This is a genomic window from Paraburkholderia sp. 2C (assembly GCF_054589215.1).
Genome location: NZ_BAAILL010000016.1, coordinates 1 through 55,232, shown reverse-complemented (window position 1 = coordinate 55,232; position 55,232 = coordinate 1). Strand labels below are relative to the sequence as shown.

At 63.8% G+C, this 55,232-nt stretch carries 54 protein-coding genes (1 of these 54 running past the window's edge); 17 read left to right on the top strand and 37 right to left on the bottom strand.

Annotated features, from left to right (window positions below; all coding sequences use genetic code 11):
* On the bottom strand, positions 1–158 hold the beginning of the coding sequence (locus ACYPXD_RS04085; protein ID WP_459707779.1) for a TIGR03862 family flavoprotein. It extends 1,105 nt beyond the left edge of the window; only the first 158 of its 1,263 coding nucleotides appear in the window; it begins with the start codon at positions 156–158; the stop codon falls past the left edge of the window.
* 390 nt (positions 159–548) lie between these two features.
* Between ACYPXD_RS04085 and ACYPXD_RS04080 the strand changes: the two genes are divergently transcribed.
* Complete coding sequence (locus ACYPXD_RS04080) at positions 549–761, top strand: DUF1059 domain-containing protein (protein ID WP_459707777.1); 213 nt, start codon at positions 549–551, stop codon at positions 759–761.
* Positions 762–874: 113 nt separating this feature from the next.
* Here the strand turns inward: ACYPXD_RS04080 and ACYPXD_RS04075 are convergent, their stop codons facing one another.
* Both ACYPXD_RS04075 and ACYPXD_RS04070 read right to left on the bottom strand, forming a co-directional pair.
* The gene (locus tag ACYPXD_RS04075) at positions 875–2,431 is read right to left on the bottom strand and encodes a UxaA family hydrolase (protein ID WP_459707775.1); all 1,557 of its coding nucleotides are present in this window, start codon (positions 2,429–2,431) and stop codon (positions 875–877) included.
* 245 nt (positions 2,432–2,676) lie between these two features.
* Positions 2,677–2,997, bottom strand: a complete 321-nt coding sequence (locus ACYPXD_RS04070; RefSeq protein ID WP_459707772.1) for a DNA-binding protein — start codon at positions 2,995–2,997, stop codon at positions 2,677–2,679.
* A gap of 443 nt (positions 2,998–3,440) precedes the next feature.
* Here ACYPXD_RS04070 and ACYPXD_RS04065 point away from each other — a divergent pair, with 443 nt between their 5' ends.
* Positions 3,441–4,271, top strand: coding sequence for a class I SAM-dependent methyltransferase (locus ACYPXD_RS04065; protein WP_459707770.1), 831 nt, complete (start codon positions 3,441–3,443; stop codon positions 4,269–4,271).
* A gap of 18 nt (positions 4,272–4,289) precedes the next feature.
* Here the strand turns inward: ACYPXD_RS04065 and ACYPXD_RS04060 are convergent, their stop codons facing one another.
* Together ACYPXD_RS04060 and ACYPXD_RS04055 are read right to left on the bottom strand one after the other, a co-directional pair.
* Positions 4,290–4,877 carry a DUF1415 domain-containing protein gene (locus ACYPXD_RS04060; RefSeq protein ID WP_459707768.1) on the bottom strand — a complete coding sequence of 196 codons (588 nt, stop codon included), beginning with the start codon at positions 4,875–4,877 and terminating at the stop codon, positions 4,290–4,292.
* A gap of 32 nt (positions 4,878–4,909) precedes the next feature.
* Positions 4,910–5,617, bottom strand: a complete 708-nt coding sequence (locus ACYPXD_RS04055; RefSeq protein ID WP_459707766.1) for a TetR/AcrR family transcriptional regulator — start codon at positions 5,615–5,617, stop codon at positions 4,910–4,912.
* Between the two features lie 213 nt (positions 5,618–5,830).
* Between ACYPXD_RS04055 and ACYPXD_RS04050 the strand changes: the two genes are divergently transcribed.
* A complete protein-coding gene (locus tag ACYPXD_RS04050) occupies positions 5,831–7,114 on the top strand; it encodes an MFS transporter (RefSeq protein WP_459707764.1) in 1,284 nt (427 codons plus the stop codon).
* A 166-nt stretch (positions 7,115–7,280) separates the two neighbouring features.
* Positions 7,281–7,874 carry a nitroreductase family protein gene (locus tag ACYPXD_RS04045; protein ID WP_459707761.1) on the top strand — a complete coding sequence of 198 codons (594 nt, stop codon included), beginning with the start codon at positions 7,281–7,283 and terminating at the stop codon, positions 7,872–7,874.
* A gap of 68 nt (positions 7,875–7,942) precedes the next feature.
* Here the strand turns inward: ACYPXD_RS04045 and ACYPXD_RS04040 are convergent, their stop codons facing one another.
* Positions 7,943–9,421 (bottom strand): MFS transporter, encoded by a 1,479-nt coding sequence (locus tag ACYPXD_RS04040; protein ID WP_459707759.1) that lies wholly within the window; start codon positions 9,419–9,421, stop codon positions 7,943–7,945.
* Positions 9,422–9,824: 403 nt separating this feature from the next.
* Here ACYPXD_RS04040 and ACYPXD_RS04035 point away from each other — a divergent pair, with 403 nt between their 5' ends.
* Positions 9,825–11,075, top strand: a complete 1,251-nt coding sequence (locus tag ACYPXD_RS04035; protein ID WP_459707756.1) for an Hsp70 family protein — start codon at positions 9,825–9,827, stop codon at positions 11,073–11,075.
* Between the two features lie 156 nt (positions 11,076–11,231).
* Here ACYPXD_RS04035 and ACYPXD_RS04030 read toward each other — a convergent pair whose 3' ends face one another.
* Positions 11,232–11,435 carry a cold-shock protein gene (locus tag ACYPXD_RS04030; RefSeq protein ID WP_075158275.1) on the bottom strand — a complete coding sequence of 68 codons (204 nt, stop codon included), beginning with the start codon at positions 11,433–11,435 and terminating at the stop codon, positions 11,232–11,234.
* 511 nt (positions 11,436–11,946) lie between these two features.
* Between ACYPXD_RS04030 and ACYPXD_RS04025 the strand changes: the two genes are divergently transcribed.
* A complete protein-coding gene (locus tag ACYPXD_RS04025) occupies positions 11,947–13,539 on the top strand; it encodes an APC family permease (protein ID WP_459707753.1) in 1,593 nt (530 codons plus the stop codon).
* Positions 13,540–13,761: 222 nt separating this feature from the next.
* On the opposite strand, the gene ACYPXD_RS04020 is transcribed toward ACYPXD_RS04025, so the two are convergent.
* From ACYPXD_RS04020 to ACYPXD_RS03990, 7 genes are all read right to left on the bottom strand, one after another.
* Complete coding sequence (locus ACYPXD_RS04020) at positions 13,762–14,547, bottom strand: DODA-type extradiol aromatic ring-opening family dioxygenase (protein ID WP_459707751.1); 786 nt, start codon at positions 14,545–14,547, stop codon at positions 13,762–13,764.
* Between the two features lie 127 nt (positions 14,548–14,674).
* The gene (locus ACYPXD_RS04015; RefSeq protein ID WP_459707748.1) at positions 14,675–15,283 is read right to left on the bottom strand and encodes a UbiX family flavin prenyltransferase; all 609 of its coding nucleotides are present in this window, start codon (positions 15,281–15,283) and stop codon (positions 14,675–14,677) included.
* Positions 15,284–15,395: 112 nt separating this feature from the next.
* On the bottom strand, positions 15,396–15,707 hold the full coding sequence (gene grxD / locus ACYPXD_RS04010; RefSeq protein ID WP_459707745.1) for a Grx4 family monothiol glutaredoxin: 312 nt from the start codon (positions 15,705–15,707) through the stop codon (positions 15,396–15,398).
* Positions 15,708–15,743: 36 nt separating this feature from the next.
* On the bottom strand, positions 15,744–16,685 hold the full coding sequence (prmC, locus tag ACYPXD_RS04005) for a peptide chain release factor N(5)-glutamine methyltransferase (RefSeq protein WP_459707743.1): 942 nt from the start codon (positions 16,683–16,685) through the stop codon (positions 15,744–15,746).
* 44 nt (positions 16,686–16,729) lie between these two features.
* A complete protein-coding gene (prfA, locus tag ACYPXD_RS04000) occupies positions 16,730–17,812 on the bottom strand; it encodes a peptide chain release factor 1 (RefSeq protein ID WP_459707741.1) in 1,083 nt (360 codons plus the stop codon).
* Between the two features lie 204 nt (positions 17,813–18,016).
* A complete protein-coding gene (gene hemA / locus ACYPXD_RS03995) occupies positions 18,017–19,303 on the bottom strand; it encodes a glutamyl-tRNA reductase (protein WP_459707738.1) in 1,287 nt (428 codons plus the stop codon).
* A 44-nt stretch (positions 19,304–19,347) separates the two neighbouring features.
* The gene (locus ACYPXD_RS03990; protein WP_459707735.1) at positions 19,348–20,094 is read right to left on the bottom strand and encodes a response regulator transcription factor; all 747 of its coding nucleotides are present in this window, start codon (positions 20,092–20,094) and stop codon (positions 19,348–19,350) included.
* A 273-nt stretch (positions 20,095–20,367) separates the two neighbouring features.
* Between ACYPXD_RS03990 and ACYPXD_RS03985 the strand changes: the two genes are divergently transcribed.
* From ACYPXD_RS03985 to ACYPXD_RS03975, 3 genes are all read left to right on the top strand, one after another.
* Positions 20,368–20,625 carry a hypothetical protein gene (locus ACYPXD_RS03985; RefSeq protein ID WP_459707732.1) on the top strand — a complete coding sequence of 86 codons (258 nt, stop codon included), beginning with the start codon at positions 20,368–20,370 and terminating at the stop codon, positions 20,623–20,625.
* A gap of 31 nt (positions 20,626–20,656) precedes the next feature.
* Positions 20,657–22,471, top strand: a complete 1,815-nt coding sequence (locus ACYPXD_RS03980) for an aminopeptidase P family protein (RefSeq protein WP_459707729.1) — start codon at positions 20,657–20,659, stop codon at positions 22,469–22,471.
* A gap of 65 nt (positions 22,472–22,536) precedes the next feature.
* The gene (locus tag ACYPXD_RS03975) at positions 22,537–23,160 is read left to right on the top strand and encodes an HAD family hydrolase (protein WP_459707726.1); all 624 of its coding nucleotides are present in this window, start codon (positions 22,537–22,539) and stop codon (positions 23,158–23,160) included.
* Positions 23,161–23,239: 79 nt separating this feature from the next.
* Here the strand turns inward: ACYPXD_RS03975 and ACYPXD_RS03970 are convergent, their stop codons facing one another.
* The 3 genes from ACYPXD_RS03970 to ACYPXD_RS03960 form a co-directional block, all read right to left on the bottom strand.
* Positions 23,240–24,370, bottom strand: coding sequence for a DUF748 domain-containing protein (locus tag ACYPXD_RS03970; RefSeq protein ID WP_459707723.1), 1,131 nt, complete (start codon positions 24,368–24,370; stop codon positions 23,240–23,242).
* A 243-nt stretch (positions 24,371–24,613) separates the two neighbouring features.
* A complete protein-coding gene (gene ettA, locus ACYPXD_RS03965) occupies positions 24,614–26,281 on the bottom strand; it encodes an energy-dependent translational throttle protein EttA (RefSeq protein WP_459707721.1) in 1,668 nt (555 codons plus the stop codon).
* Positions 26,282–26,641: 360 nt separating this feature from the next.
* Positions 26,642–26,887, bottom strand: coding sequence for a DUF3761 domain-containing protein (locus ACYPXD_RS03960; RefSeq protein WP_459707959.1), 246 nt, complete (start codon positions 26,885–26,887; stop codon positions 26,642–26,644).
* A gap of 180 nt (positions 26,888–27,067) precedes the next feature.
* On the opposite strand from ACYPXD_RS03960, the gene ACYPXD_RS03955 reads away from it, so the two are divergent.
* Positions 27,068–28,090: a glycerophosphodiester phosphodiesterase family protein gene (locus ACYPXD_RS03955; protein WP_459707718.1), complete on the top strand. Its 1,023-nt coding sequence runs from the start codon at positions 27,068–27,070 to the stop codon at positions 28,088–28,090.
* A 21-nt stretch (positions 28,091–28,111) separates the two neighbouring features.
* Here ACYPXD_RS03955 and ACYPXD_RS03950 read toward each other — a convergent pair whose 3' ends face one another.
* The 6 genes from ACYPXD_RS03950 to ychF all read right to left on the bottom strand — a co-directional run bounded on the left by ACYPXD_RS03950 (position 28,112) and on the right by ychF (position 34,097).
* Positions 28,112–29,212, bottom strand: coding sequence for a sn-glycerol-3-phosphate import ATP-binding protein UgpC (locus ACYPXD_RS03950; protein WP_459707716.1), 1,101 nt, complete (start codon positions 29,210–29,212; stop codon positions 28,112–28,114).
* Positions 29,213–29,250: 38 nt separating this feature from the next.
* Positions 29,251–30,096 carry a sn-glycerol-3-phosphate ABC transporter permease UgpE gene (gene ugpE / locus ACYPXD_RS03945; protein WP_459707713.1) on the bottom strand — a complete coding sequence of 282 codons (846 nt, stop codon included), beginning with the start codon at positions 30,094–30,096 and terminating at the stop codon, positions 29,251–29,253.
* The gene (gene ugpA / locus ACYPXD_RS03940) at positions 30,093–30,977 is read right to left on the bottom strand and encodes a sn-glycerol-3-phosphate ABC transporter permease UgpA (RefSeq protein ID WP_459707711.1); all 885 of its coding nucleotides are present in this window, start codon (positions 30,975–30,977) and stop codon (positions 30,093–30,095) included. Before ugpA ends, ugpE begins: the two co-directional genes overlap by 4 nt.
* A 69-nt stretch (positions 30,978–31,046) precedes the next feature.
* A complete protein-coding gene (gene ugpB / locus ACYPXD_RS03935) occupies positions 31,047–32,387 on the bottom strand; it encodes a sn-glycerol-3-phosphate ABC transporter substrate-binding protein UgpB (protein WP_459707709.1) in 1,341 nt (446 codons plus the stop codon).
* Positions 32,388–32,612: 225 nt separating this feature from the next.
* Entirely contained in the window at positions 32,613–32,963 is a 351-nt protein-coding gene (locus ACYPXD_RS03930; RefSeq protein WP_459707707.1) for a nucleotide pyrophosphohydrolase, read from the bottom strand.
* Between the two features lie 39 nt (positions 32,964–33,002).
* Positions 33,003–34,097 (bottom strand): redox-regulated ATPase YchF, encoded by a 1,095-nt coding sequence (gene ychF / locus ACYPXD_RS03925; RefSeq protein ID WP_459707705.1) that lies wholly within the window; start codon positions 34,095–34,097, stop codon positions 33,003–33,005.
* A 386-nt stretch (positions 34,098–34,483) separates the two neighbouring features.
* On the opposite strand from ychF, the gene ACYPXD_RS03920 reads away from it, so the two are divergent.
* From ACYPXD_RS03920 to ACYPXD_RS03905, 4 genes are all read left to right on the top strand, one after another.
* The gene (locus ACYPXD_RS03920) at positions 34,484–35,656 is read left to right on the top strand and encodes a UbiH/UbiF family hydroxylase (protein ID WP_459707703.1); all 1,173 of its coding nucleotides are present in this window, start codon (positions 34,484–34,486) and stop codon (positions 35,654–35,656) included.
* 227 nt (positions 35,657–35,883) lie between these two features.
* On the top strand, positions 35,884–36,612 hold the full coding sequence (locus tag ACYPXD_RS03915) for a DsbC family protein (protein ID WP_459707701.1): 729 nt from the start codon (positions 35,884–35,886) through the stop codon (positions 36,610–36,612).
* A gap of 3 nt (positions 36,613–36,615) precedes the next feature.
* Positions 36,616–38,520, top strand: coding sequence for a M61 family metallopeptidase (locus ACYPXD_RS03910; protein ID WP_459707699.1), 1,905 nt, complete (start codon positions 36,616–36,618; stop codon positions 38,518–38,520).
* Positions 38,521–38,680: 160 nt separating this feature from the next.
* Positions 38,681–39,280: an FMN-dependent NADH-azoreductase gene (locus tag ACYPXD_RS03905; protein ID WP_459707697.1), complete on the top strand. Its 600-nt coding sequence runs from the start codon at positions 38,681–38,683 to the stop codon at positions 39,278–39,280.
* A gap of 171 nt (positions 39,281–39,451) precedes the next feature.
* On the opposite strand, the gene ACYPXD_RS03900 is transcribed toward ACYPXD_RS03905, so the two are convergent.
* The 8 genes from ACYPXD_RS03900 to rpe form a co-directional block, all read right to left on the bottom strand.
* Complete coding sequence (locus tag ACYPXD_RS03900; RefSeq protein ID WP_459707695.1) at positions 39,452–40,324, bottom strand: uracil-DNA glycosylase; 873 nt, start codon at positions 40,322–40,324, stop codon at positions 39,452–39,454.
* Between the two features lie 84 nt (positions 40,325–40,408).
* A complete protein-coding gene (locus ACYPXD_RS03895) occupies positions 40,409–41,053 on the bottom strand; it encodes a CYTH domain-containing protein (protein ID WP_459707692.1) in 645 nt (214 codons plus the stop codon).
* Positions 41,054–41,149: 96 nt separating this feature from the next.
* The gene (gene trpC, locus ACYPXD_RS03890; protein WP_459707689.1) at positions 41,150–41,935 is read right to left on the bottom strand and encodes an indole-3-glycerol phosphate synthase TrpC; all 786 of its coding nucleotides are present in this window, start codon (positions 41,933–41,935) and stop codon (positions 41,150–41,152) included.
* Positions 41,936–41,979: 44 nt separating this feature from the next.
* Positions 41,980–43,008 (bottom strand): anthranilate phosphoribosyltransferase, encoded by a 1,029-nt coding sequence (trpD, locus tag ACYPXD_RS03885; protein WP_459707687.1) that lies wholly within the window; start codon positions 43,006–43,008, stop codon positions 41,980–41,982.
* A gap of 25 nt (positions 43,009–43,033) precedes the next feature.
* On the bottom strand, positions 43,034–43,630 hold the full coding sequence (locus ACYPXD_RS03880; protein WP_459707685.1) for an aminodeoxychorismate/anthranilate synthase component II: 597 nt from the start codon (positions 43,628–43,630) through the stop codon (positions 43,034–43,036).
* A gap of 13 nt (positions 43,631–43,643) precedes the next feature.
* Complete coding sequence (trpE, locus tag ACYPXD_RS03875) at positions 43,644–45,137, bottom strand: anthranilate synthase component I (protein WP_459707682.1); 1,494 nt, start codon at positions 45,135–45,137, stop codon at positions 43,644–43,646.
* A gap of 417 nt (positions 45,138–45,554) precedes the next feature.
* A complete protein-coding gene (locus ACYPXD_RS03870; protein WP_459707680.1) occupies positions 45,555–46,343 on the bottom strand; it encodes a phosphoglycolate phosphatase in 789 nt (262 codons plus the stop codon).
* 19 nt (positions 46,344–46,362) lie between these two features.
* Positions 46,363–47,046 carry a ribulose-phosphate 3-epimerase gene (gene rpe, locus ACYPXD_RS03865; RefSeq protein WP_459707678.1) on the bottom strand — a complete coding sequence of 228 codons (684 nt, stop codon included), beginning with the start codon at positions 47,044–47,046 and terminating at the stop codon, positions 46,363–46,365.
* 190 nt (positions 47,047–47,236) lie between these two features.
* Between rpe and apaG the strand changes: the two genes are divergently transcribed.
* Positions 47,237–47,611 (top strand): Co2+/Mg2+ efflux protein ApaG, encoded by a 375-nt coding sequence (apaG, locus tag ACYPXD_RS03860; protein ID WP_075158250.1) that lies wholly within the window; start codon positions 47,237–47,239, stop codon positions 47,609–47,611.
* 132 nt (positions 47,612–47,743) lie between these two features.
* Here the strand turns inward: apaG and ACYPXD_RS03855 are convergent, their stop codons facing one another.
* Positions 47,744–47,962 carry a hypothetical protein gene (locus ACYPXD_RS03855; protein ID WP_459707675.1) on the bottom strand — a complete coding sequence of 73 codons (219 nt, stop codon included), beginning with the start codon at positions 47,960–47,962 and terminating at the stop codon, positions 47,744–47,746.
* Between ACYPXD_RS03855 and mltA the strand changes: the two genes are divergently transcribed.
* Positions 47,883–49,115 carry a murein transglycosylase A gene (mltA, locus tag ACYPXD_RS03850; protein WP_459707672.1) on the top strand — a complete coding sequence of 411 codons (1,233 nt, stop codon included), beginning with the start codon at positions 47,883–47,885 and terminating at the stop codon, positions 49,113–49,115. The two genes, ACYPXD_RS03855 and mltA, sit on opposite strands and share 80 nt — an antisense overlap.
* 147 nt (positions 49,116–49,262) lie before the next feature.
* On the opposite strand, the gene paaK is transcribed toward mltA, so the two are convergent.
* From paaK to paaN, 5 genes are all read right to left on the bottom strand, one after another.
* Positions 49,263–50,564, bottom strand: a complete 1,302-nt coding sequence (gene paaK / locus ACYPXD_RS03845) for a phenylacetate--CoA ligase PaaK (RefSeq protein ID WP_459707670.1) — start codon at positions 50,562–50,564, stop codon at positions 49,263–49,265.
* A 28-nt stretch (positions 50,565–50,592) separates the two neighbouring features.
* Positions 50,593–50,865, bottom strand: a complete 273-nt coding sequence (locus ACYPXD_RS03840) for a hypothetical protein (protein ID WP_459707668.1) — start codon at positions 50,863–50,865, stop codon at positions 50,593–50,595.
* 37 nt (positions 50,866–50,902) lie between these two features.
* A complete protein-coding gene (paaI, locus tag ACYPXD_RS03835) occupies positions 50,903–51,382 on the bottom strand; it encodes a hydroxyphenylacetyl-CoA thioesterase PaaI (protein ID WP_459707665.1) in 480 nt (159 codons plus the stop codon).
* Between the two features lies 1 nt (position 51,383).
* Positions 51,384–52,175 carry a 2-(1,2-epoxy-1,2-dihydrophenyl)acetyl-CoA isomerase PaaG gene (paaG, locus tag ACYPXD_RS03830; protein ID WP_459707662.1) on the bottom strand — a complete coding sequence of 264 codons (792 nt, stop codon included), beginning with the start codon at positions 52,173–52,175 and terminating at the stop codon, positions 51,384–51,386.
* 266 nt (positions 52,176–52,441) lie between these two features.
* A complete protein-coding gene (paaN, locus tag ACYPXD_RS03825) occupies positions 52,442–54,133 on the bottom strand; it encodes a phenylacetic acid degradation protein PaaN (protein WP_459707658.1) in 1,692 nt (563 codons plus the stop codon).
* A gap of 134 nt (positions 54,134–54,267) precedes the next feature.
* Here paaN and ACYPXD_RS03820 point away from each other — a divergent pair, with 134 nt between their 5' ends.
* Positions 54,268–55,044 (top strand): enoyl-CoA hydratase, encoded by a 777-nt coding sequence (locus ACYPXD_RS03820; protein WP_459707656.1) that lies wholly within the window; start codon positions 54,268–54,270, stop codon positions 55,042–55,044.
* Positions 55,045–55,232 lie beyond the last annotated feature (188 nt).

Below are 55,232 nucleotides of genomic sequence, written 5' to 3'. Positions count from 1 at the left end.
CCGCCCTTGCCGGCCATCAGAAACTTACGGCCGACGGATGGCATCGCGTCGTAGACGTCGACTTGCACGCCGTGCTGGACGAGCGCTTCGGCTGCCATCAAGCCGGCGGGGCCGCCGCCGATGACGGCGACGCTATGACGGTCATGCAAAATCGACATGCGTGGCAAAGAAGCGAGAAAGTGGTGTCGGACGCGTGCGCCTGACAACGGTTACATGTGAAGCGCGCCGTCAGGGGGCGCCTGCATTTTCCCATAGGCGCGCGGTGCGGCCCAATGTCCGATACGCGATCAGGACGGTCGTATTGTGCAATGCCCGCCTTTCGAAGCGCTTCGCGATCTGACAAGAATGGCACCGGGGCAGCCGACTTATTTTCCCCGGATTGCGACCTATACTTTTTACAACCCTCCATTGGACGCGCTTCGCGTCATTCCCCCGCGCACACACTATCTGTTTGCCGATCGAACCAGCCGAATCCGCGTCGCGGTCCGATCGCGCTGACCGACGGGCATCACACCGTGTGCGCATTCATTGATGTGAGGAGTACTGTCATGAGCCGCGTATTTATCGATTGTCGCGAATGTCCGAGCGACGTAGCGTGTTCGGTCGCGTTGTGCGCCGATTCGGAAACCGAGTTGCTCGAAGCCGCCGTGCAGCACGCGGTCGCGGTGCACAAGCACACGGACTCGCCCGAACTGCGCTCGCAGTTGAAGACGATGTTCCACAACGGCACGCCGCCAGTCGAAGCGGCACGCAGCGCGTGAGGGAGAAACCGGTACACGGTCGGTTGTTCGCGTATGCAGGCGGACTTCCGGATGCGCGCGGCCGGTCTCGAATATCGCGTCTGCAGAATCGCGCTTCGCAGGCGGCGCGCGCCTCAGGTCACCACGCCCACTTGCCAGGGTACGAACTCATTCTGCCCATACCCGTGCAATTCGCTTTTTGAGCGGGTGCCCGACGCGCAATCGAGCATCATCCGGAAGATCGCTTCGCCGAGTTCGTCGATCGACGCCGTGCCGTCGATGACGCCGCCGCAGTTGATGTCCATATCGTCCTGCTGCCGCTCCCACAGCGCGGTGTTGGTCGCGAGCTTCAGCGAAGGCGACGGCGCGCAACCGTACGCGGAGCCGCGGCCGGTCGTGAAGCAGATCAGGTTCGCGCCCGACGCGACCTGGCCCGTTGCCGACATCGGGTCGTAGCCGGGCGAGTCCATGAACACGAAGCCTTTTGCGGTGATCGGCTGCGCGTATTCGTAGACGTCGACGAGATTCGTCGTGCCGCCCTTTGCGACGGCGCCGAGCGACTTCTCGAGGATCGTCGTGAGGCCGCCCACCTTATTGCCGGCCGACGGGTTGTTGTCGAGCGCGGCGTCGTTGCGCGCGCAATAGTCCTGCCACCACGCGATGCGCGCCAGCAGCTTTTCGCCGATTTCGCGGCTCACCGCCCGGCGCGTGAGCAGATGTTCGGCGCCGTAGACTTCCGGCGTCTCGGAGAGAATCGCGGTGCCGCCATGCCGCACGAGCCGGTCGACGGCCGCGCCGAGCGCGGGGTTCGCCGAGATGCCCGAATAGCCGTCGGAGCCGCCGCATTGCAGCCCGACGTTCAGATACGACGCCGGCACCGGCTCGCGCGTGACGCGGTTCGCGTCCGCGAGCATGTCGCGCACCATCGCGATGCCGCGTTCGATCGTCTTGCGTGTGCCGCCGCTATCCTGAATCGTGAAGCTGCGCAGTTTCGGTTGATCGTCCTTGAGGCCGCGCGATTCGAGCACGCCACCGATCTGGTTCGCTTCGCACCCCAGGCCGACGAACAGCACCGAGGCGAAGTTCGGATGCACGGCATAGCCCGCAAGCGTGCGGCGCAGAATCTTCATGCCTTCGCCGAGCGTGTCGATGCCGCAACCGAGGCCATGCGTGAGCGCGATCACGCCGTCGACATTCGGATAGTCGGCGAGCGCGTGCGGATTCACATCGCGCCGAAAGTAGTCGGCGATGGCGCGCGCGACGGTCGCCGAACAGTTGACGCTCGTCAGCACGCCGATGAAATTGCGCGTCGCGACGCGGCCGTCCGCGCGGCGAATGCCCATAAAATGCGCGGGATCGTCGGCGTAATTCGTTGCATGCACATCGATTCCGAACTCGTGTTCGCGCGCGAACTCGGCCATGCCGAGGTTATGCACGTGCACATGCTGGCCACGCGCGATCGCATCGCGCGCGACACCGATGATCTGGTTGTAGCGCTTGACCGGCTCGCCCTTGGCAATCGCGCGGGTCGCAATCTTGTGACCGGGCGGAATCAGTCCGGTGACGACGAGGTCTTCCGCATCGATGCGCGTGCCCGACACGAGTTGCCGGGTCGCGATGATCACATCGTCGTTCGGATGAAGGCGGATGGTGGAATGAATGGATTGCGCGGCAACTGATGCAGTCGGCATGGGCTGGCCTCGAAACGGGGACGTTGGGCAGACGTGGCTATTTTCTTTTGTGAACGATCACAGAATAGCCGATTGCCGACGCGCGATGCGAGCGCGGCGAGAATGCGCCGCATCAGCGGCGCCTAGCGATCCCAAGCCCGGCCTTACGCAGCGTCAGTGCCTCTGCAGAGAGTCTCGATGTTGGCCTGCGCGTTCAGCCTGCGCGTTCAGCCCGCGCATTCAGCCCGCGCATTCAGCCCGCGCATTTAGCCCGGATAGGCCTCATCGACCTTCAACCCCGCGAGCTTGAAAATCACCCGCAGCGTTTGCGGTTTGATGTCGCGCCGGGACGCGAGTGTCGTCATCACGAAGTCGAGTACTTTGGCGTACTTGAGCATGATCAGAACCGTTTCGAGATCGACGCTGCCGTCACGCATGACTTCGGCAAGGCGCAGCATCTCGACCGAGATATCGCGCGCCATTTCGAGCTCGAGCTGCTGTTTCTCGGTCCATTCCGGAGTCGTCGTTAGTTTCGCGAGCAGTTCCTGAAACTTCTGCTCCGCGTTTCCTTTGGGTGTCGTATCCATTGCCGCCTCTTCTGGTCTGAGCGCGCTTACTGTGGGCAGTCGCGGCACGCTTCAGGTTAGGTTACGTTCGTCCCCGTCCTGTTACGCCTGGATGCATGCATCTTACGCGTGACGGGTACGACTTCCCCCGAAGTCACCGGTTCACCGCATCGTTTGACGCGGCCGGCAGCTTTGGTCGTTATTCGCGCCAGGCGTCGGGTTCGTCCTCCCGATCGCCTCGTGCGCGCTGCGGCGTGCGGCGCCACGTTGCATTGCATGGGCTCATGCAGCGCCCTCGATGGGGTCCAGCGCCGCATAAAGCGTTCCTCTCCAGTGTTCCTGCACCATTTTCGAACGCGGCGAACGGCGAAGCTCGCTGCGCTTTTCGGTAAACTGACAGCAACTTCTTCTATTTTCCGTCGCCTGACGCACGTTTTTCATGCAATCGGTGGCACGCAACCTCGATGTCCAGTAAAAATTACGAGATTCGGCCCAATCAGTCCGTCGAACTGCTAAAGGAACTCCATATCCTGACGCGCGACGGCAAGATGAATCAGGACAGCCGGCGCAAGCTCAAGCAGGTCTATCACCTGTTCCAGTTCATCGAGCCGCTGCTGCAGGACGTAAAAGAAACGAAAGGCGCGGTGTCGCTCGTCGATCACGGCGCGGGCAAGTCCTATCTCGGTTTTATTCTGTACGACCTTTTCTTCAAGGATCTGCGCGGCAGCTCGCACATCTATGGCATCGAGACGCGCGAAGAACTTGTCGCGAAGTCGGAAGAACTGGCGGCGCGGCTCGGTTTCGGCGGGATGTCGTTTCTGAATCTGTCGGTGGCCGAGTCCATCGAGTCGGACTGGCTGCCGCCGACCATCGACATCGTGACCGCGCTGCACGCATGCAACACCGCCACCGACGACGCGATCCGCTTCGCGTTGCAAAAGCGCGCGCAGTACGTGGTCGTGGTGCCGTGCTGTCAGGCGGAGGTGGCGGGCGTGCTAAAGCGCAAAAAGAGCAAGTCGCTCGGCAACGCACTGACCGAAATCTGGCGGCATCCGCTGCATACGCGCGAGTTCGGCAGCCAGATCACCAATGTGCTGCGCTGTCTGCAACTCGAGGCGCATGGTTATCAGGTGAACGTAACCGAGCTGGTCGGCTGGGAACACTCGATGAAGAACGAGCTGATCATCGCGCACTACAAGGATTTGCCGCGACGCAAACCCACCGAGCGGCTTCACGAAGTGATGGATACGTTCGGCCTCAACGAATTGCGCGAGCGCTTTTTCGTCGACGCCTGAATGCGGCGAGGCGCGTGCCTAGCTGTTGTGTCCAGCGTTCGCCGCCATCCATTCCCGCCAGCCTTCCAGGCCTAGCCGCCGCAACGTTTGCTGATTGCGCTCGTAGATATCGGCCGCATCGGGAAACGCATCGACCGCGCGTTCGATGCTCGCTTCGCGCAGCAGATGCAGGATCGGATAGGGCGAGCGGTTCGTATAGTTTTCGATGTCGTCCGGCTCGCTGCCTTCGAACGCGTAGTGCGGGTGAAAGCTCGCGATCTGCAGCGTGCCTTCGAGACGCAGATCCTTCAGCATCCGGTCCGCGAAATACAGGCAATCGTTGTATTCGAGGAAATCGGCGAGCGCGTGCGGAAGAATCAGCAGCGTGGTATCGGTGACGGCGGCGTCCGCATCCGCGAGGTTGCTCAGCTCGCTTTCGAGGTCGGTCAGTACGCCTTCCATGTTCGTCGCATCGCTGACTGCATAGCGGATCTGGTCTTTCACGTGCACCGCTTTGGCGAAGGGACACAGATTGAGTCCGATCACCGCGCGCGTGAGCCAGTGGCGCGTCGCGGCAATGATTGCTGCGTGTGATTCGGTATGGGTGGGCAACGAGGAAGGCGGCATAGCGGTACTGCAAGACCAAAGCGGCGAAACCGCTATTTTACCGGTGCATCCGAGCATGCAGCCGCGATCAGCTGGGCGGCAGCGGCCGGCGCCGCCGCAATCGGTCCGCTGCCGGGACGGTATGTCTGGCTCGCCGCGTAGATGCCTTCGATCAGCAATGCAAGTGCGTCCGCCAATGCTGCCGGCTCGCGCGCGCCCGCTTGCGCGGTCAGTTCGTTGAGTCGCGCGACCAGCTTTGCCTTGTTGCGGTTCACGCAAAGCCGGGCCGGATGCGACGCGTCCGGAAACTCCGCCGATACATTGACGAACGGACAGCCGCGGTAATCGGCCGCCGACGCGCGGCGCGCCAGGTCTGAGAAATACTGGTTCAACTGTTTGGCCGCATCGCCGGAATGTTTTGCGATGCTGCGCTCGAAGCGCTCGAAGAATTCGCGGTCCTCCTTCTCGAGCCAGGCCACGACCAGATCGTCCTTCGACGAAAACTGCCGATAGAGGCTCATCTTGTTGACGCCCGCGCGTTCGACGACCGCATCGACGCCGACCGCACGCACGCCTTCGCGATAGAAGAGTTCGTTCGCGGCGCGCAGCAGCTGCTCCTGCGCTTCGAGCGCCGCGGTTTGCGGACGGCGTGGTGTCGCGCCGCGCGTGGCCGAACGCGCGCCGGTCGGCTCAGCCGGGCGAGCCTCGCCTTCAGGCTGTTGTGACTTGGTCAGCGGTTTCCCAGTGCGTGAATCGTTCATGACGGTGTGCAAATTCGAATGAGTCGCCTTGACATGTTACTGACCGGTCACTACCATCGCAAGACCATTGTGACAGACCAGTCACAAGTGCTTTAGTCTGAAAAATTCAAATGGGTCCGTCCCGGTTCCACGGACCATCACTGAACTTGAATCATCGTGACGGCGCGTTTGCCCACCTGCCGCAGAGGCGGTCGTCAAAACGGAGAGTAACGGATGAACTGGGCTTCAAGACTCATTGGAGGGCGCTTTCACTACGGCTGGCTGGCGGTTGCCGTGGTGTTCCTCGTGCTGCTCGCGGCGGCCGGCACGCGCGCGACGCCGAGCGTGATGATGGTGCCGCTTGAACACGAATTCGGCTGGAGCCGCGCGACGATCTCGCTCGCCATTTCGGTGAATATCGCGCTGTACGGGCTGACGGGCCCATTTGCCGCGGCTGCGATGCAGCGCTTCGGCGTGCGTCCCACTTTGCTTGCTGCGCTCGCCATCATGGGGGCGGGCGTCGCGCTGTCGTCGATGATGACCGCGCCGTGGCAGATGGTGCTCGTGTGGGGCGTGATGGTCGGTGGCGCGACCGGTGTCGCGGCCTTGACGCTGTCGGCGACGGTCGTCAACCGGTGGTTTACGAAGCGTCGTGGGCTCGTGATGGGCATTCTCACGGCAAGCTCCGCAACCGGCCAGCTTGTGTTCCTGCCGATGCTTGCCGCGATCGCTGAGCATCATGGCTGGCGGCCAGTCGTGTGGGTCGTCGCGCTCGCGGCCGGCGTCGTGCTGCCGCTCGTCGCGTTCCTGCTGCCCGAGCGTCCGGCCGATCTCACGTTGCGTCCTTACGGTGAACCGGCCGACGCGCCGTTGAGAACCGATCAGTCGAAACAGAATCCGCTAGCGATTGCATTCGGCACGCTTGCGTCCGCGAGCAAAACGCGTGACTTCTGGCTGCTGTTCTTCAGCTTTTTTATTTGCGGCGCGAGCACGAACGGCTACATCGGCACCCACCTGATCGCGATGTGCGGCGACTACGGCCTCTCTGAAGTGCAGGGCGCATCGCTGCTTGCGGCGATGGGCATCTTCGATCTGTTCGGCACGACGCTCTCGGGCTGGCTATCCGATCGTTTCAATTCGCGCGTGCTGCTGTTCTGGTATTACGGCCTGCGCGGGTTGTCGCTGATCTACCTGCCGCACGCGTTTGGCATCGACTTCTTCGGCTTGCCGCTTTTCGCGGTGTTCTACGGCCTCGACTGGATCGCGACGGTGCCGCCCACCGTGCGTCTTGCGACCGATGTATACGGCAAGGAATCGGCGCCGGTCGTGTTCGGCTGGATCGTGGCCGGACACCAGCTCGGCGCGGCATTCGCCGCGCTCGGCGCCGGCATGCTGCGTGCGAGTCTCGGCACCTACACGATCGCGTCGATGATCTCGGGCGGCTTGTGCCTCGTTGCCGCGGTGATCGTGCTGCGCATCAACCGTCGTCCGCGCGGGGCGGCGGTTCAGGCCGCGTGACGCGCCTCGCGCCATCGTGCAGTCTTCGCGGCCGCGGCCGCAGCCGCAGCCGCGGGTGTTGGTGCATGATCGAATCGATCGCCGGTTTGGCGCAGGTGATCCGGGTTATCCTATCCGGCCACTGCGCGATGATCGATCGTTCATGCACAACGACCGCGAGATGCACATGACCAAAAAAGTCGCTGCGACCGAAGTCCCTATTCACGAGCTGTTGGCAAGCCGCTGGAGCCCGCGTGCGTTTTCGAGCGAACCGGTGAGCCGCGAGCATCTTCAGGCCGTGCTCGAGGCGGCGCGCTGGGCGCCGTCGGCATTCAACGGGCAGCCATGGCGCTTTGTGGTGTTCGATCGCAGTGCCGACGAAGTCACGTTCAAGAAGGCATTCTCGACACTCGTGCCATTCAATCAGGGGTGGAACGGTGCGGTGCCGGTGCTGATCGCCGTCACGACGCACACCTTGACAAGCAAGGGCGGCGTCAACCGTTGTGCGCCTTATGATGCAGGCGCCGCAGCCATGGCGCTCGTGCTGCAGGCGCATGCGCTCGGCCTTGCCGCGCACCAGATGAGCGGCTTCGACGTCAACGCGTTCCGCCGCGCGTTCGATCTTCCCGATGACATCGAGGTGATCTCGATGATCGCGCTCGGCCACTTCGGTGAGATCGACAAACTCGATCCGGTGCTGCGCGAACGTGAGAAATCGGTACGCACGCGCTTGCCGCTTGCGGAGATTGCTTACGCGGGGGCGTGGAAGAAGGCGTTCTAGGCACGCAAGCGCGGGAACAGGTCGGGCCGCGCAGGTCGGGCCGCGCAGGGCCGGCCGCATACGACGCGTCAATCGTCCTCAACCGCAGACAGTGGTGTGGCGACGCTCTCCAGCGAACGCCGTTCCGCGTCCACGCTCCATATCGCGGCAATCAGCGCCGCGCCCAGCATCAGCGCCGAGCCGACCAGGTAACCGGCATACACCTCGCTGCGTTGATGCGTGTCGATCAGTCGTCCAAAGAACGCCGGTCCGACGATGCCGCCGAGCGCGGTGCCGAACGCATAGAACACGGCGATCGCCAGCGCGCGAATTTCAAGCGGAAACGACTCGCTGACGGTCAGATAGGCGGAGCTTGCCGCGGCCGAAGCGAAGAAGAAAATCACCATCCATGTGATCGTCTGCGTGGTGACCGTGAGCCAGTGCTGCTCGAACATGTAGCCGCTCACGGCCAGCAGCACGCCGGAAAGCGCATACGTCGTCGCGATCATCTTGCGGCGGCCGATCACGTCGAACAGCCGACCAAGCAGCAGCGGGCCGAGAAAGTTGCCGAGTGCGAACGGCAGCAGATACCAGCCGATATGATCGCCGGGCACGCCGTAGAAGTCGGTCAACACGAGCGCATAGGTGAAGAAAATCGCGTTGTAGCAGAACGCCTGCGCGGTCATGAGCGACAGGCCGACAAGCGCGCGTCGGCGGTGCAGCACGAAAAGCGTGCTGAACACCTCGCGCAGCGTCGTGTACTCGCGCGCGCGCAGGCGTAGACGCTTGTGTGTATCGGCGTCGCTCAGCACGTGCCCGTCGTTGCGAAAGCGCGCTTCGATTGCCTCGACCACCCGGCGCGCTTCGTGCGCTTCGCCGTGCGTGAGGAGCCAGCGCGGGCTTTCTGGAATCCATCTGCGCATCGGCAGGATGGCGAGTGCGAGCAGCGCGCCGATCAGGAAGCACGCGCGCCAGCCCCAGTCGGGCGGCATCAGGCCGGGGTCGAGCAGCACGAGCGAGCCCGCGGCGCCGAGGCCCGCGCCGACCCAGAACGTGCCGTTGATCGCGAGATCGGTCCAGCCGCGCACGCGCGCGGGCGTGAACTCCTGGATCGTCGAATTGATCGCCGTATACTCGCCGCCGATGCCCGCGCCGGTCAGAAAACGGAAAATCAGGAACGACGCGAGGTTCCACGAGAACGCGGTCGCCGCCGTCGCGGCCAGATACAGTGCAAGCGTGATGAAGAACAGCTTGCGCCGGCCGAGACGGTCGGTCAGCCAGCCGAAGCCGAGCGCGCCGAGCACGGCGCCGGCGATATACGCGCTGCCCGCCAGGCCGACTTCCGCATTGTTGAAATGCAGCGACGGGCTCGATTTCAACGCGCTTGCCACCGCGCCGGCAAGCGTCACCTCGAGTCCGTCGAGCAGCCACGTGATGCCGAGCGCGACGACGATCAGCGAGTGAAAGCGTCCCCACGGCAGTCGGTCGAGCCGCGAGGGCAGATCCGTTTCGACGATCGAGGATGACGCTGACGCTGCGTGTGCCGTTGCGGCGGGCGGTTCGGACATGGCGGCGAGTCTCCTGTCTTCGAGGGCGGGGTGGGCGATGATCAGCTGGCGCCTGGTCGCCGCTTCGTTGGTGCTCAGTTGACGCTCGACCGGCGCGCGATGGACGCTTATTTGGCAAATAAGCCCGCGCTGTGCCGGTCAGCGAGGCAGTGCTAGCGACGCAATTGCGATTCCGCGAATCAGGGCTTTCCGCAATTTTCGTTCCGCAGCGTGCGGCCGCTTGGCGTGCCGGCTGGCAGGCCGGCGCCGCGCGGCCCCGATCGATATGTCGGGTTCGCACCGCTTGCGCGCGAATCCGCATCGCGGGTTGCCCCAGGTTACGCTTTCGTGCTAAAAAGCCGGTCCCTTCTCTCGTTCGCGCGGGCGCGGGCGGCGCACTCCGCCGTCAGCCAGCGATGTCCTCATGACCTTTTGCGCGATTGACTTCGGTACATCGAATTCAGCGGTCGCGGTGCCCGGCAACGGCGCGCTGCGACTCGCGCCGGTCGAAGGCGCGTACACCACGTTGCCGACGGCGGTATTCTTCAACACCGACGAAAACACCCGCGAGTACGGGCGCGCCGCGCTCGAAGCCTACATCGACGGCTTCGACGGCCGTCTGATGCGCTCGATGAAGAGCATTCTGGGTTCGGCGCTCGCCGACAGCACAACAGATCTCGGCGATGGCAGCGCGATCAAGTACACGGACGTCATCGCGATTTTCCTGACGCACCTGAAGCGGCATGCGGAAGCGGGCGCCGGTGTCACGCTGGAGCGCGCGGTGCTCGGCCGCCCGGTGTTCTTCGTCGACGACGATCCGCGCGCCGACCGTCTCGCGCAGCAACAGCTCGAAGCCGCCGCGCGCGCGGTCGGGTTTCGCGACATCCACTTCCAGTATGAGCCGATCGCGGCCGCCTTCGACTACGAGTCGCATCTGACCGAAGAGCAGCTTGTGCTGGTGGCCGATATCGGCGGCGGCACGTCGGACTTTTCGCTCGTGCGCGTCGGGCCGCAACGGATGGCGCGCATCGAGCGCAAGGACGACGTGCTTGCGCATCACGGCGTTCACGTCGCCGGCACCGATTTCGACCGGCGCGTCGAGCTGACGACGATCCTGACGGAACTCGGCTACCGGTCGCTCGATCCGGAGGGCCGCGAGGTGCCGAACCGCGTTTACTTCGATCTCGCCACGTGGCATCTGATCAATACCGTCTACGCGCCGAAGCGGGTCGGCGAGCTTGCGCTGATACGGCATCTGTACACCGACACGAGTCATCACGACCGGCTGATGCGTGTCGTCGAGCGGCGTCTCGGACATGCGCTGGCCGCCTGCGCGGAAGAGGCGAAAATCGGCGTCGCGGCGGGCGGCGAGACGCTGATCGATCTGGAAATGGTCGAAGACGACCTGCGCGTCGCATTCGACGAAGCGCAACTGATCGACGCGGGCAAGGAGGAAACGCGACGCATCGTTCAGGCGGCGCGCGACACGGTGCAGGCCGCCGGCGTCGCCGATCGCGATGTCGGCGCGCTGTATTTCACGGGTGGCTCGACGGGACTGGCGTTTCTCTCCGGTGCACTCTCCGCGGCGTTTCCGGGGGCGCGGCCGGTGTTCGGCGACCGGCTTGCCAGTGTGGCCACGGGTCTCGGCATTCACGCGCAACGCGTGTTCAGCTGATCGGAGTCCCGCTTGCGTTGGGCTTGGCATCGACGCGGCGCCGCCGGGTGACCGGTGTTCCGTCCCAAGCCATCGACAAGCCGTCGCTAAATGCAAAAAACCCCGCTTAGGCGGGGTTTTTCTTTGTGTCTCTGGGGTGTGCCCGAGAGATGCAGCTTAGGCCGGCTTGATGTTAGCGGCTTGCTTGCCCTTCGGCCCCGTCTTCACTTCGAACGTGACCTTCTGGTTTTCCTGGAGCGTCTTGAAGCCTTCGATGCGGATTTCAGAGAAATGCGCGAACAGATCTTCGCCGCCGCCGTCCGGGGTGATAAAGCCAAAGCCCTTAGCGTCATTGAACCACTTGACGGTACCGGTTTCCATATTACTTTTTCCTAAAAGAGGTAAATAAGGCCGAAGCCTATAGGGGGTGCACGAAAATCAAGGAAGGGGTAATAGGACCAGCCGGAGTACCGCTGATGGGCGAACCAACCAAAAGACCAATTCACTCGCCACTTGAAATCCTGCCCGATCTTTATACGGTCATTTCGAGAGAAGGTCAATAGTGTCCCCGTTTTCTTCACAGGCATTAACGCTTTATACCAGGAACTGAGTTTACAAAGCTTGCAAATCGCGCGAATTTTTTGTAGGAGCAAGTCGATTTTTCGTGTTCAGCAGCGGGTGCAACCGCTACACTACGCGCCTCGTTCGCGGTTGCACCTACGGCACGGAGTGATTGGGCGGCTCTGTGCAGTGTTCCTGCCGTTGTCGTCCCAGTTGATCTCGCGGTTGTTCTGACAGGTGGGCCCGAAGCGTGCGTATCCGTGGCCGGCGACCGGCGCACTGTCCGGAAGTGGCGCGGCACCGATACGGTTTCAGAAATACAGGAGAAGACGTGACAAGTTCTATTCAACGAAAGATCGGGCCGATCGCGCTGCTGTTGACGGGCCTGGGTTCGATCATCGGATCCGGGTGGTTGTTCGGCGCCTGGAAGGCAGCAAAAATTGCAGGGCCCGCGGCCATTTGTGCATGGGTGATCGGCGCGGTGGTGATTCTCGCGATTGCGCTGACTTACGCGGAACTCGGCGCGATGTTTCCCGAGTCCGGCGGCATGGTGCGCTACGCGCGCTACTCGCATGGCGCGCTCGTGGGTTTCATCAGCGCGTGGGCGAACTGGATCGCGATTGTGTCGGTGATACCGATCGAAGCCGAGGCATCGATCCAGTACATGAGCACCTGGCCTTACCCTTGGGCGCACGCGCTCTTCGTCAACGGATCGCTGACGACAAACGGTCTATTGCTGTCCGCCGCGCTCGTCATTGTCTATTTCCTGCTGAATTTCTGGGGCGTGAAACTGTTCGCGCATGCCAATTCGGCCATCACCATCTTCAAGTTCATCATCCCCGGCGCGACGATTCTGGGCCTCATGCTGACGGGGTTTCATCATGAGAACTTCGGCGAAGCGAGCACTTTCGCGCCGTATGGCTGGTCGGCCGTGCTGACCGCGGTGGCGACGAGCGGCATTGTCTTCGCGTTTAACGGATTCCAGAGCCCGGTCAATCTCGCCGGTGAAGCGCGCAACCCGGCGAAGAGCGTGCCGTTCGCGGTGATCGGTTCGATCCTGCTTGCGCTCGTCATCTATGTCCTGCTGCAGATCGCGTATATCGGCGCGGTGAACCCGGCCGATGTGATGAAAGGCTGGAGCCACTTCACGTTTGCATCGCCGTTCGCGGAACTTGCGATCGCGCTGAACCTGAACTGGCTCGCGATTCTGCTGTACATCGACGCGTTTGTGAGCCCGAGCGGCACCGGCACGACGTATATGGCCACCACCACGCGGATGATCTACGCGATGGAGCGCAACAACACGCTGCCGAAGATGTTCGGCGTGGTGCATCCGCTTTATGGCGTGCCGCGTGCGGCAATGTGGTTCAACCTGCTCGTGTCGTTTATCTTCCTGTTCTTCTTCCGCGGCTGGAGCTCGCTCGCGGCGGTCATCTCGGTCGCGACGGTGATCTCCTATCTGACCGGGCCGATCAGTCTGATGGCGCTGCGCCGCGCGGCAACCGACCTCGAGCGTCCGCTGCAGATTGCCGGCATGAAAGTGATCGCGCCGTTCGCGTTCGTCTGCGCATCGCTGATCCTGTACTGGGCGAAGTGGCCGCTGACCGGCGAAATCATTCTGCTGATGGTCGTCGCGCTGCCCGTGTACTTCTACTATCAGGCGAAGTCCGGCTTTGCGGGCTGGGGCCGCGACCTGAAGGCCGCATGGTGGCTCGTTGCCTATCTGCCGACCATGGCGGTGCTGTCGCTGATCGGCAGCAAGCAGTTCGGCGGCCTGAATGTGTTGCCCTATGGGTGGGACATGATCGTCGTGATTATTTGCGCGCTGGTGTTTTACCACTGGGGCGTGCATACCGGTTACCGCACCGAATACCTCGCTGAGCGCGAATCCCATGATGAGATTCTTGAGGGGGTCGGCGCTTAAGGTGCAGTTGCTATCCGTTTGACCTTGAGTAGCTGCGGGTATATCGCGCACGGCTCGCGCAGTTAATGTGAAAAAGCCCGTGAAAACCCTGGTGAAAACCCCAATGAAAAGCCCGTTCGATGATGTATCGCATCGGACGGGCTTTTGTTTTATGAGCAAGGCGGTTGCTTCGCGGTGAAGCGCTAATGACGGCTTTATGCGGATTCAGGGGCTTCAGGCGACTCAGGCATCGGTGAACACGTAGTTGGTCATCGCCAGCACGCGCTGATAGGTGCCGAGCGGCTGGATCTGCATCTGATAGTCGTCGGCGGCGGCGCCGAGCGCGGCGAATACCGGCAGCAGATGCTCGTCGGTGGGGTGCATCGCTACCGCGTGCGGCGCGAGCCGTCGATAGTCGAGCAGCGCGTCGATGTCGCGCGCGGCGAGGTGCGCTTCAAACCAGTCGGTGAACGCCGTTACGCGTGGGTCCGCGTCTTCGACGCGAGCCGAAAAGTCTGCTTCGCGCAGGTTGTGCGTGATCTGCCCTGAGCCGATCACCATCACACCCTCGTCGCGCAGCGCACGCAACGCGCGTCCGACGCGATAGTGATGGGCGGGATCGAGACGCGGCTGGATCGACAACTGTGCGACCGGGATGTCGGCGGACGGGAACATCAGCAGCATCGGCACCCATGTGCCGTGGTCGAGTCCGTGCGGCTCGCTCGACGACGCAATGCCCGCCGCGCCGAGCAGGTCCGCCGCGCGGCGCGCGACATCCGGCGCGCCGGGCGCCGGGTACTCGATCTCGTAGAGCTGGCGCGGGAAGCCGTAGAAGTCGTGGATCGTCTCCGGCTTGCTGGCGGTGCTCGCAACAGGCCGGGTCGTCATCCAGTGCGCCGATAGCATCAGGATCGCCTTCGGGCGCGGCAAGGTCGCCGAGAGCGAAGCGAATTCGGCCGACGGCAGCGATGGATCGATCGGCAGCGTCGGCGCGCCGTGGGAAAGGAAGAGCGTCGGCAAGCGGGTCATGGCGGAATCGGTCGCGTATTGGGCGACAGAGGTTGGCTTTGATAATCCGACTATATAGGCGCACCGATGCTTGATAAATGGCGCAAAGCGGATTTGATTGCGTCGCGAGTGTTGTGAATCGCGGCCATCACGAGCCGTCCTGTTCAGGCGCGCCCAACCCTTCCCACGCGGGCGCAAGCGACGGCCCGAGCGCAAGCAGATCGACTACGCGCGCCACCGTGTGATCGACCATCTCGTCAATCGAAGCGGGCTTGCTGTAAAACGCGGGCACCGGCGGAAACACGATGCCGCCCATCTCGGTGACCGCCGTCATATTGCGCAGATGCGCAAGATTCAGCGGCGTTTCGCGCACCATCAGCACGAGTCGGCGGCGTTCTTTCAACGTCACGTCGGCGGCGCGGGAAATGAGATTGTCGGACAGGCCGTGTGCGATGCTCGCGAGCGTTTTCATCGAACACGGAGCGACGATCATGCCGTGCGTCATAAACGAACCCGACGCGACACTCGCGCCGATGTCGCGCACCGAATGGACGACATCCGCAAGCGGATGCACGTCGTCTTTCGTCAGTTGAAGTTCGTGATGGATATTGAGCCATCCGGCGCTGGACACCAGCAGATGGCTTTCGACACCGCCAACCCGTCGCAGCGCTTGCAGCAGCCGGATACCGTAAATCGCGCCCGATGCGCCGGTAATCGCGACGATCACGCGGCGCGGCGCCGGAATGCGTGTGTCCATATGTTGAGGCGCCCGATCGGTCATTGCGCGATCACTGCGTGCCTCCTGTCGACCTGGCGATAGTCAACGGCCCGCAGCCGGCACGGGGCCTTCCTTCTGTTGATGTGCTTCGTTAAGCCGCGGCGAACAGCTGCTGGAGTTCGCCCGATTGATACATTTCCATCATGATGTCCGACCCGCCGACGAATTCGCCTTTTACGTAGAGCTGCGGGATGGTCGGCCAGTTCGAGAATTCCTTGATGCCCTGGCGGACTTCGTCGTCTTCGAGCACGTTGACGGTCTTGAACTCGTCGACGCCGCATGCCTTCAGGATTTGCACCGCGCGGCCCGAGAAGCCGCACATCGGAAATTGCGCGTTGCCCTTCATGAAGAGCACGACGTCGTTTTCGTCGACGATTTGCTTGATGCGTTGTTGCGTATCCATGACTGACCTTGCGATTCCGGAAATGAGTGGGATTGACTACAAATGATAGCGGATTTCGTCAGTGCGAGCCGACGGCGCCGAAGGCGGCAACTCGCCGCCACTGATGCGTTCGATGCCGGCCAGATCGCATGCGGACCGCACCCCATGAAACCCACGCGCCGCAAGCAGCGCGCGCACGGCCGCTGCCTGATCGTAGCCATGCTCGATCCACAGCACGCCGTGTGCGGCGAGCCATGCCGGCGCATCCGCGACGATCGAACGAATCGCGGACAAGCCGTCGGCTTCGTCGGTTAGCGCGCCGCGCGGCTCGAAGCGCAGATCGCCTTGCGCCAGATGCGGATCGTCGCTGGCGATATACGGCGGGTTGCTGACGATCGCATCGAAGCGTAGTTCGCCCGGTTCGCGGTTGGCGTCGAGCGGCGTGTACCAGTCGCCATGCAGCAAGGTCAGCGGGCCACCGGGGCGTCGCGCATCGAGCAGACGCGCGGCATTGCGCGCAGCAATCTGTAACGCTTCGGCGGACCGGTCCACAGCCCAGACCTGCGCATCCGGCCGCGCGGCCGCAATTGCCACCGCCATGGCGCCGGTCCCGGTGCCGAGATCGAGCACCCGCGGCCGCGTGCGGCCGGCGAGCGCGTCGAGCGCGGTCTCAACCAGCAGTTCGGTTTCCGGCCGCGGAATCAGCACATGCGGCGAGACTTCGAACTCGAGCCCGTAGAACTCGCGCGCACCGACCAGTTGCGCGACGGGCTCGCCCGCGGTCCGCCGCGCTTCGAGCTGATGCCAGAGCGCGACCTTCGCGCCATCGAGCGGCTCGTCCGCACGCGTGATCAATTCCGTGCGGCGCCAGCCCAGCACATGCCCGAGCAGAATGCGCGCCTCGAGCGCCGGCAGCGCCGAGGCGCGAAGCAAAGCGGCTACCGTAGCCGATGCCGATGCGGGTTCGCCGCTCGGTTCGCCCCTCACTTTGCCGCTCATTTCGCCGCTCATTTCGCCACTCGGTTCGCCGCTCATTGGACGTCTTACTCCGCGTCGCCGAGCGACGCCAGCAGCTCGGCCTGATGCTCGCTCACGAGCGCGGCGATCAGCTCGTCGAGATCGCCTTCCATCAGCGCTTCGAGCCGGTACAGCGTCAGGTTGATCCGGTGATCGGTGAGGCGCCCTTGCGGGAAGTTGTACGTGCGGATGCGCTCCGAACGGTCGCCCGAGCCGATCAGGCTCTTGCGCGTTGCCGCTTCCTTCGCGTGCTGCTCGTGGTACTGCTTGTCCTTGATGCGCGCCGCGAGCACTTTTAGCGCGCGGTCCTTGTTCTTATGCTGCGAGCGGTCGTCCTGGCACTCGACGACGATACCCGTCGGCAAGTGCGTCACGCGCACGGCCGAGTCCGTCTTGTTGATGTGCTGGCCGCCGGCGCCCGACGCGCGGAACGTGTCGATGCGCAGATCGGCCGGATTGATCTCGACTTCGCCGATTTCATCGGCTTCCGGCATCACCGCGACCGTGCAGGCGGACGTATGGATGCGGCCTTGTGTCTCCGTGGCCGGCACGCGCTGCACGCGATGGCCGCCCGACTCGAACTTGAGCTTCGAGTACGCCGCCTCGCCGGCAATGCGCACGATCACTTCCTTGTAGCCGCCGAGGTCCGACTCGCTTGCCGACATCATTTCGACCTGCCAGCGGTTGCGCTCCGCATAGCGCAGATACATGCGCAGCAGGTCGCCCGCGAATAGCGCCGACTCGTCGCCGCCCGTGCCCGCGCGGATTTCGAGGAAGATATTGCGCTCGTCGTTCGGATCTTTCGGCAGCAGCATGCGCTGCAATTCGCCCTGAAGCTGCTCCATCCGCTCGCGCGCCGCGCGGATCTCTTCTTCGGCAAATTCCTTCATAGACGGATCGGACATCAGTTCCTGCGCGGTCGCCGCATCGTTGACCGCCTGGCGCCACAGCGCGTAATGCTCGACCACGGGCCCCAGTTCCGCATGCTCGCGCGTGAGCTTGCGGTATTGATCGAGATTCGCGGTAACGTCTTCGCGGCTTAACAGGTCGTTCAGTTCGGCCAGCCGTGTCGTGAGCTGGTCGAGCTTGCTTTGCATGCTCGTTTTCATCGGATTTTCGTTGCGATCCGGAGCGGGCTCCGGAAATGATTAACCAGAATTCGGGAAGCGGGCGGCAAGTGCCAGGGAACTGCCGGGACTGCCACGCAACGGCAGGAGAGGCACATGGGCCGCGGGCAGGGCGCCGTGCACGTTCCGGAAGCGGTTGCTGCAACTGGCTGCCGGAGCGCCGACGCTCGATTCGCGCTAGCGCAGCTAACGCTCGGACGTGTGATTGTGTCTGTAGAAGCCGCTCATCAGTTCGATGAGCGTTGCGCGATTGTCGCTGTTCGCGCGGTTCAATGCATGCGTCGGACCGTGGATCAGCTTGTTCGTAATGGCTTGCGACAGCGCTTCGAGCACGACGGCCGGGTCGTCGCCGCGCGCCAGCATCTTGAGCGCCTTATCGACTTCGGCGCGGCGCAGCGCGTCCGCCTGCGTGTGCATATGGCGAATCACCGGGACGATACTGCGCGCGTCGAGCCACTGCATGAAGTTCTGCACGCGTGTTTCGATGATCGCCTCGGCCTGCGCGACGGCCGCCTGACGCGACGCATTGCCTTCGCGGACGATTGCACCGAGGTCGTCGACGGTGTAGAGGAACACGTCTTCGAGCATGCCCACTTCGGGTTCGATGTCGCGCGGCACGGCGAGGTCGACCATGAAAATCGGGCGGTGGCGGCGCGCCTTGACCGCGCGTTCGACCGCGCCGAGGCCGATGATAGGCAGCGTCGAGGCCGTGCACGACACGATGATGTCGAATTCGTGCATGCGCTGGGGCAACTCGGCAAGCGGAATCGCGCGGCCGTTGAAGCGTTCCGCGAGGCGCTCGCCGCGCTCGGCGGTGCGGTTCGCGATCACGAGCTCGCGCGGCTGTTGTGCGGCGAAATGCGTCGCGCACAGCTCGATCATTTCGCCCGCGCCGATAAAGAGCACGCGCTGATTCGACACCTTGTCGAAAATGCGCTGCGCGAGACGCACGGCCGCCGCCGCCATCGATACGGACTGCGCGCCGATTTCGGTCTCGGTGCGCACTTCCTTCGCGACGGCGAACGTGCGCTGGAACAGCTGGTTCAGATAGGTGCCGAGCGCGCCGGCTTCGGATGCGGTGCGCACCGCATCCTTCATCTGACCGACGATCTGCGTTTCGCCGAGCACCATCGAATCGAGCCCCGACGCGACGCGAAACGCGTGGCGCACCGCTTCCGACTGCGGCAGCGCGTACACATGCGGTGCGAGTTCGTCGACGGGGAGATTGTGGTACATCGACAGCCACCGGATCGCGGCTTCGCGGGCCGCGTGGTCGTCGGTGGCACAGTAGAGTTCGGTGCGGTTGCAGGTGGACAGGATTGCGGCTTCGGGCGCGTTCGGTGCCGCGCGGCCGAGCCACAGTTCCTTGAACGCATCGAGCGCGGGCTTGATCTGTTCGAGCGGAAACGCCACGCGTTCGCGCAGGGCGACTGGCGCAGTGTGGTGGTTGATTCCGATCGTTAAAAGCTGCATAAATGGGGACAGCCCGCCAACTGGGGCTATGGTTTAGCCCCATATTATAGCGTTTCCACGATTGTTTCAGTCCGGGGCGGCTCATCCCCGTCGCCGTTGCCGTCCGAGGCGGAGACAGGGTCGAGCCGGTAGCCGTAGCCGTACAACGGCGTCAACGCGTACCCGCGCTCGGGCCGCAATTCGAGCTTCGCGCGAATGCGCGAAGCATGCGTGTCGAGCGTGCGTGACTTGATGTCGCGGCGACCCCAGACGGTTTCAAGTATCTGCGCGCGCGAAACGGGCCGCGACATGTTCGAAAAGAGCAGCAGCGCGAAGCGCAGTTCCTTCGGCGTCAACGGAATGACCTGGCCCCGGCAAACCACGAGCGAGCGGCTGCCGTCGAAGGCGTAGTCGCCGAATGTTTCGCGCGCGCGGCTGCGCGGCCGGCGAAACCCGGCGCGGCGAATCAGCGCATCGACGCGGGCGAGCATTTCGGGGCCGCGCACCGGCTTCGCGACGCAGTCGTCGGCGCCCGCGTGCAGCGCCGCCACGAGTTCGCTTTCGCGCGGCGCCTTCATCGTGACGATGACCGGCAAGCCGGGCAGCACCTCGCGCGCGAGTGTGATGACGTCTTCGGCGCAACGGTCGCCGGCCCAGGCTTCGGTGACGAGAAGATCGAAGAAAAGCTGCTTCGCGCTGCAAAGGAACGGCTCGCTGGCGCTGAAGTGCTGGCACGCGTGTCCCGCGGCAAGCAGCAGGCGGGTGACGAGTGCCGCGTGGCGAAGGTCCGGCTCGATGAGGGCGATTCGCATGGGACGCGTTGCAGACCGGCGCCTTAAGATGACGAGCGAGGCGGCGAGCGCGTAGGCGTTGCGGCTTGCCTAACGTTATTCCCGCCCCTAAACTCAACCGCTACCCATCGCCGCGCGACTGCTGGCGAACCGCCGATGAACAGCGGCGCAGATAAGCGCCGTGCTGACCTTCTGGTTAATGAGAGAAAAAATGCTAACTATCGTTCGCGTGCCGGCAAATGGGACAAATCCGAAACTTCGGATTATTCGGCCGCGGCGCGAGGGGCGTCGCTGATGGGGTGGTCCGGCATCGTCGTCGTCGGGGTCGTGGTGGGGCTCGCGGGCTGGTGGCTGCATCCGCTGCGGCGTAGAAGCGGCGCGCGGCTGTGGATGGCGGTGCTGGCGGGCGTGCTCGGCGCGGCGCTCGCGCGCATGGCCGGCAATGTCACCACGCTGTTTCACGATGGCGATACGCTTGAATGGCCGATCTGCACGGCGGTCGCGCTTGTCGCGGTCGCCGCGGCGGTCGGCATGCTGTCACGGCGGCGCTGAATGTGCCGCTCAATCTCTTCTGGTGAACACGATGAACGTCCGACTCCCTGAAACCGCATCGATCCCCGAACGGATCGCGCACCTGCGCGGCGCGATGACGCGCGAAGGCCTCGCCGCTTATCTCGTGCCGTCGGCGGATCCGCACCTGTCCGAGTATTTGCCGGGCCGCTGGAAAGGGCGCGAGTGGCTGTCCGGCTTCACAGGTTCGGTCGGCACGCTGGTGGTGACGCCGGCCTTTGCGGGCCTGTGGGTCGACAGCCGCTATTGGGTACAGGCCGACGCGCAACTGGCCGGCACCGGCATCGCGTTGATGAAGATGATGGGCGGCCAGCAGACGCAGCCGCATGTCGAATGGCTCGCGCAGAACGTGCCGGCGGGCGGCACGGTCGGCGTCGACGGCGCGGTGCTCGGCGTCGCGGCGGCGCGCGCGCTCGCCGACGCGCTCGCTGCGCGCGGCGTCAAGCTGCGCACCGACGTCGATCTGCTCGACGCGATCTGGCCGCAGCGTCCGTCGCTGCCGGTCGACGCGGTCTACGAGCATGCGCCGCCGCAAGCGAGCGTCACGCGTGCAGAGAAGCTCGAGCGGCTGCGCCGCGCGATGCGCGAGCAAGGCGCGCAATGGCATTTCATCTCGACGCTCGATGACCTTGCATGGCTTCTGAACCTGCGCGGCGCCGACGTGAACTACAACCCGGTGTTCGTCGCGCACGCGCTGATCGGGCTCGATCGCGCGTCGCTGTTCGTCGTGGACGGCAAGGTGCCGGCGGCACTCGCCGACGCGCTCGCGCGCGACGGCATCCGCGTCGAGCCGTACGCGCAGGCAGCGGGCGCGCTCGCGGCGCTGCCGGCTGGCGCAACGCTGCTGGTAGACCCGCGGCGCGTCACGTTCGGCATGCTGCAGTCGGCGCCGTCGCACGTGAAGCGGGTCGAAGCGGTCAACCCCACGACGTTCTTCAAGTCGCGCAAAACCGAAGCGGAAGCCGAGCACGTGCGCGCGACGATGGAGCAGGACGGTGCGGCGCTCGCCGAATTCTTCGCGTGGTTCGAAGGGGCGCTCGGCCGCGAGACGATCACCGAACTCACCGTCGACGAACGGCTGACGGCAGCTCGCGCGCGCCGCCCCGGCTTCGTCACGCTGAGCTTTTCGACGATCGCCGCGTTCAACGCGAACGGTGCGATGCCGCACTACCGCGCGCTGCCGGAATCGCATGCGAAGATTGAAGGCAACGGCCTGCTGTTGATCGATTCAGGCGGCCAGTACCTGAGCGGCACCACCGACATCACGCGTGTCGTGCCGATCGGCGCGATCGACGACGCGCACCGGCGCGACTTCACAACGGTGCTCAAAGGCACGATCGCATTGTCGCGCGCGCGTTTTCCACGCGGCATCCGTTCGCCGATGCTCGATGCGATCGCGCGCGCGCCGATCTGGGAAGCCGGCGCCGACTACGGCCACGGCACGGGACATGGCGTCGGCTATTTCCTGAATGTGCACGAAGGGCCGCAGGTCATCTCGCACTATGCGCCGGCCGAAGCGTGGACCGCGATGGAAGAGGGGATGATCACGTCGATCGAGCCGGGCATCTATCGGCCGGGCAAGTGGGGCATCCGCATCGAAAATCTCGTGCTGAACCGCGCGGCGGGCAAGACCGAATTCGGCGACTTCCTCGAGTTCGAAACGCTGACGCTGTGCCCGATCGACACGCGCTGCATCGCGCTGCCGCTGTTGCGCGACGACGAGCGCGCGTGGCTCAACGCCTATCACGAGACGGTGCGCGCGCGGATCGCGCCGCATGTGTCGGGTGCCGCGAAGGCGTGGCTCGAGACGCGCACGCAGCCGATTTAATCGAGGCGGGCCGCGCACCCCACGCCGGGCCGTCCCTCAACCTTGTGACAATCAACGGAGCTTGCATGGCCATCAAGGCAGTCGTGTTCGATTTCGGCGGTGTGCTGATCGACTGGAGTCCGCAGTACCTCTACCGCACGCTGATTCCGGACGAGGCCGAGCGTCAGTGGTTTCTTGCGAATGTGTGCACGATGGAGTGGGTGATTCGCCAGGACGGCGGCCAGCCGATTGCCGAGGGCACGGCCGAACTCATCGAGCAGTTTCCCGATCATGAGCCGCTGATCCGCGCGTTCTACGAGCGCTGGCATGAGATGGTCGCGGGCGTGCTGCACGATGGCGTTGCCACGGTCGACAAGCTCGACGCGGCCGGCGTGCCGATTTTCGGCCTGACCAACTGGTCGGCAGAGACCTTCCCGTATGCGTGGGAGAACTACCCGGTACTGCGGCGCTTTCGCGACATCATCGTGTCGGGACGCGTGAAGCTGGTGAAGCCGGACCCGGCGATTTTCAGCATGATGCGCGAGCGGATCGAAGCGCACGTGCCGAACGTGGCGCCGCACGAGCTCGTCTTTATCGACGACAACCTGAAGAACGCCGAAGCGGCGAGCGCGCTCGGCTGGCATGGCGTGCATCACACGAGCGCGGCGCAAACCGAAGCGAAGCTGCGCGAACTGGGTTTGCCGGTTTAAACGCGCAGGATGTGGCCGGCACGCACAGGAAGCGTGACGAAATCGGCACAGGCAACACGCCGTTCGTCCATCTTCACGTTTACTGGCCGAGCAGATTCTTCAGCGCGTTGCCGAGCCCCTTCACCGTCTCGCCGGCTCCTTTTGCAACGCCTTCCGCGCTCACGCCGAGCGCCTTCGCGAAGTTCGCGCGCAGCTCGGTCATCAGGCTCTCGTTAAGCCTGAATTTCGGGTCGCGCAGATTGCCGTCGAGCACGAAGTGCAGCGTGATCTCGTCGCCGTGGTTCTTGAGCGCGGCGACCGCGGCGCGCGTTGGAATCGAGAGAAACGTGTCGAGCGGGTTGTCCGATTCCTGAAGCCGCAGATGGTGCAGCGTCAGCAAGCCCGGCGCGTGGATGTGATAGTCGCGCACCGTCGATTCGACCTTCAGATCGAGCGTGCCGCCCGTCACGCGTGTTTTCGCGCCGGCCTTTTTTAGCAGATACGGGTCGAGCATCACGATATCGACGCCGTGCAGCGTGGTGTTCAGCTGCGAGTCCTTGTTCGCGATCCTGATCCAGCCGCTGAACCCGACCGTGCCCGTGTGCTCGGGGCCCTTGATCGAGCCCGTGACCGACACCGAGGTCGGTTCGGTGAGCTCGGGCAAATGAATATGCTCGACGGTCGCATTCGCGTCGGTCACGCTGACCTTGTACGGCGGCTGGCTGACCAATTGATCGTAGAAATCGAACGTACCGCGCTCGAAGCGGATCTGGTCGATCAGCTTTTCCGCGGGCAGCGGCTCATGCGCGCCGGGCGTGCTTGCGGCGGGCTGCGTGTTGCTCACCGACTGCCGGAGATTCGGTAGCAACTCGATCGTGCCGCTCGGCTTGCGAATGGCCGGCAACGTGAAATCGCTGACCACCACCTCGCGGATATGCACGCGCCGCCGCGTGAGGACGTCGCGCAGGTCGGGCACCAGCGTGATGTGGGCGGCGCGCAAGGTATCGGGTGTCGGCCAGTCTTTCGGCGCGATAAGGCGCACATTGGTCAGCTCGATCGACGTGAAGCCGACGTCGATGCTCTGCGCGCTGCCGAGCGGCCCAAGCGCTTCGATGACGCGCGCTTTGATTTCGCGCTGCACATAGTACAAACCGCCGAGCGCCACGACCGCGAGCACGATGATGACGGCGATCACGCCGACGATTACGCGCTTGCCCACCGACATCGTCATTCCGCCTCCTTGTCGTTATGCACGAGGCAGCGTGGTCGGGCCAGCTCAGCCTGGCCGCGACTGCTGCAAAGCGTCGCGCAGCAAACGCCGTGCCGAAATAAAAGCGAAGCGGCGCATGCGCACCGCTTCGTCCCGTCTCGTCCTGCGTTGTCCTGCATCGTCCCGCATCGTCCTCTAGCTGGCCGACCGGCTCAACGTGACCGACGCGGCCGGCTTAACCCATCACCGCGCCGCGCCCTGGGCTTACCGCGTAATCGGCTTATACCGCAGACGTTTCGGCTGCGCCGCTTCCTCGCCGAGGCGAGCACGCTTGTCCGCCTCGTATTCCTGATAGTTGCCGTCGAAGAACGTCGCTTGCGAGTCGCCTTCGAACGCGAGGATATGCGTCGCGATACGGTCGAGGAACCAGCGATCGTGCGAGATCACCATCACCGAGCCGGCGAACTCGAGCAGCGCGTCTTCGAGCGCACGCAGCGTTTCGACATCGAGGTCGTTCGACGGTTCGTCGAGCAGCAGCACGTTGCCGCCCGCGATCAGCGTCTTCGCGAGATGCAGGCGCCCGCGCTCGCCGCCCGACAGCGCGCCGACGTTCTTCTGCTGATCCCCGCCCTTGAAGTTGAAGCGGCCGATATACGCACGCGACGGCGTCTCGTACTTGCCGACCGTCAGCACGTCGGCGCCGCCCGAGATTTCCTCGAACACGGTCTTCGACCCGTCGAGCGCGTCGCGGCTCTGGTCGACATACGCGACCTTGACCGTCGGTCCGCGCACGATTTCGCCCGAATCCGGCTCCTCGCGGCCCGTCAGCATGCGGAACAGCGTCGACTTGCCGGCGCCGTTCGGCCCGATGATGCCGACGATCGCGCCCGCCGGAATCTTGAAGCTCAGGTTATCGATCAGCAGGCGATCGCCGTATGACTTGCTGACGTTCTTGAACTCGATCACTTCGTTGCCGAGCCGTTCGCCGGCCGGAATGAAGATCTCCTGCGTTTCGTTGCGCTTCTGGTATTCCTGACTGTTCAGTTCCTCGAAACGCGCGATACGCGCCTTCGATTTCGCCTGACGGCCCTTCGGATTCTGGCGCACCCATTCGAGCTCTTTCTTGATCGCTTTCTGGCGCGCCGATTCCGACGATTCTTCCTGCTTCAGGCGGTCTTCCTTCTGATCGAGCCAGCTGCTGTAGTTGCCCTTCCACGGAATGCCGTGGCCGCGGTCGAGTTCGAGAATCCATTCGGCGGCGTTGTCGAGGAAGTAGCGATCGTGCGTGACCGCCACCACGGTGCCGGGGAAGCGCGTGAGGAACTGCTCGAGCCATTCGACCGATTCGGCGTCGAGGTGGTTGGTCGGCTCGTCGAGCAGCAGCATGTCGGGCTTTTCGAGCAGCAGCTTGCAGAGTGCGACGCGGCGCTTTTCACCGCCCGACAGATGCTCGATCTTCGCGTCCCACGGCGGCAGGCGCAGCGCGTCGGCCGCGACTTCGAGCTGCTGCTCGGGGCTGCCGCCATCGGACGTGGCGAGGATCGCTTCGTACTTCGCCTGTTCGGCGGCGAGTTTGTCGAAGTCGGCATCGGGCTCCGCGTAGGCCGCGTAGATCTCGTCGAGCTTCTTCTGCGCGCTGAACACGTCGCCGAGCCCTTCCTCGACGGCTTCGCGCACGGTTTTTTGCGGATCGAGCTGCGGTTCCTGCGGCAGGTAGCCGATGTTCAGGTTCGGCATCGGCGTCGCTTCGCCTTCGATATCCTTGTCGACGCCGGCCATGATCTTGATCAGCGTCGACTTGCCTGAGCCGTTCAGGCCGAGCACGCCGATCTTCGCACCGGGGAAGAACGACAGCGAGATGTCCTTCAGGATTTGACGCTTGGGCGGCACGATCTTGCCGACCCGGTTCATGGTGAAGACGTATTGGGCCATTTGCTTGCAATTGGGCGTTGATGCCGCCGGCCTGCATCGAGCCGGGCGGGCGGCGAGGGGTGGATGGCACAGCGTTCACTCGTGCACGAAAGCATGCCCGACGATGGAGCAACGTGCATGGACCGGCTGTGACCGGCTCCTGCGCGCGGTGCGGCTGGTACGCGATGCTGCGGTTCGTACGATGGTGAAGCCGTGAGCGCAGCGGCAGGAGGTGCCATTGTACTTCGCGGCCGATGGCGCGGGCGTGGCAAAGGGCAACGCGAAGGGCAAGGCAAATGGCAACGCAAATGACAACGCAAATGACAACGCAAAGGCGGGCTCGTCGGCTTGACGAAGCGCGAGCACGCAAAGCGTGCGGCCTTAAAGCCAGGTGTCGACGCCGCCGTGCCGCGAGCACGTGCCGCCAGGGTGGCGGCTGAAGCTGTATGTGCCGTCGCGGCAGCGTGCGCTCGCGCCGTCAGGCACCTTGCCGGAGCGCGAGCGCGCGGGTGCGTGAACCGTTTCGCCGTCGCTGTTGCGATAGGTGTTGTGGTTGCTCAGATCCGATTCGTCGGGTGTGGAGGCCGGCGGCTGATACGCAAATGCGGAAGTGGCGAAGAGCAGCATGCCGGCCGCGATCAAGCCTTGCAGCGGACGCAGCGTGTGACGCGCAGTTCTGATTGTCATTTTGTGTGGTTTCGTCGTTGTTATGGTTCGGGACGGCGCCCGTAATGATATACAACGACCCATCGGCCTTCGCGCCTCATAGACTCGTTTGCTGTTCCATCATTCGAAGCGGGTAACAACGTGTTCCGATCGATCTGCGCGGCTTCCGCGCTGTCAGCAGTCTTGCTTGTATCGGCTTGCGGCGCCGGCTCGGCGGCGCAACCGTCCGTGGCGGCGGCGGCTTCGACCTTGCCGCGCATCGTCGCGCATCGCGGCGGTACTGCCGACGCGCCGGAAAACACACTCGAAGCGATCCGGCTTGCGATTGCCAACCACGCCGATGCGATCTGGCTCACCGTTCAACTGAGCATGGACGGTGTGCCCGTGCTCTACCGCCCTGCGGATCTGTCGGCGTTGACGGATGCGAAGGGGCCGGTCGCTTCACACACGGCGGCGCAGTTGTCTCGCATCAACGCGGGCTGGAACTTCAAGGGTTCCGATAGCGGCAACGTCTATCCATACCGCGTTCACCCCGCCTACATTCCGACGCTCAGTGAGGCGTTGCGCGCGATTCCCGCGCATATGCCGGTCATGCTCGATATGAAGGCGATGCCGGCCGAACCGCAGGCGCAGGCGGTCGCACGCGTGCTGACCGAGGAAGATGCGTGGGCGCGTGTGACGATCTATTCGACCGACGACGCGTATCAACGCAGCTTTGCCGCGTACCCGCAGGCGCGTCTGTTCGAGTCGCGCGACGCCACGCGCCTGCGTCTCGTGCGCGCGCTGCTCTCCGGCCAATGCAACGATGCGCCCGCGGCGCATACGTGGACGGCGTTCGAACTGCACCGCGTTTTGCAGGTGACCGAGACGTTCACACTCGGTGAAGGCCGCTCCGAGGTGAATGCAACGCTGTGGACACCGGCGACGGTCGCCTGCTTCCGGCAGCAGCCCGATGTGCGGATCGTCGCGATTGCGGTCAATAACGCCGACGACTATCGCGCGATGGCGTGTCTCGGCGTCGATGCGGTGCTGTCGGATTCGCCGCGGCAGATGTCGGCGATTCGTGCCGCGCTAGCGGCGGCATCCGCGTCGGCGTCAGCGGGTAGCGGTGAGCAGCGCAAGCTAATCGATTGCGGCGATACGCAGGCGCATGCCGCACAGTAACGATTTTCAGGCGGCCCGAAGTCAGTTTGCGCGCCGCCCGCTCGCCGGGTCGAAGAAATGCAGATGCTGGGCCGGCAGCGAGAGTTCGAGCGCGTCGCCGGCCGCGGGCCGATGCGCATGCGGCAAACGCGCGGTCACGTCATGCTTGCCCCAGCGTCCATGCGCGAGATTGTCCGCACCGAGTAGTTCGCACGAATCGACCGTCAAGGTCGCGTGCGCCGCACCGGGCTGGCCCGGCGTCAGATGCTCGGGCCGGATGCCGAGCACCCATTCGCGGCCCGCGGCCACCTCGCGCCCCACGCATGGCACACCCCTCAGCGGCAGGCGCGGGCCGCGACCGCCGCCGTCAGCGGCAACGTCGAAGTTCGCGCCGTCGTCGGAAATGCGCCCTTCGAGCAGGTTCATTCCCGGCGAGCCGATAAAGCTCGCGACGAACACCGTCGCCGGCCTTTCGTAGACTTCGGTCGGCGCGCCGATCTGTTCGGCGCTGCCGCGGTTCATCACAATCACGCGTTGCGCGAGCGTCATCGCTTCGATCTGATCGTGCGTGACGTAGAGGCTCGTCGTGGCGAGGCGCGCATGCAGGCGCTGGATTTCAAGGCGCATCTGCACGCGCAGCCGCGCGTCGAGATTCGACAACGGCTCGTCGAACAGAAACACCGATGGCTCGCGCACGATCGCACGGCCCATCGCGACACGCTGCCGCTGACCGCCCGACAATTCGCGCGGTTTGCGCGACAGCAGCGGCTCGAGTTCGAGAATCTGCGCGGCGGCCTGCACACGCCGCCCGATCGTCGCGCGGTCCTCGCCGGCGATCTTCAGCGCATAGCCCATGTTTTGCGCGACGGTCATATGCGGATAGAGCGCATAGTTCTGAAACACCATCGCGATGTTGCGATCCTTCGGCTCGAGGTTATTCACCACCGTGCCGTCGATCGAGATCGTGCCTTCGCTGATCCGCTCGAGTCCCGCGACCATGCGCAGCAGCGTCGACTTGCCGCAGCCCGACGGGCCGACCATGACGACGAATTCGCCATCGGCGACGTCCGCATCGATGCCGTGCAGCACGAACTGCTTGCCGTCGTAGGTTTTCTTTACGCCATTGAGTGTCAGTGCGGCCATCCGTTACGCCCTCGAGTTGTGCCCTTCAAAGTTGCGCGTCATTTTTCGGCATCGACGAGACCGCGCACGAACCAGCGCTGCATCGCGAGCACGACGACGAGCGGCGGCAGCATCGCGAGCAGCGTCGCGGCCATCACGAGATGCCATTCGGTGGCGGTATCGCCCGAGGCGATCATGCTTTTGATGCCGATCACGGCCGTCATCAGCGACGCGTCGTTCGTGATCAGAATCGGCCACAAATACTGGTTCCAGCCGTAGATAAAGGTGATGACGAAGAGCGCCGCGATATTCGTCTTCGACAACGGCAGGACGATGTCCCAGAAAAAGCGCAGCGCGCCTGCGCCGTCGATGCGCGCGGCTTCCATCAGTTCGTCGGGCAGCGTCATGAAGAACTGGCGGAACAGGAAAGTCGCAGTTGCCGAGGCGATGAGCGGCAGCGTGAGGCCCGCATAGGTGTTGACCAGATGCAGCGACGACACGACCTGCACGGTCGGAAAGATCCGCACTTCGACCGGCAGCATCAGCGTGATGAAGATCAGCCAGAACGCGAGATTCCTGAATGGAAAGCGGAAGAACACGATCGCGAATGCGGAAATGATCGACACCGCGATCTTGCCGATCGAAATGACGAGCGCCATCACGAGGCTGTTCAATAGCATCGTGCCGAACGGGCTCGCCGCGTTGCCGCTGCCGTGGCGCCAGACGGTCGCGATGTTTTCGAACAGATGCGTGCCCGGCACAAGCGACAGCGGCACGCTGAATACTTCGTGCTCGTTCATCGTCGCCGCGCAGAAGGCGACGTACACCGGAAACACGACGAGCAGCACGCCGACGATCAGCACCGCGTGGCAAAACAGGTCGAAACCGCGGCGATTCTCGATCATGAGTATTGGACCCTGCGCTCGATAAAGCGGAACTGCACGACCGTCAGGCCGACGACGATCAGCATCAGCACGACCGATTGCGCGCCGGAACTGCCGATATCGAGCCCCTGGAAGCCTTCGGTGAAGATCTTGTAGATCAGCGTCTTGGTCGACTGAGCGGGGCCGCCGGCGGTCGCCGCATCGATAATCGGGAAGGTGTCGAAGAACGCATAGACGATGTTGACGACGAGCAGGAAGAAGCTGGTCGGCGACAGCAGCGGCAATGCGATGCCGCAGAAGCGGCGCACGGGGCCGGCGCCGTCGATGGCGGCCGCTTCGATCAGCGAACGGGGAATGGCCTGCAGGCCGGCATAGAAGAACAGAAAGTTGTAGCTGACCTGCTTCCAGACGGACGCGAGCACGACGAGGAACATCGCTTGCCCCGGGTTCAGCGCGTGATTCCACACGATGCCGTTTTTCGCGAGCGCGTAAGTGACGAGCCCGATGCTTGGGTTGAACAGAAACGCCCACAGCACGGCGGCGATGGCGGGCGCGACGGCGTACGGCCAGATCAGCAGCGTCTGATATGCCTTCGCGCCGCGCGTCACGCGGTCCGCGCAGGCGGCGAGCAGCAGCGAGATCGCAAGCCCGCTGACGGTGACGAGCGCGCTGAAGATCAGCGTCGTATTGAACGACGACAGATACAGCGGATCGTTGAATAGCTGACGGAAGTTCGCGAAGCCGACGAACACGCTCGACGTGCCGAATGCGTCCTGCGTTTGCGTCGATTGCCAGAGTGCGACGCCGGCGGGCCAGACGAAAAAGACGAGCGTGATGACGAGCTGCGGCGCGACAAGCAGGTACGGCAGCAGCCCGGCGCTGAAAGTCGAGCGTTTTTCCATCGAAGGGGGCCTCGAAGGGAACGTGAAGGTGAACGAGGCGCCGCGCGTTGCCCGCGCGGCGAGCAACGCCTAGTTGCCGGCCTTTTCGAAGCGGCGCAGCAGATCGTCGCCGCGCGAGACCGCCGAATCGAGCGCATCCTTTGGCGATTTCTTCTGCGCCCACACCTGCTCGAGTTCTTCGTCGATGACCGTGCGGATCTGCGGCATATTGCCCAGACGCAGGCCCTTCGTGTACGGCAGCGGCGGTTTATTCAGCATCTGTTTGATCGCGGTGTCGCTGCCGGGGTTCTTGTCGTAGAAGCCCTGCTGCTGCGTGAGCTGATACGCGGTCGTCGTGACCGGCAGGTAGCCGGTGTCCTGATGCCACTTCGCGGCGACCTGGGGCGAGGTCAGATACGCGAGAAACTTCGCGACGCCCTTATAAACGGCCGGATCCTTGCCTGACAGCACCCAGAGACTCGCGCCGCCGATTATCGCGTTCTGCGGTGCGCCTTTTACGCTCGGGTCGTACGGCATCATGCCGGTGCCGAAGTTGAACTTCGCGTACTTGCGGATCGTCGCGAGCGAGCCCGACGAGTTCGTGATGATTCCGCAGTCGCCGCTATAGAACTTCGAGACGGGCTCGTCCTTGCGTCCTGCGTAGGTGAACGTGCCTTCCTTCGCCATGTTCTGCAGGAACTGGATGTGGGCGACCTGCAGCGGCTTGTTGAATTCGAGTTGCGCGTTAAGACCGTCGAAGCCGTTGTTTTCGGTGGCGAACGGCGCCGCATGCCAGGCGCTGTAGTTTTCGAGCTGAATCCAGCTTTGCCAGCCCGACGAATAGCCGCACGACATGCCCGACGCTTTGAGCTTCTGCGCATCCTGTTCGACTTCGGGCCACGTTTTCGGCGGCTGGTTCGGGTCGAGGCCGGCCTTTTTGAACGCGTCCTTGTTGTAGTAGAGCACCGGCGTCGAGCTGTTGAACGGCATCGAGATCAGGTGGCCGGTTTTCGAGTCGCTGTAGTAGCTCGCGATGGTCGGCACGAAGGCGCGTTCGTCGAGCGGTATGCCGGCCTGTTTAAATACATCGGAGACGGGAATGACCGCCTTCTTCGCCTGCATCATCGTCGCGGTGCCGACTTCGTAGACCTGCAGGATCGCCGGCGCATTACCGCTGCGGTACGCGGCGATGCCGGCGGCGAGCGTCTGGTCGTAGGTGCCTTTGAAAACGGGGACGATCTTGTACTCGCTTTGCGACTTGTTGAAGTCGTTGGCGATGTCGTTCAGGCGTTCGCCGAGCGCAGCTTCCATGGCATGCCAGAACTGGATTTCGGTGGCGGCCTGCGCGCTGGGGCTGATGCTGACGCCCGCCGCGGCGAACGCGACGGTGATGGCGACGGAAAACGAACGGATGAGCGGCTTGCGATGCATCGAGTTGTCTCCTTTTGCTGGAACACGCTGCGCGATAAGGGTCGCGCGATTCTAGTTGCGGTCGATGACAGTCAGGCGGAAGTTATATTTCTGTTTGTAAAGATGGGGATGATAGCTGAGTGAAAACGCGCAAATTTAATGTTGCGGTCGGTGCCAAATGATTGGGGTATGGCGAACGGGTGGCACCGCCGCCCGTTCTGCTGCGCCGAGTCTGGAGCGTTGAGCCTAAAGCGCCGAATATTTCGTGGACTTTCCCTTTGCCTTTTCCACCGGATAACGCGCTTCGTTGAGCTTCAGCTTGTCGGCGGCGGCTTCGACAAGGTCGAAGCCGGCTTTTTCAGCGACCAGCATCAGGTACATGAGCACGTCCGCGCATTCGTGTTCGAGAGGCTTGCGCTGCACCGGGTCGGCGACAAGCGCGTCGATCTCGGCGTCGGTCTTCCACTGCACGGTTTCGAGCAGTTCGCCCGCCTCGATGCTCGCCGAAACGATCAGGTTGCGCAGCGTGTGGAATTGCTGCCAGTCGCGCGCGTCGCGGAAGGCGAGCAGTTGCTTTTGCAGGTCGTCGATCGTCATCGTGTTGTCCGGCATCGCGGGCAGGCGGGAGAGGTGCGCTTAGACGTTGAACAGGAAGTTCATCACATCCCCGTCGTGCACGATGTATTCCTTGCCTTCGGCGCGCATCTTGCCCGCTTCTTTCGCGCCCTGTTCGCCCTTGTACGCGATGTAATCGTCGAAGCCGATGGTCTGCGCGCGAATGAAGCCGCGCTCGAAATCCGTGTGGATCGCGCCCGCCGCCTGCGGTGCCGTATCGCCAATATGAATGGTCCACGCGCGCACTTCCTTCACGCCCGCCGTGAAGTACGTCTGCAGACCGAGCAGCTTGAAGCCCGCCCGAATCACGCGGTTCAGGCCCGGCTCGTCCATGCCCATGTCGGCGAGGAACACTTCCTTGTCTTCGTCGGCGAGGTCGGCGATTTCGGCCTCGATCGCCGCGCACACCGCAACCACCGGCGACTTCTCGCCTTCCGCGTACTGACGCACCGCGTCCAGATGCGGGTTGTTTTCGAAGCCGTCTTCCTTCACGTTCGCGACGTACATCGCCGGCTTCGCGGTAATCAGGCAGAACGGCTTGATGAGCGCCTGTTCTTCCTCGTTCAGATCGAGCCCGCGCACGGCCTTCGCCTGATCCAGTTGCGCGCGCACCTTTTCGAGCACCGCGGCGAGCTTGACCGCTTCCTTGTCGTTGCCCGACTTCGCGGCTTTCGCGTAGCGCGTGAGCGCCTTTTCGACGGTCGCGAGATCGGCGAGCGCGAGCTCGGTGTTGATCACTTCGATATCGGACAGCGGGTCGACCTTGCCTGCGACGTGAATCACGTTCTCGTCTTCGAAGCAGCGCACGACGTGCGTAATCGCGTCGGTTTCGCGGATGTTCGCGAGGAACTGGTTGCCGAGACCCTCGCCCTTGCTCGCGCCGGCCACGAGGCCCGCGATATCGACGAATTCGACGACGGCCGGCACGATGCGCTCGGGCTTCACGATCTCGGCGAGCGCCGTGAGCCGCTTGTCCGGTACTTCGACGACGCCGACGTTCGGCTCGATCGTGCAGAACGGATAGTTCTCGGCGGCGATGCCCGCCTTGGTCAGCGCATTGAACAGGGTGGACTTGCCGACGTTAGGCAGGCCGACGATGCCGCATTTGAGGCTCATGGAGTTTCTCTAAAAGACAGATGACGATGTGCTGCGCCGGGCAAGCGGACTCGCCGCTCGCGCGGCATGCGCTCCACACAATGCACAAGAGGCGAACCGGGCCGATTGAAACGGCCTCGTGACGGTGCCAACGACGGTGCCAACGAAGGCGCCAATGAAGGCGTGGATGAGGGCGCCGACGAAGGTACCGATACGCGCGGCTTCGAAAGAAAAGCCGTCTTGCAGACTGGGGCGGGCACGGGAAACCGCAATTGTAACCCTGACGGAGTGCGCGCTCCCGGCTTGCGGCGCGCCGGGCCGCAAGCCGGCGCGACGCCAGCCCGCACCGGCGCGTGCGCCACGCCCGCCGGCCCTCTCCGGCAACCCCGCGCGGCTATAATGCCCGCATGAATGCACACCACCAGACCTTCGACGCCGCGGTGATCGGCGGCGGGCTCGTCGGCAAGACGGCGGCGCTGGCGCTGACGCAGGCCGGCCTTCGTGTCGCGCTGCTTGCGCAGCACTGTGCGCCGCTTGCGCCGGACGCTGTCTTCGACTCGCGCATCTACGCGCTGTCGTCGAGTTCGCAGGCATTGCTCGAGCGGCTGCGCGTCTGGCAGGCGCTCGATACCCGGCGCCTCTCGCCCGTCTACGACATGCGTGTCTACGGCGACGCGCATGCCGAACTGCATTTCTCCGCGTTCCAGGCGGCCGTGCCGCAACTGGCGTGGATCGCCGAATCGTCGCTGATCGAGCAGGCGCTCGATTCCGCGCTGCGTTTCCAGCCGAACGTCACGTGGTTCGACGCGCGTGCGCAAGGGCTCGACGTGCAGACGAATGGCGCGACAATCGGTCTCGCGAACGGCAACGTGCTCGAAGCGGATCTCGTGGTCGGCGCCGACGGCGCGCATTCGTGGGTGCGCGCGCAGATCGGCTCGAAAGTCGACCGGCGCGATTACCGGCAAACCGGCGTGGTCGCCAACTTCAAGGCCGAGCGGCCGCACGGCGAGACCGCGTATCAGTGGTTCCGCGACGGCGAAATCATCGCGCTGCTGCCGTTGCCCGACGGCCATGTGTCGCTCGTGTGGTCCGCGCACACCGAACATGCCGAGCAGCTGATGGCGCTCGCGCCGGCGCGTCTCGCGGCCGAAGTCGAGCGCGTGACGATGAGCGCGCTCGGCGCGCTCGAATGCGTGACGCCGGCCAAAGGCTTTCCGCTCGCACTGCAGACGGTCGACCGGCTCGTCGCGCCGCGCGTCGCTCTGGTCGGCGACGCCGCGCATCTGATCCATCCGCTCGCCGGGCAAGGGATGAATCTGGGGCTGCGCGACGTCGCGTCGCTCGCCGATGTGATCGCGAAGAAAGAGGCGTTCCGCGATCTCGGCGACATGGTGCTGCTGCGCCGCTACGAGCGTTCGCGCAGCGAAGATATCCGCGCGTTGATGATCGCCACCGATGGTTTGCAAAGGCTTTTCGCCGTGCCCGGATTCGTGGCACGCGCGGTGCGCAATGTGGGCATGTCGTTCGTCGGCGCGCAACCGCTGATCAAACGCTGGCTCGTGTCGTCGGCGCTCGGCTGAGGCCGGCTGCCGGTGCCGGCTGGCCGGAGCCCGGAGCCCGACGCGGCAAGCGGGAACGAATACAGGATGAACGGCGCCCGCCCGCGCGGCTCTCTATAGGTAGAAGGGCGGGTAGAAGGGCGGGTTGAACGGCGCGTTGAACGGCGGGTTGAACAGCGTACGCGATCGCGCATGCAAATGCCGCACGTTTCGTGTGCAATGGCGGCATCGAACAAGGGAGTTCAATGATGAAGAAACGTATTCGCATAGCGGCGCTCGTGCTGACGGTCGCGGCCGTCGCACTGGGCTGCTCCGCGCAGGCCGACCAGACCACCGACAAGCTGAAGTCGACACTGCAGTCGCGCCTTGGCAGCGATGTCGAGATCAAGGGCGTGTCGAAGTCGCCGATCGCCGGTCTCTACGAGGTCAACCTCGGCTCGCAAATTCTGTATAGCGATGCAAACGGCGACTATCTCGTGCTCGGCGATCTCGTCGACGCGAAGACGCGCAAGAACCTCACCGAAGCGCGGCTTTCCGAGCTGAACCGCATCGACTTTGCGAGCCTGCCGCTCGCGAACGCGGTGAAAGTCGTGAAAGGCGACGGCAGCCGCAAGATCGCCGTGTTTTCCGATCCGAACTGCCCGTATTGCCGGCAGCTCGAGAACACGCTGAAGTCGGTCGATAACATCACCGTCTACACGTTCCTCTATCCGGTGTTGTCGCCGGATTCGACAGCGAAGGCCAAGTCGATCTGGTGTTCGACCGATCGCGCGAAGGCATGGGAATCGTGGATGACGGAGCGCCATGCGCCGACCGCCGCCGGCACCTGCGACACCGCCGCGATCGACAAGAACCTGTCGCTTGGCCAGTCGATGAACGTGAGCGGCACGCCGACGGTGTTCCTTGCCGACGGCACCCGCTTGCCGGGGGCAGTGCCCGCCGATCAGCTAAACAAGGCCCTGGCGAGCGTGCACTGACCGATGAAGCCGATCCGCTACGCCATCGTCCCAAAGCAACCTGCCGCGCATCTGTTCGACGTTTCCGTCACCGTCGCGGACCCCGATCCCGACGGTCAGCGCTTCATGCTCCCCGTGTGGATTCCGGGCAGCTACATGGTGCGCGAGTTCGAACGCAATATCGTCACGCTAAGTGCGTTCAACGACGCGGGCCGCAAGGTGCGCATCGACAAGACCGACAAGCACACATGGCACGCGGCGCCGGTGAAGGGCGCGCTGACGCTGCGCTATGAGGTTTATGCATGGGATATGTCGGTGCGGGCCGCGCATCTCGACGACACGACCGGCTTCTTCAACGGCACGAGCGTGTTTCTCGCTGCGCTTGGGCGTGAAGACGCGCCATGCATCGTCGATATCCGCAAGCCCGACGGTTCCGCGTATCGCGACTGGCGTGTCGCGACCGCGTTGCCGGAGGCGCGTGGGACGAAGCGCTACGGCTTCGGCGAGTATCAGGCGCAAAACTACGACGAACTCGTCGATCATCCGGTGACGCTCGGCGAATTCGCGCTCGCGACGTTCAAGGCGCATGGCGTGCCGCACGACATCGTGATTGCGGGACGCGTGATCGGGCTCGACATGCCGCGGCTCGCGGCCGATTTGAAACGCATCTGCGAAGCGCAGATTGCGCTGTTCGAGCCTCGCTCGCAGAAGGCGCCGGTCGACCGCTACGTGTTCATGACGCAAGCGGTCAGCGACGGTTACGGCGGTCTCGAGCATCGCGCCTCGACTGCGCTGATCTGCAATCGCACCGATTTGCCGGTGACGGGCCGCGAGGAAACGACCGACGGCTATCGCACCTACCTCGGCCTGTGCAGCCACGAGTACTTCCATACGTGGAACGTGAAGCGCATCAAGCCGGCCGCGTTCGCGCCGTACGATCTGACGCGCGAGAACTACACGACGCTGCTGTGGCTCTTCGAAGGCTTCACGTCCTACTACGACGATCTGATTCTCGTGCGCAGCGGCGTGATCAGCGAAGACGACTATCTGACGATGGTCGGCAAGACGATCGGCAGCGTGCTGCGCGGCAGCGGACGTCTGAAGCAGAGCGTCGCCGAAAGCTCGTACGACACATGGGTCAAGTACTACCGGCAGGACGAGAACGCGTCGAATGCGATTGTCAGCTACTACACGAAGGGCTCGCTCGTCGCGCTTGCGTTCGATCTGACGATTCGTGCTCAGACCGGCCACCGCCGCTCGCTCGACGATGTGATGCGCCTGCTGTGGCAGCGCTATGGACGTGATTTTTATCGCGGCAAGCCGGTGGGCGTCGAAGAGGGCGACATCGAGGCCCTGTTTGCCGAGGCGACCGGCGCCGATCTCGCGGACATCTTTGCGCAGGGCGTGCACGGTACGCGTGATTTGCCGCTTGCTGAACTGCTTGCGCCGGCCGGCATCGAGCTCGCGCCGGATGCGGGGAAGAACGGTAAGCCGTCGCTCGGCGCGCGCGTGCGCGGCGGCGCGGAATGCGCGCTGGCCGTGGTGTTCGACGGCGGAGCGGCGCAGAAGGCCGGTTTGTCGGCTGGCGATGTGCTCGTCGCCATCGACGGGCTGCGTGTGACCGGCGCGAATCTCGACGCGCTGCTCGGACGTTATGTGCCCGGTGCGAAGGTGGAGGTGCATGCGTTCCGGCGCGACGAGCTGCGCGTCGCGCACCTGAAGCTCGACGAGCCGGAAGTGCTGCGCTACAAGCTGACCGTGACGGGCGATGCGAAGGGCGAGGCGGCGGCGGGAAAATCCGGCAAAGCAGGGAAATCGGGCAAGGCGGGCAAGGCGGATAAGCCTGCGAAGTCTGCGGGGAAATCGGGCGACAGCCGTGGCGGATCTGCCGCCGCGCGCGGCTGGCGCGGCCGCTGGCTGGGGAGTTGAGCGGCGGTGGCGCGCCGCGGCGCGTCCACTATCTGGCACGATTGTCCCACCAGTGCAACAATCCGTCGCCGCGGCACTACTTTTTCAAGGATCGCTGAGAATTCAGAATGGCTCCCAATCGCGCAACACACAGCGCGTCCCTTACTGGATGGAGTCAAAGATGACCACGATTCTTCAGATCAACTCGGCCGCCCGCTCGCAAGGCGCTCAGTCGACGCTGCTGTCCAACGAACTCACCGAAAAACTGCAACAGTCGAATCCCGGCGCGCGCGTCGTCGTCCGCGATCTGTATAGCGATGCGCTGCCGCACCTCGACGACAACGTGCTCGGCGCGTTCTTCACGCCGGCCGACCAGCGCACGGCGGAGCAGCAAGCGATTGCCGCGCGCAGCGACGCGCTGATCGCCGAGCTGCAGGCTGCCGATATCGTCGTGATCGGCGCGCCGCTGTACAACTTCGGCATCTCGACGCAGCTGAAGACGTACTTCGATTTCATTGCACGCGCCGGCATCACGTTCAAGTACGGTGCGACCGGTCCGGAAGGCCTCGTGAAGGGCAAGAAGGTGTATGTCGTGTCGGCGCGTGGCGGCAAGTATCTGGGCACGCCGGGCGATTCGCAGACGCCGTATCTGCAGACGTTCCTCGGCTTCCTCGGTATGACCGACGTGACCTTCATCTACGCGGAAGGCCTGAATATGGGGCAGGACGTGGCAGCGGCGGCGCTCGCCGGTGCACGTGAGGCGATTGCGGCTGCTGTGTAATCTGCAATTCGGAAAGCCATCCCACGAGGTTCAGGACGCGGGCAACATCATCTGCCCCGCGTCAGAACGCAAACGCCGCGGAACACGATTCCGCGGCGTTTTTTGTTTGGGCGGTGCGATTGGCGATTGGCGAGTGTGCGATCGGGGCGGTGCGGGCGCGTTGCCCCTGCGTCAGGCGAGCACTTGCGCTTCGTCGGGCAGCCGCCAGTCGATCGGCTTGCGGCCGTGCGCTTCGAGATATTCGTTGGCCAGCGCGAAATGCCGGCAGCCGAGAAACCCGCGGTGCGCGGAGAGCGGCGACGGGTGCGGCGCCTCCAGCACGCAATGAGGTACACCACGTGCGGGATCGGACTTGCCGTCGAGCAGCGCGCGCTTGGCCTGTGCGTGCGAACCCCACAGCATGAACACGAGCCCTTCATGGCGCATCGCAAGTTCGTGGATCAGCGTGTCGGTGCACTTTTCCCAGCCGCGCTTCGCGTGACTCGCCGCCTGATTGCGCTCCACCGTCAGCACGGTGTTCAGCAGCAGCACGCCTTGCTTCGCCCATGCATCGAGACAGCCGTGCGCGGGCGACGCGTAGCCGAGACTCGCGGCGATTTCCTTGAAGATATTGCGTAGCGACGGCGGCGGCCGCACGGCGGGCGGCACTGAAAACGCGAGGCCGTGCGCTTGTGGCGTGCCGCGATCTTCGCCGTGATACGGGTCCTGGCCGAGGATTACGACTTTCACGTCGTCAGGGCTGGTCAGGCGCAGCGCGCGGAACACGTCGGCCGGGTAGACGGTCTTGCCGGCCGCCCGTTCGCCATCGACGAAACGGCACAGCGATGCGTAGGCGTCGCTATCGATAAACGACTTGAGATGCGCGCGCCACGCAGGCGGAAGGGCATCGAACTGCGCTTCGAGGGGCGGCGCAGCGGAACGGGGAGACGTGTCCGGCGCCGAAGTGGGTGCCCCGGTATTCGACGCGGACGTTTCTTCGCTGTCTTCGTTAAATAGCGAGCGCTGTGACGAAGAAGCGGAGCGGGAGCGGGTAGCGGAGGTCATGGCCGAAGAGTGTCGCAGCTAATGCGATGCGGCTCAAGTGGCCGGCGCATAGCTCATCGCACCTCGCATCGCACAACCCATCGCTCACGCCGTACCGCTGCTGCCGGGTTCCCGCAACTGATAGCCCCGCTGCGCCTTGCTGGTATCTTCCGGCGCAAGCCCCGGCACGCTCGCCATCAGCTCGGCCGCAAACGCGTGCAAGGCGGCCTCGTCGCCGCTTTTCAGTTCGAGTTCGACTTCGCAGATGGGCGCGCGGCGCGTCGAGCCTTCGACATCCGCGACAATCTCGCCGCGGTCGATCGCCGCTTCGATATGCGTGCCGTGATGGACCACAAGCCACAGCGTGCGCGTGAAATTCGTGCGAAACAGTTCGATGACCTGCGGCGCCGCGTTGCGCAATGCCGCGGCGGCCTCCGCGTCGTCGCAGACTTTCAGCAGCGCGTCGATTTCGAGCGCCGGCCCGGCGACCGGCATTTCCCATTCGTGACGGCTATGCATGCCGGACTGCGCGGTGCCGACCGTCTTGAACGTCTGCAGCCAGCTATCGGGCGTGCGGCGCAGCCGCAGTGCGCTTTTCGAGCGGGCGAGCGCCAGCGACGGTGTATCGAAGTAGAGATTGTCGAGCGCGAGCGGCTGGCCGGTCTCTCCCGTGCGCGCGGTCAGCCATTGCGACGCTGCGTCAGCCTGATCGGCCGGCAGCGCGAGTTTGATTTCGCGTTCGATTCCCATCGATTACTCCGTTCCGTGCTTCAACGTTTCAACCGCCATATTCCATGGGCCGCGCCGCAGGTTGCGCAGCCCGTGGTCCCGCCCCGGAAACGCGCGTCAGAAAAACATCCGCGCGAGTTCGACGCCCGGTTCGTCGGCGCGCATAAACGCCTCGCCGACGAGGAACGTATTGACATCGAGCGCACGCAGCCGTTCGACGTCGACGCGCGACAGAATGCCCGATTCGGTGACGACAATCCGCTCGTCGGGAATCATCTCGAGCATGTCGATCGTCGTATCGAGCGACGTTTCGAACGTGCGCAGATTGCGGTTGTTGATGCCGATCAGCGGCGTCTTCAGCGTGAGCGCTTCGACGAGTTCGTTCTTGTCGTGCACTTCGACGAGCACGGCGAGCCCCAGCGAATGCGCGAACGCTTCGAGTTCCTCCATCTGCGACGTTTCGAGCGCGGCGGCGATCAGCAGGATCGCATCGGCGCCCATCGCACGCGCTTCGACAACCTGATACGGGTCGATGATGAAGTCCTTGCGCAGCACCGGCAAGTCGCACGCGGCGCGCGCCTCTTCCAGATACGCGGCGCTGCCCTTGAAGAACTGTACGTCGGTGAGCACCGACAGACACGCCGCGCCATGCTGCGCATACGAGCGCGCAATCTCGGCGGGCACGAAATGCTCGCGGATCACGCCTTTCGACGGACTGGCTTTTTTCACTTCGGCGATCACGGCCGGTTTGCCCGCCGCATGTTTCGCGCGCAATGCGCCGACGAAATCGCGATGGTCGCGCGCCGACGCCTCGAGCCGCAGTTCTTCGAGCGGCGCGCTTTGCTCGGCGGCGCGCACTTCCGCGCGCTTGACGTCGATGATGCGTTCGAGAATATCGCTCATGGCCGCTCCGATACGAAAACCGATACAAAAGTGATTGCTTGCATTTAACGCTTGAATTGCTGGGTGAAGCGCACGAGCTCGTCGACCTTGGCACGCGCGCGGCCGCTCGCAATGGTTTCGCGCGCCAGCTCGATGCCCGATGCAATCGATGACGACACATTCGCCGCATACAGCGCCGTGCCCGCATTGAGCACGACAATCTCGCGCGCGACGCCCGGCTGGTTGTCGAGCGCTTCGAGCAGCATCACCTTCGACGCCGCCGCATCGGCCACCTTCAGCGTGCGGTTCGACACCATCTGCATGCCGAAATCTTCGGGATGAATCTCGTACTCGTGCACTTCGCCGTCGCGCAGCTCGCCGACGAGCGTCGCGGCGCCGAGCGACACTTCATCCATGCCGTCCTTGCCGTACACGACAAGCACGTGCTTTGCGCCGAGCCGCTGCATCACACGCACCTGAATGCCGACGAGGTCCGGGTGAAACACGCCTTGCAACTGGTTCGGCGCGCCGGCGGGATTGGTCAGCGGACCGAGAATATTGAAGATCGTCCGCACGCCGAGTTCGCGGCGCACGGCCTGCACGTTCTTCATGGCCGGATGATGGTTCGGCGCGTACATGAAGCCCATGCCCGTTGCCGCGATCGATTCGGCCACCTGTTGCGGCTGCAGCTCGATATTGACGCCGAGCGCCTCGAGTACGTCCGCGCTGCCCGACTTGCTCGACACGCCGCGATTGCCGTGCTTCGCGACTTTCGCGCCGGCGCCCGCGGCCACGAACATCGTCGCCGTCGAGATATTGAACGTATGCGCGCCGTCGCCGCCGGTGCCGACGATATCGACGAAATTCGAGCTGTCTTCCACGTCGACGTGATGCGCGAATTCGCGCATCACGGTCGCCGCCGCGGCGATTTCACCGATCGTTTCCTTCTTCACGCGCAAACCGGTGAGGATCGCCGCGCTCTGCGCCGTCGTGAGCTCGCCGCGCATGATGAGCCGCATCAGATGCAGCATTTCGTCGTGAAAGATCTCGCGATGCTCGATCGTGCGCTGCAGCGCTTCCTGTGGCGTAATCATGTCGCCTCCCCTTGACCTTGTTGTTTTAGCTCGACGTGGCCGCGGCGTCCGCGCGTTTCGACTGCTTGATAAAGTTTTCGAGCAGCGCGTGGCCGTGTTCGGACAGGATCGATTCCGGGTGGAACTGCACGCCTTCGACCGCGAGCGTCTTGTGCCGCACGCCCATGATCTCGCCGTCGGGCGTCCATGCGGACACTTCGAGGCAATCGGGCAGCGATTCGCGCTCGATCGCGAGCGAGTGATAGCGCGTGACCGTGAAGTGCTTCGGCAGGTCGGCGAACACGCCTTTGCAGTCGGTTTCGATCTGGCTCACCTTGCCGTGCATGATGGTCTGCGCGCGCACGACGCGGCCGCCGAACGCTTCGCCGATCGCCTGATGGCCGAGGCACACGCCGAAAATCGGAATCTTGCCGGAGAACTCGCGCAGCACGTCGAGCGTGATGCCCGCGTGCTGCGGGTTGCTCGGGCCCGGCGACAGGCAGATGCGCTCGGGGTTCAGCTTCGCGATTTCACCGATCGTGATTTCGTCGTTGCGATAGGTCCGCACGTCTTCGCCGAGTTCGCCGAAGTACTGGACCAGGTTATAGGTGAACGAGTCGTAGTTGTCGATCATCAGCAGCATGGTCTTTCTCCGGTCAGAAGTCGCTATCGAGGCCGTCTTGCACCTGCTCGGCGGCACGCAGTACCGCGCGCGCCTTGTTCTCGGTCTCCTGCCATTCGGATTCGGGGACTGAGTCCGCGACCACGCCCGCGGCGGCCTGCACATACAGATTGCCGTTGCAGATCACGCCGGTGCGGATCGCAATGGCCAGGTCCATATCGCCGGTGAACGACAGGTAGCCGACCGCGCCGCCGTACAAACCGCGCTTGACCGGTTCGAGTTCGTCGATCAGCTCCAGCGCGCGTACCTTCGGCGCGCCGGACAGCGTGCCGGCCGGGAACGTCGCGCGCAGCACGTCGAAGTTCGTGATCTCCGGCTTCAGTTTCCCTTCGACCGAGCTCACGATGTGCTGCACGTGCGAGTACTTTTCGATCGCCATCTTGTCGGTGACGACTACCGAGCCAATCTGCGCGATGCGGCCGACGTCGTTGCGCGCGAGGTCGATCAGCATCACGTGCTCGGCGATTTCCTTCGGATCGTTCAGCAGTTCGTGGGCGAGTTCGGCGTCGCGCTCGGGCGTGTTGCCGCGCGGGCGCGTGCCGGCGAGCGGGCGGATCGTCACGATGCGGTCTTCGCCGCGCTTTTCCTGACGCACGAGAATTTCCGGCGATGCGCCCACCACGTGGAAATCGCCGAAGTTGTAGTAGTACATATACGGCGACGGGTTCAGCGAACGCAGCGCGCGGTATAGCGAAAGCGGATTGTCGCGGTACGGCTTGGTCAGACGCTGGCCGACCTGCACCTGCATCAGCTCGCCGGCCGCGATGTATTCCTTCGCCTTGCGCACGGCCGCGAGGTAATCGTCCTTCTTGAACTCGCGATAGATCTCGGTGCGCACACTCGCCGACGTCACGGGCGGCTGCACCGACACGCGCAACCGCTGGCGCAGTTCGCGCAGGCGCTGTTTGGCGCGCGTGTACGCTTCGGGCGCGGTCGGGTCGACATAGACGACGAGATACAGCTTGCCCGCGAGATTGTCGATGACCGCGACTTCTTCAGTCAGCAGCAACTGGATGTCGGGCAGATTCAGATCGTCCGGCGGCGCGCCGTGCGCGAGCTTCTTCTCCATGTAGCGCACCGCGTCGTAGCCGAAGTAACCGGCGAGGCCGCCTGCGAAGCGCGGCAGGCCCGGGCGTTGCGCGACCTTGAAGCGCTTCTGGAACTGCTGGATGAATTCGAGCGGGTCGCCTTCGTGCGTTTCGACGACCTTGCCGTCCTTCACGACTTCCGATACGCCGTTGCGCGTGCGCACGAGCGTGCGTGCCGGCAGGCCAATAAACGAGTAGCGCCCGAAGCGCTCGCCGCCGACCACCGATTCGAGCAGAAACGAGTTCGCGCCGTTGCGCTCGGATTGCGCGAGCTTCAGATATAGCGACAGCGGCGTTTCGAGGTCCGCGAGCGCTTCGGCGATCAGCGGAATGCGGTTGTAGCCCTCGTTCGCGAGAGACTGGAATTCGAGTTCGGTCATGTTCCGATCCTGTTCGTACGTCCGGCCGCGGCGGGCGTCGGACAAAGCGGGGCGTTGCGCTGCCGGTCGGGCTCGCGATTCGAAACGATGAATTTGACCGGCGCGCGCTTTCCTGACAATGCGTATTTGCCTTCACCGTGGACCGCGAATGTACACCACGGACACGACGGCTGCGCAATGAGGCAGCGCAACAAGGCGACGCAATGAAAGAAATCTTGAAACAGGAAAGCGCACGGTGCGCAGCGAACTAAAAAACGTGGCTGAAGAAGACAAGCTTCAGCGAACCTCGACGAGAGGTTAGCGCGACCAGCGACGCCAGGGCCATGCTCCCCGGTCGATGCTGCTCAGACTCCGTTTTCTGTTCAGAAACATGAAGAAGGACTGTTGGTCAGTGAGGGTTTCAGGCGACGATGATGCTTAGGATTTTGCCGCGGGTTTCGCCTCGGGTTTCGCCTCGGGTTTCGCCTCGGGTTTCGCCTCGGGTTTCGCCTGATTATGTGCTGCGATGGCTTTTGCGGCCTCGAGCAGTGACGCCACTATACCATCCGACTTGATGGTTTGCACAGCCTGGCCATGGTTGTAGCCGTACGGCAGCGTGAGGGTCGCCATGCCGGCCGCGCGGCCCGCGAGCGCGTCGTTCTCCGAATCGCCGATCGCGACCGTCGCTTGCGGCGGCACCTGCATTGCGTCGCACGCGGCGAGCATCGGCAGCGGATCGGGCTTCTTCTTCGCGAGACTGTCGCCGCCGATCACCACGCTAAAGAGCGGAAAAAGCTGGTACTGCTTCAGCAGTTCGATTGCGAACCGGTGCGGCTTGTTGGTGACGCACGCGAGCTTGAGACCCGCGTCGCGCAGCGCGGCGAGGCCCGCTTCGACGTCCGGATAGAGCCGCGTGTGCAGCCCGTTGATCTTCGCGTACTCGGCCTGATAGATGGCGAGCGCCTCGTCGAAGCGGTCCTGCGCGTGATCGGCCGGAAAGCGCGGCGCGAGCACGCTGCGGATCAGATGTTCCGAGCCCTTGCCGACATAGCCGATTACTTCCTCGCGCGACGTTTCTTCCGCGTCGAGTTGCGCGAGCATGCCGTTCAGGCCGGCGGTGAAGTCGTCGGCCGTATCGACCATCGTGCCGTCCAGGTCGATGATCGCCGCAACGAGACGTGGCGCGGACAACACGGGGGCGGCGTAGCGAGGAGGCGTCGTCGTCATGTCGGTGTCGGTATCGGGGTTAGTGCTCGATGTGGGCGATGGCGGAGCGCATCTGGCTGATGATTGTCTTGTAGTCAGGGTGGCCGAAAATCGCCGAGCCGGCGACAAAGGAATCGGCACCCGCGGCCGCGATTTCCGCGATGTTGTCGATTTTCACGCCGCCGTCCACCTCGAGATGAATCTCGCGACCGGTTTTCTCGCGATAGGCGTTGATGCGAGCGCGCGCTTCGCGCAGCTTGTTCAGTGCTTCGGGAATGAACGACTGCCCGCCGAAGCCCGGATTCACGGACATGATCAGCACGAGGTCGATGCGGTCCATCACGTGGTCGAGGTAGCTGAGCGAGGTCGCGGGGTTGAACACGAGGCCGGCCTTGCAGCCGTGATCGCGAATCAGCGTGAGCGTGCGGTCGATATGTTCGGACGCTTCGGGGTGGAAGCTGATCACGTTCGCCCCGGCTTTCGCGAAGTCGGGCACGATGCGGTCGACCGGCTTGACCATCAGGTGTACGTCGATCGGCACCTGCACATGCGGGCGGATCGCTTCGCACACGAGCGGGCCGATCGTCAGGTTCGGGACGTAGTGATTGTCCATCACGTCGAAGTGGATCCAGTCGGCGCCGGCGGCGACCACGTTGCGGACTTCTTCACCGAGCCGCGAGAAATCAGCGGACAGAATGCTGGGGGCGATATGGAATTTCGTCATGACGAGAGGGCCCGGACAGTTGCGCGAGAAGCGTTATTTTAACGTCACATGCGCGTGAAAGCCTTGTCCGCGCTTTGCCCCCGCTGTGTACGGGCAGTCGACGCGGTTGCGGGCGTGCGTTTCATCAAGCAGAATGCCAAGTCATCACGAACCGCGCCTGTCGCACCACTCTGAAATCAGGCAAAACAGGATGAGCCAGTACCAATTCAGCGTGTCATCGCAGGTGCGTTACCTGCCTGACGAGTCGGACCCGGAACGCCGGCAATATGCGTTCGCCTACACGCTGACAATCCGCAATACCGGTCAGGCGCCCGCGCAACTGATCGCCCGCCATTGGGTGATTACAGATAGTGAAAACCACGTTCAGGAAGTGAAAGGATTGGGCGTGGTCGGGCATCAGCCGCTTCTCAAGCCTGGCGAGCAATTCGAGTACACGAGCTGGGCCGTGATCGCGACCCCCGTCGGTACGATGCGCGGCGAGTATTTCTGCGTGGCGGAAGACGGCGAGCGTTTCGAAGCGCCGGTACCCGAATTCGTTTTGCGCATGCCGCGCACGCTGCATTGAAGCGGCGCGGTTTCATTTCCCGTTTTTTCCGGCCGGTGAGCGGTGCGCCTCGTGGTGCGCCAGGTGGTGCGCTAGGTCGCGTGCTACGTGGTATGGGCCGCTGCGCGCGTGGTGGCGCGATGGAAGGCGTGGTTAGCCGCGCGGCGGCTGTTGCGTGGGCGCTGGTGCCTGCGCGGTTCGCTGCTGCGCGTTTTGCACCTGCTGCGCCTGTTCTCTCAGTTGTTGTTCCTTGCGTGCCAGTTTCTTTTTACCCGACGTGGTCCACACCACGATGAAGACGAGTAGAAACAGCGCCAGAAATGACTCCAGCGCAAAAATGAGCATCGGATATTCGTCGAGCAGATCAGACATGTCGGTTTCCATCAAGAACGAACATTGTATGCGGTTTATCCGCGGCGCCGCGTGGTGGGCCGCGACGGTTTCGATGGCGGCGATCCTTGCCGCGTGCGGCGGACGCGAGGCAGTTCGCCCGCTGGCGAATGCGCCGACCGGTGCGGCGATCATTCCAGGACAAATCGCCGCAGCGCGGCTCACGCCCGTTGCATGGCAACAGGTACCGGGCTGGCAGGACGATTCGCTGATCGGCGCGACGGCCGCCTTGCGGCAGAACTGCGTGCGGCTGGCGCGTCAGGCGAACTGGCAGCGTGCGTGCGTGGCGGCCGAACGGATCGACGATCTCGACGTCGCCGGCGCGCGGACCTTCTTCGAACAGTACTTCACGCCTTACCAGTTCGCGAACACCGACGGCACGCTCGACGGCCTCGTGACCGGATATTACGAGCCGCTGCTGCACGGTTCGCGCACCCGTCATGGTATCTACCAGACGGCGCTTTATCGCTGGCCGTCCGGCTATCGCGCGGGTGCGGCGCTGCCGGCGCGCGCTCAGCTCGAGCGTTCGGGCGTACTCGACGGCAACGAGCTCGTCTGGGTCGACGATCCGATCGAAGCGTTTTTCCTGCAGGTGCAAGGGTCGGGGCGCGTTGTGATGGAAGACGGCAGCGTGATGCGGGTCGGCTTCGGCGGGACGAATAATCAGCCGTACCGGTCGATCGGCCGATGGCTGCTCGACCAGCGCGAGATCACGCCTGCGCAGGCGACGATGCAGGGCATCAAGGCGTGGGCGCGCGCGAATCCGTCGCGCGTCGATGCCTTGCTCGACACGAATCCGCGATTTGTGTTTTTCCGCGAGATGGTGTCGGGCGAGACGGCGCCGGCCGGTGGCGCCGACGGTCCGATCGGCGCACTGGGCGTGCCGTTGACGCCCGAGCGTTCGATTGCCGTGGACCCGTCGTCGATCCCGCTCGGCACGCCGGTCTTTCTGCAGACCACGCGGCCGCTGACCAACGCACCGATGAATCGCCTCGTCTTTGCGCAGGACACGGGAACGGCGATTAAAGGCGGCGTGCGTGCCGACTACTTCTGGGGCCTCGGCGACGAAGCGGGCGACCTCGCCGGCAAGATGAAGCAGACCGGGCGCATGTGGTTACTGCTGCCGAATTCTTAAGCGTTGGATTGTGGTTGAGTTGGGCTGGGTTGCGGTGTGCTCGTGAGAGCGCGAGTACGGGTGCGAGCGCGGTGCGGTGCGGGTGCGGTGCGGGTGCGAGCGCGGGAGTGCGCGAATTTGCCGCGGGCCGGTCATGCGGCTGTCGGTTCATGCGCGCGCCTGACGCTTGTCGATCACGCGGCGTGCCTTGCCGACCGAGCGCTCGATGCCGTTCACCGCTAGCACGTTGACGACAGCCGTCACGCCGATCAGCGCCTTGATGTCGTAGACGAGCGCCTGTTGCGCCGCGCGCAGTGCCGCGATATCCGCCGCTGTCGTGGAAGACGGCTCGACGTTGACCGTCATCACGTCGAGCGGTCCTTGCTTCGTCAGCATGATCTGATAGTGCGGCGCGAGCGCATGCTGTTTGAGCAGCAGTTCTTCAATCTGCGTTGGGAATACGTTGACGCCGCGCACGATCATCATATCGTCGCAGCGCCCCGTGACTTTCTCCATACGGCGCATGGTGCGTGCGCTGCCGGGCAACAGACGCGTCAGGTCGCGCGTCCGGTAGCGGATGATCGGCAGCGCTTCCTTCGTCAACGACGTGAACACGAGTTCGCCGAACTCGCCGTCGGGCAATGCCTCACCGGTCTCCGGGTCGACGATCTCCGGGTAGAAGTGATCTTCCCAGATGGTCGGGCCATCCTTCGTCTCGACGCATTCCGATGCGACACCTGGCCCCATCACTTCGGACAGACCATAGATGTCCACCGCATCGATGCCCATGCGCGCTTCGATCGCGCGGCGCATATCGTTGGTCCACGGCTCGGCGCCGAAGATGCCGATTCGCAATGAGCTGCGCGCGGGATCGATGCCTTGCCGCTCGAGTTCTTCGGCAATCGACAGCATGTAGCTGGGCGTCACCATAATGATGTCGGGTTGGAAGTCCTGGATCAATTGGACCTGTTTTTCGGTCTGGCCGCCGCCGAACGGGATGACGGTGAGTCCCGCGCGTTCTGCGCCGTAGTGCGCGCCGAGTCCGCCTGTGAAGAGACCGTAGCCATAACTGACGTGGACCTTGTCGCCGGGCTGCGCGCCTGCTGCGCGGATCGAACGTGCGACGAGCGTGGCCCATGTGTCGATGTCGTGTGCGGTGTAGCCGACGACGGTCGGCTTGCCCGTCGTGCCCGACGACGCGTGGATGCGTGCAACGCGGTCTTGCGGCACGGCGAAGAGGCCGAAGGGGTGGTTGTCGCGCAAGTCCTGCTTCGTTGTGAACGGGAAGCGGGATAGGTCCGCGAGCGTTTTCAGCTCGGACGGGTGGACGCCGGCTTCGTTGAACTTGCGGCGATATACCGGCGAGTTTTCGTATGCATGCGCGAGCGACCATTTGAGCCTGTCGAGCTGTATCGAGGCAAGCTCGTCGCGGCTCGCTATTTCGATTGCGTCGAGCGGAAGCGAGGGCATTGGAAGGCTCCTTGTCGATTGCGGGCGTTCAGGTGCGCTGGCTGCATGGGCCGCATGGGTCGCGTGCGCATGCATTGTCGCCTGAATGCGAGGTTGGCTGTGGTATGCGCGGAGTGACGTTAGCGACGTGGCGTGTTGCGATACGACGCGGCGTTACGAGGCGCACGAGGCGCACGAGGCGCACGAGGCGCACGAGGCGCACGAGGCGCACGAGGCGCACGAGGCGCACGAGGCCCGCGAGGCCCACGAGGCCCGCGAGGCCCACGAGGCCCACGAGGCCCACGAGGCCCACGAGGCCCACGAGGCGCCGCGGCGCCCGTCGTTGACGGGTTTCGCCGTCACCCGTCCGCGGGGATTACCGTCCCTCTGATTTGCGAAGATTTGCCACGGAACATCGCGACGGTTTCGTTCGCCTGATTGGTGACGCGAATGTCGTAGATGCCCGTGCGCCCCGTCATCGATTGTTCGACGGCTTCCGCTGTCAACGTGTCGCCACCGTGCGCGGGTCGCAAAAATTCGATCGAGCAGCCGGATGCGACGGTGTTGATGTTGCGCGAGTTGCACGCAAACGCGAACGCGGAGTCGGCGAGCGTGAAAATGAGCCCGCCGTGGCAGATGCGGTGGCCGTTCAGAAAGTCCGCGCGCACGCGCATTTGCATCCGCGCGTAGCCTTCGCGCACTTCGAGCAGCTCGATACCGAGCGCGCGGCTGCATGCATCGGCTTCGAACATCGCGGCGGCCGTGGCGCGTGCGACTTCGTCGGCGGACATCGGCGCGTCGCGTTCCGGCTGCCGCGGTTGCGTAGGTTGCGTCGACATGTCAGAGGCCCCCGAATCGCGGCACGCGCTTTTCGATGAACGCGCGCACGCCTTCCGCGTAATCGTGCGACGTGCCGAGTTCGCGTTGCAGATCGCGTTCGACATCGAGTTGCTGATCGAGTGTTTCTGTCATGCCGCTACGCATCGCGAGCCGGGTCGCGACGATTGCCTGCGTCGACTGTTTAGCGAGTTGCGCGGCGAGTTCCGAGGCGCTCGTTGCCAACTCGCCGTCGTCGATGGCTTGCCAGATGAGTCCCCAGCTTTCCGCCTTTTCGGCGGAGAGCTTGTCGCCGGTGATCGCGAGGCCCAGTGCGCGCGCGAGACCGACGCGGCGCGGCAGGAACCAGGTGCCGCCCGAATCGGGCACGAGCCCGATTTTGACGAACGCCTGAATGAAGCTTGCCGAGCGTGCCGCGAGCACGATGTCGCAAGCGAATGCGAGATTCGCACCCGCACCTGCGGCCGTGCCGTTGACCGCGGCGATGACCGGCATTGGCATTGCCTGAAGGCGGCGGATCAGCGGATTGAATTGCCGGTCGATAACCTCGCCGAGGTCGGTCATCGAGCCGGGCGTGAAGTCGAGGTCGGCGAGATCCTGACCCGCGCAAAAGCCGCGGCCGGCGCCGGTGATTACCAGCGCGCGCGCGCTTGAGGCTTGCGCTTCGGCCAGCGCGGCGGCGAGCTCCTCATGCATCCTGCGCGTGAAGCTGTTGAGCTTGTCGGGACGGTTTAGCGTAATCGTCACGACATGGCTTGTCGAGTCATTGACTACGCGAATTGCTTCATATGCCATCGGTCGTCTCCTTGCGCGGCGGATGCGGAATTGCGTCGCTGCTGCTGCGAGCGCGCGCGGTGCACGGTTCGATTGCTATCACATTCGGAACCGCGTTTCTTCCATGCGCAACTCTCTGGGCGCGCCGATTCACCCGGACCTAGTTCGGATTCCTGCGGTTACCCTTGCAGCACTTCGGGGTCGACGAGAACGCGACCCTTGAAACATGTTAGAGCGCAGCGCCGTTCTGCAACAGTCGGCCAAAAGGCATATGCCGTTCGGCTGACTTACGCGGCGACCGTTTTGGGTTCAACATGAGCGCGGCTTTGAACGATACGGAATCGATTGGCGACAAACGCGGCGTCGCTCAGCGTCGCATTGGCCGCAGGGTTCGCGCCGGTGCCATGGAAATCGGAGAACGCAGCAGACTGATTGACGAATACGCCACCCGTCAGGTTGATCGACAGCGCAACGCCGCCGCGCAGCGACGCTTCATGCGCTAGCTCGATTACGCCGTCGTCGGTGCTGTAGACGGAAAGCGTCAACGCGCCGTGTTCGGCCGCCGTGCGCGCGGCAAGCTCGAGCGACTGGTTGGTCGAATCGGTCGCGATAACAAACGAAATCGGCCCGAACCATTCCTGGGTGAACTGGGCTGAATCGGCGGCGGCGTCCAGTTGCAGAATGAGCGGCGTGCGCACGCGCGCATCGGCAAAAACCGGATGCGCGAGTGCACGGCTATCGAGCAGCACGCGGCCGAGCTGGCGAGCTTTGTCGATTCGCTGGACGACGCCTTCGTTTTGCACAGCACCGAGAAGCTCGACCGCTTTCGCACTATCGGCGAGCAAGCGGTCGACGGCGGTGACTAAAGTTTGCGCAACGGCGTCGAAGGTCATCGTGCCCTCGGCGGTTTCGATGCCCGCGCGCGGTACGTAGATGTTTTGCGGAGCAGTGCACATCTGGCCCGAGTACAACGCGAGCGAAAACGCGATATTGCGCGCGGCGGCTTTAATGTCGTCGACCGAGTCGATCACAATCTGGTTCACCCCGGCCTTTTCGGTGAACACGTGCGCCTGATGTGCGTGGCGTTCGAGCCAGGTGCCGTGCTGCGTGCTGCCGGTGAAGTCGATCAGCTTGATCTCGTCGCGCACGGCGAGGTTCTGAACCAGTTCGCCGTCGTTCGGCTCGGTTGCAAGCAAGGTCACGACGTTCGGATCGAAGCCGGCTTCGCGCAGAACGTCGCGTGCGATGCGAACCGTCATGGCGAGCGGCAGGATCGCGCCCGGATGCGGCTTGACGATCGCCGTGTTGCCGGTCGCAAGATCGGCGAACAGGCCAGGGTAGCTGTTCCATGTTGGAAACGTGCAGCAGCCGAGCACGAGGCCGGCGCCGCGCGGGACGACCGTGAAGCGCTTCTTCATTGCTAGCGGCGGGTTTTTGCCTTGCGGCTTCTCCCAGTGCGCGTCGGACGGGACGCGGCGCAGCTGGTCCCATGCATAGGCGATCGCTTCGAGCGCGCGGTCCTGTGCATGCGGGCCGCCCGCCTGAAAGGCCATCATGAACGCCTGGCCGGTCGTGTGCATGACCGCGTAGCCGATCTCGAAGCTCGCCCGATTGAGTCGCGCAAGAATTTCGAGGCTCACGCCGACCCACGCCTTCGGACCGGCGTTTCGCCAGACGCGCTGCGCGGCTGCCGCTGCGTCGATCAGCGCATCGACATTGGCACCCGGATACCGTATGCCAAGCGGAAAGCCGAACGGCGACAACTCGGAGCCGACCGTGCTGCCGCTGGTTGGCTGGTCGATCTCGAAGGTGCTGTTCAGGCACGCGCGGAACGCGGCTTCGCCATCCGCATTAGCGGTTTCCCCGTACACTTTGGGGCTGGGCATTTCGGCAAATGGGCTCCAGTAACCGCGTGCATCAATGGCGGCGAGCGCTTTTTGCAGCGTGTCTTCGTGCTTGAGGAATAGCGGATGGGTCATGGCGGAAGCCGTGCTGAACAGGTTAGGAAGGTCCCGTCAAATAATTGACCGACCGGTTGGTTGGTAAATGTTAGCATTGTTGGTGGCGTGCGCGAACACATTTCGCGTGCTTTCGGTACAACCTCGGAGGTTGCATGGCATACGAAAACATCCTGGTCGAAACAAGAGGCCGGGTCGGTCTCATCACGCTGAATCGACCGAAGGCGCTCAATGCGCTAAGCGACGCATTGATCGATGAACTGGGCGAAGCGCTGCACGCGTTCGATGCGGACGAAAACATCGGGGCAATGATCATCACCGGCAGCGAGAAGGCGTTTGCTGCAGGGGCCGACATTGCGATGATGTCGAAGTACTCCTATATGGACGCGTACAAGAACGACTACATCACGCGCAACTGGGAGGCGGTGCGCCGTATCCGCAAGCCGATTATTGCCGCGGTGGCGGGGTTTGCATTGGGCGGCGGCTGTGAGCTGGCGATGCTGTGCGACATCATCATCGCTGCGGATACCGCGAAGTTCGGTCAACCTGAAATCAAGCTTGGCATCATGCCCGGCGCAGGGGGAACGCAGCGATTGCCGCGTGCCGTTTCTAAAGCGAAGGCGATGGACATGTGTCTGACGGCCCGTTTCATGGATGCGGACGAAGCCGAGCGCGCCGGATTGCTGTCGCGTGTCGTGCCGGCAGCGTCGTTGCTCGACGAGGCGATTTCAGCGGCCGCGACGATTGCGGAGTTTCCTTTGCCCGCGGTGATGATGGTGAAGGAGTCGATCAACAGCGCGTATGAAACGACACTGGCAGAAGGCGTGCGTTTCGAGCGTCGTCTGTTCCATTCGCTGTTCGCGACGGAGGACCAGAAAGAGGGGATGGCTGCGTTCCTCGAGAAGCGCAAACCGGTGTTTAAGCATCAGTAGAAGGGCGGTCTTCAAATACCACTTGCACGTGCTTTGCCGAGTGGCTAGAATCGCCGTCTTTCGCGCTTTTGATGGTCTCTTTGTGAGGCGCGGTTGACGAAAGCGCGGGGAAACGAAGCAGGCGGGATCGCCAGTCATGGCGGGGCTTTCGCGGGGTCTGGCAGGGTGGAAGGAAGTTAAAAACCTGT

What these genes read in the sequence shown, in the direction of transcription:
- paaI (WP_459707665.1), bottom strand. Translation starts at nt 51,382, where the DNA reads ATGTCGACGCAACCTACGCAACCGCGGCAGCCGGAACGCGACGCGCCG.
- ACYPXD_RS03960 (WP_459707959.1), bottom strand. Translation starts at nt 26,887, where the DNA reads ATGCTGCTCTTCGCCACTTCCGCATTTGCGTATCAGCCGCCGGCCTCC.
- ACYPXD_RS04080 (WP_459707777.1), top strand. Translation starts at nt 549, where the DNA reads ATGAGCCGCGTATTTATCGATTGTCGCGAATGTCCGAGCGACGTAGCG.
- ACYPXD_RS04065 (WP_459707770.1), top strand. Translation starts at nt 3,441, where the DNA reads ATGTCCAGTAAAAATTACGAGATTCGGCCCAATCAGTCCGTCGAACTG.
- ACYPXD_RS04055 (WP_459707766.1), bottom strand. Translation starts at nt 5,617, where the DNA reads ATGAACGATTCACGCACTGGGAAACCGCTGACCAAGTCACAACAGCCT.
- ACYPXD_RS03950 (WP_459707716.1), bottom strand. Translation starts at nt 29,212, where the DNA reads ATGGCCGCACTGACACTCAATGGCGTAAAGAAAACCTACGACGGCAAG.
- ACYPXD_RS03905 (WP_459707697.1), top strand. Translation starts at nt 38,681, where the DNA reads ATGACCACGATTCTTCAGATCAACTCGGCCGCCCGCTCGCAAGGCGCT.
- ychF (WP_459707705.1), bottom strand. Translation starts at nt 34,097, where the DNA reads ATGAGCCTCAAATGCGGCATCGTCGGCCTGCCTAACGTCGGCAAGTCC.
- ettA (WP_459707721.1), bottom strand. Translation starts at nt 26,281, where the DNA reads ATGGCCCAATACGTCTTCACCATGAACCGGGTCGGCAAGATCGTGCCG.
- rpe (WP_459707678.1), bottom strand. Translation starts at nt 47,046, where the DNA reads ATGACGAAATTCCATATCGCCCCCAGCATTCTGTCCGCTGATTTCTCG.
- apaG (WP_075158250.1), top strand. Translation starts at nt 47,237, where the DNA reads ATGAGCCAGTACCAATTCAGCGTGTCATCGCAGGTGCGTTACCTGCCT.
- ACYPXD_RS03910 (WP_459707699.1), top strand. Translation starts at nt 36,616, where the DNA reads ATGAAGCCGATCCGCTACGCCATCGTCCCAAAGCAACCTGCCGCGCAT.
- trpE (WP_459707682.1), bottom strand. Translation starts at nt 45,137, where the DNA reads ATGACCGAACTCGAATTCCAGTCTCTCGCGAACGAGGGCTACAACCGC.
- ACYPXD_RS04035 (WP_459707756.1), top strand. Translation starts at nt 9,825, where the DNA reads ATGACCTTTTGCGCGATTGACTTCGGTACATCGAATTCAGCGGTCGCG.
- prfA (WP_459707741.1), bottom strand. Translation starts at nt 17,812, where the DNA reads ATGAAAACGAGCATGCAAAGCAAGCTCGACCAGCTCACGACACGGCTG.
- prmC (WP_459707743.1), bottom strand. Translation starts at nt 16,685, where the DNA reads ATGAGCGGCAAAGTGAGGGGCGAACCGAGCGGCGAACCCGCATCGGCA.
- mltA (WP_459707672.1), top strand. Translation starts at nt 47,883, where the DNA reads ATGAAGACGAGTAGAAACAGCGCCAGAAATGACTCCAGCGCAAAAATG.
- ACYPXD_RS03900 (WP_459707695.1), bottom strand. Translation starts at nt 40,324, where the DNA reads ATGACCTCCGCTACCCGCTCCCGCTCCGCTTCTTCGTCACAGCGCTCG.
- ACYPXD_RS03930 (WP_459707707.1), bottom strand. Translation starts at nt 32,963, where the DNA reads ATGACGATCGACGACCTGCAAAAGCAACTGCTCGCCTTCCGCGACGCG.
- ACYPXD_RS03975 (WP_459707726.1), top strand. Translation starts at nt 22,537, where the DNA reads ATGGCCATCAAGGCAGTCGTGTTCGATTTCGGCGGTGTGCTGATCGAC.
- ugpA (WP_459707711.1), bottom strand. Translation starts at nt 30,977, where the DNA reads ATGGAAAAACGCTCGACTTTCAGCGCCGGGCTGCTGCCGTACCTGCTT.
- ACYPXD_RS04045 (WP_459707761.1), top strand. Translation starts at nt 7,281, where the DNA reads ATGACCAAAAAAGTCGCTGCGACCGAAGTCCCTATTCACGAGCTGTTG.
- ugpB (WP_459707709.1), bottom strand. Translation starts at nt 32,387, where the DNA reads ATGCATCGCAAGCCGCTCATCCGTTCGTTTTCCGTCGCCATCACCGTC.
- ACYPXD_RS04020 (WP_459707751.1), bottom strand. Translation starts at nt 14,547, where the DNA reads ATGACCCGCTTGCCGACGCTCTTCCTTTCCCACGGCGCGCCGACGCTG.
- ugpE (WP_459707713.1), bottom strand. Translation starts at nt 30,096, where the DNA reads ATGATCGAGAATCGCCGCGGTTTCGACCTGTTTTGCCACGCGGTGCTG.
- ACYPXD_RS04070 (WP_459707772.1), bottom strand. Translation starts at nt 2,997, where the DNA reads ATGGATACGACACCCAAAGGAAACGCGGAGCAGAAGTTTCAGGAACTG.
- ACYPXD_RS04075 (WP_459707775.1), bottom strand. Translation starts at nt 2,431, where the DNA reads ATGCCGACTGCATCAGTTGCCGCGCAATCCATTCATTCCACCATCCGC.
- ACYPXD_RS03820 (WP_459707656.1), top strand. Translation starts at nt 54,268, where the DNA reads ATGGCATACGAAAACATCCTGGTCGAAACAAGAGGCCGGGTCGGTCTC.
- ACYPXD_RS03920 (WP_459707703.1), top strand. Translation starts at nt 34,484, where the DNA reads ATGAATGCACACCACCAGACCTTCGACGCCGCGGTGATCGGCGGCGGG.
- ACYPXD_RS03895 (WP_459707692.1), bottom strand. Translation starts at nt 41,053, where the DNA reads ATGGGAATCGAACGCGAAATCAAACTCGCGCTGCCGGCCGATCAGGCT.
- ACYPXD_RS03990 (WP_459707735.1), bottom strand. Translation starts at nt 20,094, where the DNA reads ATGCGAATCGCCCTCATCGAGCCGGACCTTCGCCACGCGGCACTCGTC.
- ACYPXD_RS04060 (WP_459707768.1), bottom strand. Translation starts at nt 4,877, where the DNA reads ATGCCGCCTTCCTCGTTGCCCACCCATACCGAATCACACGCAGCAATC.
- ACYPXD_RS03880 (WP_459707685.1), bottom strand. Translation starts at nt 43,630, where the DNA reads ATGCTGCTGATGATCGACAACTACGACTCGTTCACCTATAACCTGGTC.
- ACYPXD_RS04015 (WP_459707748.1), bottom strand. Translation starts at nt 15,283, where the DNA reads ATGGACACACGCATTCCGGCGCCGCGCCGCGTGATCGTCGCGATTACC.
- ACYPXD_RS03980 (WP_459707729.1), top strand. Translation starts at nt 20,657, where the DNA reads ATGAACGTCCGACTCCCTGAAACCGCATCGATCCCCGAACGGATCGCG.
- hemA (WP_459707738.1), bottom strand. Translation starts at nt 19,303, where the DNA reads ATGCAGCTTTTAACGATCGGAATCAACCACCACACTGCGCCAGTCGCC.
- ACYPXD_RS04040 (WP_459707759.1), bottom strand. Translation starts at nt 9,421, where the DNA reads ATGTCCGAACCGCCCGCCGCAACGGCACACGCAGCGTCAGCGTCATCC.
- grxD (WP_459707745.1), bottom strand. Translation starts at nt 15,707, where the DNA reads ATGGATACGCAACAACGCATCAAGCAAATCGTCGACGAAAACGACGTC.
- ACYPXD_RS03970 (WP_459707723.1), bottom strand. Translation starts at nt 24,370, where the DNA reads ATGACGATGTCGGTGGGCAAGCGCGTAATCGTCGGCGTGATCGCCGTC.
- paaK (WP_459707670.1), bottom strand. Translation starts at nt 50,564, where the DNA reads ATGCCCTCGCTTCCGCTCGACGCAATCGAAATAGCGAGCCGCGACGAG.
- ACYPXD_RS03870 (WP_459707680.1), bottom strand. Translation starts at nt 46,343, where the DNA reads ATGACGACGACGCCTCCTCGCTACGCCGCCCCCGTGTTGTCCGCGCCA.
- paaG (WP_459707662.1), bottom strand. Translation starts at nt 52,175, where the DNA reads ATGGCATATGAAGCAATTCGCGTAGTCAATGACTCGACAAGCCATGTC.
- trpC (WP_459707689.1), bottom strand. Translation starts at nt 41,935, where the DNA reads ATGAGCGATATTCTCGAACGCATCATCGACGTCAAGCGCGCGGAAGTG.
- ACYPXD_RS03855 (WP_459707675.1), bottom strand. Translation starts at nt 47,962, where the DNA reads ATGTCTGATCTGCTCGACGAATATCCGATGCTCATTTTTGCGCTGGAG.
- ACYPXD_RS03915 (WP_459707701.1), top strand. Translation starts at nt 35,884, where the DNA reads ATGAAGAAACGTATTCGCATAGCGGCGCTCGTGCTGACGGTCGCGGCC.
- ACYPXD_RS04030 (WP_075158275.1), bottom strand. Translation starts at nt 11,435, where the DNA reads ATGGAAACCGGTACCGTCAAGTGGTTCAATGACGCTAAGGGCTTTGGC.
- paaN (WP_459707658.1), bottom strand. Translation starts at nt 54,133, where the DNA reads ATGACCCATCCGCTATTCCTCAAGCACGAAGACACGCTGCAAAAAGCG.
- ACYPXD_RS03985 (WP_459707732.1), top strand. Translation starts at nt 20,368, where the DNA reads ATGGGGTGGTCCGGCATCGTCGTCGTCGGGGTCGTGGTGGGGCTCGCG.
- ACYPXD_RS04050 (WP_459707764.1), top strand. Translation starts at nt 5,831, where the DNA reads ATGAACTGGGCTTCAAGACTCATTGGAGGGCGCTTTCACTACGGCTGG.
- trpD (WP_459707687.1), bottom strand. Translation starts at nt 43,008, where the DNA reads ATGATTACGCCACAGGAAGCGCTGCAGCGCACGATCGAGCATCGCGAG.